This is a genomic window from Shewanella corallii (genome assembly GCF_023349125.1).
Lineage (GTDB): Bacteria > Pseudomonadota > Gammaproteobacteria > Enterobacterales > Shewanellaceae > Shewanella > Shewanella corallii.
Genome location: NZ_JAKIKT010000017.1, coordinates 1 through 47,204, shown reverse-complemented (window position 1 = coordinate 47,204; position 47,204 = coordinate 1). Strand labels below are relative to the sequence as shown.

The window sequence follows — 47,204 nt, the reverse complement described above, 5'->3', positions numbered from 1 at the left end:
TGCATGCTGCGCGAACTTCGTTCATTGATGTCTCCAGTGAAGGAGAATAAGTCTTTGTCGACCTCATCAACTACTGTGAATGTCCACACAGATTTGCTTGTCTGTCTAATTTTTAAAGAGCAACCGATGATTTGTTTTCATCGGGTCAGGGCTGCGTATTCTACGCTTTGAAACCCTTTCGTCAAGCACTTTTTTAAAGAAGTTTTTCAAACTCTTCGGTGCTTACCGAATCGACCGTTTTACTCTGCGCTATCTCTACCAGAGAAGCCCGTTGTGCCGTGTCGATGGAGGCGCATTATAGGGAGCCGAATTTATTGCGCAAGGGGTTTTTAAACGAAAAAAGATCGCTTGCTGAGATTTTCAACAAAAGCGATCTTTTTATGGGGTTTCCGCTGAATTATTCAGCTAATTTGGCGGTTTCAGCCCTATTGCCCGGCTTTTTGGCGATCAGGTTGCCAATAAGCTCAACGGCTTTCTTATCGTTCCAGTCGACATAACTGCGAACGAAAGCAACCAAATCTCCATTTTGATCCAAGATAAAGGTGGCAGGTATATAGTCGAGCGGGAACACCTGCCCCAACTTCTGCTGTGGATCATAGTAGGACGTAAAGTCAGGCATACCCAGATCTTTCAAAAACGGTTGTACCTGCTTCTGCCCTTCTGCATCTATAGAGATGGGGAGAACCACAAAGTCATCTTTTCCAAATTGGTGAGAAAGCTCTTCCAACGCTGGCAGCTCGCGAACACATGGCGGACACCAGGTGGCCCACATGTTCACCATCACTACTTTGCCTTTGTACTGGCTGAAATCGACTGACTTTCCATCTTCCGTCTGAAACGGGATGGCTTCTATTGGATAAGATTTGGGAAGAAGTTGAACTTTATCGACGGTGGAGCCGGAGTTTTCCTGGGGATGCGGTTGCATCCCCGGATAGGCCTGAGCTACACCACTGAGCAACGACAGCACAAGTGCAATACTCAGGATGGGTTTCATTTTTGCTGATTCCGTTTCAGTAATTCATCCAGTTGACGCTGGTCTTCCTCGCTTAGCGCCACCTCTTTGGTTACGTTACCTCTTTGGCGACGGACAAACATAAACACAATTGTCAGGCCAATAAGGAACAAGGCAACCGGACCGCCCCACAGAACCAGAGTTTTGTATTCAAACTTTGGTTTGTACAGTACGAACTCACCATAGCGAGTTGTCATGAAATCAACGATCTCATCATCTGTCTTGCCGTCATCTACCATCTTGTATACTTCAAGACGCAGATCCCGGGCTACCGGAGAGTTAGAGTCAACCAGATTCTGGTTCTGACACTGAGGACAACGCAGTTCGCTAGCCAGAGTAATAGCGCGCTTCTGGTTATCAGGATTCTGGAACTCATAGGTATCGATAGGTGTAGCCAGCGCTCCACCTGCCAGAGTCAGGGCCAGCGCGGCTGCGCTGACCATCTTCAGGATACTTCTCATGCTGCACCATCCTTTTTAGCTTCGGCCTGCAGCTGCTGCACCATAGGCAACAAGGTGTCAGTCCATACACGCTGATCGACAGGACCGGCGTGGCGATAGCGGATAATACCTTTATGGTCGATAATGAAGGTTTCCGGAGCACCATACACACCCAGATCCAGACCCAGACGACCGTCTTTGTCATAGATGTTCAGTGCGTACGGGTCACCTTCACGGGCCAGCTCCATAATCGCCGGGCCACGCTCATCACGATAGTTAATACCATATACAGGGACGATATTCTGGCGAGCCAGTCTCATCAGGAATGGGTGCTCGTATTTACAGCTTGGGCACCAAGTTGCCCAAACATTCATCAGGGCAACCTTTCCAACCAGATCTTTTTCGGTGAGAACTTCACCCTGGTTTTCCAGCTTTTCCAGTTGGAAAGCCGGGATCGGCTTTCCTTCCAGTGCTGATTCCAACTGCTCAGGATTCAGGAACAGGCCCTTGTACAGGAAGATACCCATTCCCAAAAACACAATCAGTGGCAGAAAAAGAATAATTCTTCTTTTGTTACTCATGATTTCCTCACAAATCAGGCAGTAGCCGCTTTGGCATCAACGGCGTTTTCCTTGGCGCTTTGACGTACGCGGTAGCGTTTATCAGAAGCAGCGAAAATACCACCTATCATCATGAAAATACTACCGATCCAAATCCAGCGAACATAAGGCTTGTAGTTCAGACGAACCGCAAACTCGGTAGCGCTTACCGGATCACCCATGGTCACGTACAGGTCGCGGGTAAAGCCCCAGTCAATACCGGCTTCGGTCATATCCATGGTGTGAACTGTGTACTGACGACGGTCAGGCTTCAACAAAGTCAGCATCTTATCGTCTTTATATACTTCAACCTGACCTTGTTTGGCCACATAGTTAGGGCCCTGAACCGTTTTGGTTTCAGTGTACTTGAAGGTGTAACCCGCCAACTCATGAGAAATACCAGGGCCCATACGTACACTCTTTTCAAGAGAGTAGTTGGATACCATGGTCGCCCCCACGATGGACATAGCAATACCCATGTGCGCCAGTAGCATACCGGCCTGACTGCGGGTGATTCGGGCCAGGCTCACATCGGCGTCGGCCCGTGGCTTCACAATGTTATAGGCCGCACGCAGTGTCATCAGAGTTACCCAGGTCGCGGTAGCAATACCTGCTACAACCCAGGCATTAAACTGACCGTCGATCAGGAATGGCATTGCCAAACCAACAACTGCAGCAATGATAGCCGGGATAAGGGCCTGACGCCGAATCTCACCTAGCTTGGATTTCTTCCAGCGGGAGATAGGACCAAAGCCCATAAATACAAACAGTACCAGTGCAATAGGCACAAACACTGAGTTGAAGTATGGAGGGCCTACAGAGATCTTACCCATATTCAGGGCATCGATAAGCAGCGGATACAGAGTACCCAGCAGAACCGTACCACAGGAAACAGTCAGCAGAACGTTACAGACCAGCAGGAAGGTCTCTTTAGAGTTCAGCTCGAAACGGGCTGGGCTGGCCATCTCACTGGCGCGCAGTGCAAACAGTGTCAGGGAGCCGCCAATTGCCAGACCGAGCAGCAACAGAATGAACATACCGCGGCTAGGGTCTGCTGCAAAAGAGTGAACAGAGGTCAGTACGCCGGAACGTACGATAAAGGTACCCAGCAAACTCAGAGAGAAAGCGAAGATAGACAGAAGTACAGTCCAGTTACGGAATGCACCACGCTTCTCGGTCACAATCACTGAGTGCAACAGTGCAGTACCGATCAACCAAGGCATAAAGGAGGCGTTTTCAACTGGATCCCAGAACCACCAACCGCCCCAACCCAACTCATAGTAAGCCCACCAGGAACCCAGTGAGATACCGCCGGTCAGGAATACCCAGGCAGCCAGGGTCCATGGACGACTCCAACGAGCCCATGCAGAGTCCAGACGGCCACTCATCAGAGCTGCGATCGCGAAAGCAAAGCTTACCGCAAAACCTACATAGCCCAGATACAGCATAGGTGGGTGGAAAATCAGACCTACGTCCTGCAGCATCGGGTTCAGGTCACGACCTTCAGCCGGCACAGGCAGCAGACGCTCAAATGGACTGGAGGTCAGGATCATAAACAGCGTAAAGCCGATAATAATCATCGCCAGAATACTCAGAACACGGGCGGTGAAGATCTCTTCCAAACCTTTACTGAACATAGCTACCGCAGCAGCCCAGGCAGACAGAGAGAATACCCAGAACAGCAGAGAACCTTCATGACCACCCCAAACGGCAGCGATTTTGAAGAAGATAGGAAGCTGAGAGTTGGAGTGGCCTGCGACGTAGGCTACGGAGAAGTCATCGGTGGCAAAGCTGTATGCAAGAGCAATTACAGACAACAAAATAAAGAAGGCCATACCGTAACTCAGTGGCCAGGCGTAACGCACCAGATATTGATCTTTGCGAGCCGCACCGATCAAGGGCACACTGGCCAACAGGACGGCGAATGCCAATCCTATGATCAGTGAAAAGTGTCCAAGTTCTGGGATCATGGGGGTTCCTCAGTCTCATGTTCAGGCAGATTAATACGGCGCTTTGCCGTACAACGCACAACAATTGAGCGTTAATTTTTTGGTCATTTTAGTATTTGCTATAGTTCCTGTCTGCCCCTTTCGACCAATAATGGGTTGCTTGTCGCATTCTCGTAAATCCCCATTTTTGAAGTGGTTTAAGGCAAGTGACAGTTCCACGAGTGTGACAGAGCCAAGTCCATTAAGTTTCAACAAATTTTTACCTTGTAGACTAATCTGTGAACCAGTCCCCAACTCTACTCATCCGGGTTGGAATGGGGGTTATATTACTGTTCAATGAATCATCTTCCCGTATAATCCGGGAATCTAACCGTGCGGCCAAGCCGCAAATAGTCAACTAACGTGAAGTAGAAATAATGACCACATTCTGGATTTTTATTGCGCTTGTGCTGTTAGTCAGCCTGCTGATGATTTGGCTGCCTCATTTCCGTCAACAAAAGCTCATTCGCGCCGAAGAAGCCGGTGTCCGTAACAAAACCAACGTAGAGTTGTTCAACGAACGTCTTGCCATTCTTGAGAAAGAACTGGAAGACCAGTTGCTGGATGAAAAAGAATTCGAAGCCCTGAAGCAAGAGCTCGAAGTGAGCTTGCTGCAGGATATGAAGCAAGGCCAGGATGAATCTCTGAGCGTGCAGGCAAAGCCAAAGGGTATCCTGTGGCCAGCTATTATGTCTGTTGCCGTGGTAGCTGTGGCGGGTTACTCCTACATGAAGCTCGGTGCCTATGACGCACTTGAGTATATGCAGAACAACCCTCAGGCCAATAATCCTCACGCCGGTATGACTGAAGAGCAGATGATTTCTCAGCAGATCGAAATGATGGAAGCTCAAGCCAAAGGTCAGCCTGACAACAGCCAGCTGTGGTTCAACCTGGGTCATGCATACACTTCTGCCAATCGTTATGATGAAGCCATCGGTGCCTTTGATAAGGTGATTGAACTGGTTGGTGAACATGCAGAACTGCTTGGCCCGAAAGCCACAGCCATGTACTACAAAAACAACCAGACCATGACCCCGGAGATCCAGGCGATTGTTGATAAATCGCTGGCGAAAGATCCAAAAGATCCTTCTACCCTGCTGCTGGTTGGTATGAATGCGTTTTTCACCGCTGACTATGACAAAGCGATTGAAGCGTGGGAAACCCTGTTGACCAGCGACCGTCAGGATATCGACCGTGCCTCGGTTAACAATGCGATTCAAACCGCCAAAATGCGTATTGCCGCTGAGTCTGGCGAGATGCCAAACGACAGCAACCACAGCGCCATAATGGCCGGTGAAGACCAGACTGTGACCATTGAAGTGTCTATCTCTCCTGAACTGCAGGACCAGGTAGCCTCGACCGATATGTTGTTTGTGTTTGCCCGCAACACCGAAGGTGAAAAGGTGCCTCTGGCAGCAACCAAGATCAGCGCCAAGGCTTTGCCAGCCAAGGTAGTACTGGATAACTCAACCTCTATGGGCGGCGCACTTAAGCTGAGCGATGCCAAGAACGTAGAGATTATTGCCGTACTGTCCAAGCACGGAAGTGTGCGCCCACAGAGCGGCGACCTGAAAGGCCAGCTGGCTTCAGTACCGGTTGGCGACACCGCGACACTGGTTCTGGATACTCAGGTTCAGTAACACCTGGCAAACGCCAGACATAAAAAAACCGGCAGTTGCCGGTTTTTTTATGTCTTAGCGACGATTACTTAGCTTTTGACATGAATTCAATTGCTGCCTTGTAATCTTCATCGGAGCAGTCTGTGCACATACCGCCTGGTGGCATGGCGCCTTTACCAGTCTTAACAGTTGCAACCAGGGCATCCAGACCAAGTGCCAGACGAGGCTCCCAGGCAGCAGCGTCAAATGACTTAGGAGCGTTGGCAACGCCCATAGCGTGACAAACCTGACAAGCCTTGTTGTAAACAGCCTCTCCATCTTGTGCAAACACGTTCGCTGACATAGTCAATGCGGCTACTGCAGTCATAGCTAACAGTTTTTTCATCTTCATCGTTCCTAATGTAAAAATTGACAAGCTCAAGCTCATGGCTGCCTTTAAATTCTTTGGCAGACTTATCATCGGCTCTTTAAGACTACAACAAATATCAATAAATCTCACCTTTTTGTGATAATCGTCCGCAAGTTGCCGTTTTACGTCAGTTTCGCAACCTTACAGCGAGATGTTTTAGCATTATTTTAAAAAGTTCCCGCTAAAGTGATTTTCTTGGAAGCACATCAAATTGCTGACACTTCAAACAGATCAAATGTAAAACCGCAAAATCGAATGTGGTAATATCCAGTCAGTTCCATACCGGCTTCACTACGAGGGTTCAGTGGTCACAGCAACCAAAGAAAATACTCTGATTTCGGCAAGCAGCCTTACCTGTATCAGGGAAGAGCGCATTCTGTTTGACGAGCTGAGTTTTGATATCCAGGAAGGTGATATCGTTCAGATTGAAGGTCCTAATGGTGCCGGTAAAACCAGCCTGTTGCGTATCCTCGCCGGCCTCTCCCGCCCTTACGCAGGTTCAGTACTCTACCGTAATGAAGATATCACTCGCGCACGCGATGAGTTCAATGAAGACCTGCTCTATCTAGGCCATCTTCCCGGTGTAAAAAGTGAGCTGACAGCAGAGGAAAACCTTAACTTCAATTTAAGGTTAAGTGGGTACGATGACCCTGATATCAGGGACATACTGGCAAAAGTGAACCTTAGCGGCTTTGAAGATGCATTGGCAGGACACCTGTCTGCCGGTCAGCACAGACGTACTGCCCTCGCCCGCCTGTGGCACACCACAAGTAAAGTGTGGATTTTGGATGAACCATTTACGGCAATCGATAAGAAAGGCGTAGAGACTCTGGAGAAACTCTTCATCCAACACGCCGACAATGGTGGCTGCGTCATCCTTACTACTCACCAGGATATGGGTGTGGTCAGTGACAGCAGGCTGAAGAAAATCAAGCTCGAGTACAATTTTGACTGAGGTTCCCAGGCAAATGAAAAGAGGCATCAGCTATACCCGTGCATTTATGACCCTGCTGAAGCGGGATCTACAAATCGCGGTTCGCCACCGTGGCGATATTTTCAACCCTTTGCTGTTTTTCGTTATGGTGGTAACCCTGTTTCCACTGGGTATTGGCCCTGAACCTCAGGTCCTGACCCGTATTGCTCCCGGGATTATATGGGTAGCCGCATTGCTGGCCTCAATGCTCTCGTTGGAACGCCTGTTTAAAGCTGACTTTTCCGATGGCGCACTGGAGCAAATGATGCTTAGCCCACAGCCTCTGTCGCTGATGGTGCTGGCCAAGGTTTTGGCTCATTGGTTACTGACCGGTGTTCCACTGATTATCATCGCCCCTTTACTGGCGGTGTTACTGCATCTTGAATCCAACAGCTATGGCGCGCTGATCGCGACCCTGGCACTGGGAACACCTGTTTTAAGTTTGCTTGGCGCCATTGGTGTGGCGTTGACCGTAGGCCTGAGAAAAGGCGGTGTATTGCTCAGCTTGCTGATCCTGCCGCTCTATATTCCGGTACTGATCTTCGCAACCAGTGCGATAGATGCTGCAGGCATGAATCTGCCCTACGACGGTCAACTCGCCATCATTGGCGCTATGCTGGTCGGTTCGTTAACTTTGGCACCAGTTGCAATAGGTGCATCTCTGAGAGTGAGTACTAACTAATATGTGGAAGTGGTTACATCCTTACGCTGATCCTGAGCGTGCATATCAACTCGCAGGAAAACTCCTGCCGTGGTTCAGCATTCTGGCACTGGGGCTTATTCTGACAGGTACCATTTGGGGCCTGATGTTCGCCCCGACTGATTATCAGCAAGGCGACAGTTATCGCATTATCTTTATCCATGTACCGGCAGCCTCTATGTCGATGGCCGCATATATGGGCATGGCTATCTCAGCCTTTATCGGTCTGGTATGGCAAATTAAAGCCGCAGACTGGGCCGCTGCGTCGATTGCTCCAATCGGTGCTGTTATCACTTTTATCGCTTTGTTCACCGGCGCCACCTGGGGTAAACCTATGTGGGGAACCTGGTGGGTGTGGGATGCGCGTCTGACTTCAGAACTGGTACTACTGTTCCTGTATCTGGGTGTTATTTCTCTGTATGCCTCCTTCGAAGATAAGGTACTGGCTGCCCGTGCTGCTGGCATCCTGGCTATCGTTGGTGTTATCAACATCCCAATCATCAAATACTCGGTGGAATGGTGGAGCTCTCTGCATCAGCCATCCACCATTAAGATCACCGAAGAATCAGCAATGCCGACTGAAATGCTGATCCCTCTGCTGATCAATATCTTCGGCTTTGGCATGATGATTGGTGCTTTGACTCTGGTGCGATTCCGCGCTGAAGTTCTAGCCCGTAATGGTATGCGCCCTTGGGTACGTAAACTGGCACAAGAGCAGGGAGCAGCATGATGCAATTTGAATCTATCAGTGACTTCTTCAATATGGGTGGCTATGCATTTTATGTATGGCTGGCCTACGGTGTGACCTTCTCAAGCCTGGCTGTTCTGGTTTTCCAGAGCGTCAAACAGAAGAATAAAGTATTAAAGCAAATCGCCCAGAAACTGGCTCGCGAGGAGCGCCTGAAACAAAACCGGAGTAACAATGAATCCAAGACGTAAAAAGAGACTTATTCTGGCCAGCGCTCTGGTCGTTGGTGTAGCGGGTATTGCGTCATTGCTGTTGTATGCCCTGAACTCAAACCTCAACCTGTTCTTTACTCCAACAGAGATTGTTCAGGGTAAAGCAGATACTGGCGTTAAACCCGAAGTGGGCCAACGCATCCGTGTCGGTGGCATGGTGACTGTAGGTTCTCTGGTTCGTGACCCTGACAGCCTGCACGTGGAGTTTAAAGTTCACGATGCTTCAGGTGGTGAAATCAAAGTGACCTTTGATGACCTGCTGCCTGACCTGTTTCGCGAAGGTCAGGGTATCGTTGCTCAGGGTGTACTGGGTGAAGGCAATGTTCTGGAGGCTACTGAAGTACTGGCCAAGCATGATGAAAACTACATGCCACCTGAAGTTGCTGAAGCCATGGGTAAGTCCCATGACAAACTTGAATACTCTGATACTCAAACCAGCACTAACTAAGCTGTTTTGATAGCTTTAAAAGCCCTCTTAATGAGGGCTTTTTTGTGCCTCTTACTCAGTGAAAGCCTTCCTTATCCAGAATCAGGTTCTGCAATGACCAACTACCAGCGGGGAGAACCTCTTGTCCCACGCATTCCTCTCCACCTCACTCTCTATCTATACACAAGACACCACCAATCGCACCTGATGAAACGTATCTGTCTAGCTTGTCCATGGAAGCGTTCTGATAAACAACTCTTCGCAGCGTCGCTCCAAGGGGCTTAAATGCATCTTCGCAATAAGGTCCAATACCAGCTTCTGTTACCCCTTAGATGATGAGTTTCGGCGCGTTGGTTCATGACGTTACATAGCCCCGGGCGTGAGGCAACAGCCATCAATAATGACAGTAGATGTATAAGGCTATGGACAAGGCAAGCTCTGGGTCACCCCTTCACTTCTACTTGCTCAGCCACGGGCTCTATATGCCGCTGTCGGTCAACCTGTCGATATTTCATATGATTTGTACTCACGGCCTTGGCGATAAGCTTCAGTATAAGCTCAACTTCGTCTATCAGATCGAGAGACGGCAAGGTACGTCAAAACCACTTGTATTGGTGAACTGAGGGATTGCGCTAATGAGCCGTTCTTCGAGGTGGATAACAAGCTCAGCGGACACATGCGATATGTGTCGCACACCTAAACCTGAATGCCCGGGGCACTCGCTGACATGGGCCTTTCTGAGCCCTGATACACATCACTGCCGAATTGTCCCTTCAACTGAAGGTGTTGTTGAAGCGGCAGATCATCTTCAAGTGTGTTTACGCAACAGGAACGAGAACCATTAAATCAATAATGATAGTCATCTGGATTCGCCAAAAGCGGAGCGCTAGTGAGAAAGGTGAACAAGTAAAGTTACCACGAAGAAGATTGTGGCATAACCGAGACGGCTTCAAAGGGATGACATAAACAACAGGCAGAAAAAAACCGGACACTAAGGTCCGGTTTTTTCTTGTAGCCTGAGATTACTCAGCAGCGGCTTCAGCTTCAACAGCTTCTGCAGCTTCTGGGCGACCTACCAGCTCGATGTAAGCCATAGGGGCTTTATCACCGGTACGCAGACCGCACTTCAGGATACGGGTGTAACCACCAGGACGTTCCTGGTAGCGTGGACCCAATTCGTTAAACAGTTTACCTACGACTTCTTGATCGCGGGTACGAGCAAACGCCAGACGACGGTTTGCAACGCTGTCACTTTTAGCAAGTGTTATCAGAGGCTCAACTACGCGACGCAGTTCTTTCGCCTTCACAACGGTAGTCTTGATAATTTCATGACGTACCAGTGAAGATGCCATGTTACGGAACATAGCTTGGCGATGGCTGCTGTTACGGTTTAGTTGACGACCACTCTTACGATGGCGCATGACCTAATCCTTATAACCTAAATCTGTACAAACCTGGGACTTATAGGTCGTCGGCCAAACTAGCTGGAGGCCAGTTTTCCAGACGCATACCTAACGACAGTCCGCGAGATGCCAACACGTCCTTGATCTCGGTAAGAGATTTCTTACCCAGGTTAGGAGTCTTGAGCAGCTCAACTTCAGTGCGCTGTACCAGATCACCGATGTAATGAATCGCTTCGGCCTTCAGACAGTTAGCCGAACGTACAGTTAGCTCTAAATCGTCGACAGGACGCAACAGAATCGGATCGAATTCTGGCTTCTCTTCTTTCTGCTCTGGCTCAGAAACATCGCGCAGTTCAACAAACGCATCCAGCTGTTCAGCCAGGATGGTCGCAGAGCGACGGATAGCTTCTTCTGGGTCGATAGTACCGTTAGTGGTCATATCGATTACCAGCTTGTCCAGGTCAGTACGCTGTTCTACACGAGCGGCTTCAACATTGTAAGCAATGCGAGCTACAGGTGAGAAAGAAGCATCAACCAACAGACGGCCGATTGGGCGATCATCGTCTTCAGTCTGTGCACGAGCAGATGCTGGCACATAACCGCGACCACGCTCAACGCGGATACGCATGCTGATGTCATGGTTACCGGTCAGGTGACAGATAACATGATCAGGATTCATGATGGTAACATCACCATCGTGAGTGATATCTGCTGCGGTGACAGGGCCTGCGCCGGACTTGCTCAGAGTGAGCATAGCCTCGTCTTTACCCTCGATAACCACTGCCAAACCCTTCAGGTTCAACAAGATTTCAAGGATATCTTCTTGTACGCCTTCCTTGCTGCTGTATTCATGCAGCACGCCATCGATCTCGACTTCGGTAACCGCGCAGCCGGGCATAGACGACAAAAGGATGCGACGCAACGCGTTACCCAGAGTATGACCGAAACCACGCTCTAGCGGCTCCAGAGTAACCTTGGCACGAGTTGGGTTAACCTGCTCGATATCAACGAGACGCGGTTTAAGAAATTCTGTAACAGAACCCTGCATTGTGTCCTCTCTTGTTTGTTAGCCTTACTTAGAGTAAAGCTCGACGATCAGCTGTTCGTTAATTTCCGCAGACAAATCGCTACGTTCTGGAATGCGCTTGAAAGCACCTTCCATCTTAGCTGAGTCTACTTCAATCCATGTAGGCTTCTCACGTTGAGCAGCCACTTCCAGAGCAGCTTTAATACGAGCTTGCTTCTGAGACTTCTCACGGATGCTTACTACATCATTCGCAGACACTTTGAATGAAGGAATGTTAACAACACGACCGTTTACCATAACAGACTTATGGCTAACCAGCTGACGTGCTTCTGCACGTGTCGCACCAAAGCCCATACGATAAACTACGTTATCCAGACGGGTTTCCAAAAGTTGCAGCAGGTTTTCACCAGTGTTGCCTTTCAGACGTGCAGCTTCTTTATAGTAGTTACGGAACTGCTTTTCCAGTACACCGTAAATACGACGAACTTTTTGCTTCTCGCGCAGCTGTAGACCGTACTCAGACAGACGAGGCTTACGAGCGCCGTGCTGACCTGGTGCAGCTTCAAGCTTACACTTCGAATCAATTGCTCTCACACCGCTCTTCAGGAACAGATCTGTACCTTCACGGCGGCTGAGCTTGAGCTTAGGACCCAAGTATCTTGCCATTATCTTTCTCCAACTATCCTATAGTTCGCGTTACACGCGACGCTTTTTAGGAGGGCGACAACCGTTATGAGGGATCGGAGTCACATCGGTAATGTTGGTAATTTTGTAACCAACAGCGTTCAGCGCACGAATGGCTGATTCACGACCTGGACCTGGACCCTTCACGAACACTTCAAGGTTCTTAACGCCGTAATCCTGAGCAGCAGTACCTGCACGCTCAGCAGCAACCTGTGCAGCAAACGGAGTAGATTTACGTGAACCACGGAAACCACTGCCACCTGCAGTTGCCCAGGAAAGAGCATTACCTTGACGGTCGGTGATAGTAACAATTGTGTTGTTGAAAGACGCATGGATGTGCGCCATGCCATCAGCAACCTGCTTACGTACGCGCTTACGCGGAGAACGTGACGGAATTTTAGCCATTTATACTACCTTCCCGTTACTTCTTGATTGGTTTACGTGGACCTTTGCGAGTACGCGCATTGGTCTTAGTACGTTGCCCACGCAGGGGCAGGCTGCGGCGATGACGGAGGCCACGGTAACAACCAAGGTCCATCAGACGCTTGATGTTCATGGAAACCTCACGACGCAAGTCACCTTCTACTACGTATTTGGCAACTTCTTCGCGCAGGGTATCGATTTGAGCTTCGCTCAGTTCCTTGATCTTAGCGTCTTCAGCAATAGCAGTAGCCGCGCAAATAGCTTGTGCGCGAGTACGACCAATGCCGTAGATAGCAGTCAATGCAATGACTGTATGCTTATGATCAGGAATGTTAATGCCAGCGATACGGGCCACTATGCACTCCTTAAGTCAAAAGGCCATCTGTGAAAAGCCCGAAAGGATACTCGACAGATGACGGGTTTGCAATCATTTTTTGGCCAGTCCTGATTTACAGGAACTGGCCGGATTTTTTAGCCTTGACGCTGTTTGTGTTTTGGTTCAACACAGATAACGCGTACAACGCCACTACGCTTGATGATCTTGCAGTTACGGCAGATCTTCTTCACGGAAGCACGAACTTTCATTTCACCACTCCGTTAAGCCAGGTTAGCGGCCAAAGCGATCAAGATTCGCTTTGTTCACCAAGTTGGCTTTTTTCATTACAGACTCATATTGATGAGACATCATATGGGTCTGAACCTGAGCCATGAAGTCCATGATCACTACTACCATAATCAGCAGTGAGGTACCGCCAAAATAGAACTGTACCTTCCAAGTGATAAGCATGAACTCCGGAATTAAACAGATAAAGGTAATGTATAACGCACCGGCCAGAGTCAGTCGGGTCATTACTTTATCAATGTAACGCGAAGTCTGTTCTCCAGGACGAATCCCGGGAATGAACGCACCACTCTTCTTCAGGTTGTCTGCTGTTTCGCGTGGGTTAAACACCAACGCAGTGTAGAAGAAACAGAAGAAGATAATTGCAGCTGCATACAACAATGAGTACAGCGGCTGTCCTGGTGACACAGCCAGCGAGAAATCGCTCAACCATGACATGGACTCATTCTGACCGAACCACTGAGCCAGGGTTCCAGGGAACAGAATGATGCTGGACGCAAAAATTGGAGGGATAACACCCGCCATGTTGACCTTCAGTGGCAAATGGGTAGATTGCGCAGCAAATACCTTACGGCCCTGCTGACGCTTGGCGTAGTTAACAACGATACGACGTTGACCACGCTCTACGAATACCACGAAGTAAGTCACTGCAAATATGATGACTGCAATTAACAGCAGCACCAGTACGTTCAAATCGCCTTGACGCGCCTGCTCGGCAGTTTGGCCGATAGCAGAGGGCAAGCCGGCTACGATACCTGCAAAAATCAGGATCGAAATACCGTTACCTATGCCTCGTTCGGTAATTTGTTCGCCCAGCCACATCAGGAACATAGTCCCGGTAACCAAGCTCACGACTGCAACGAAATAGAAACCAAAACCTGCGTTGACCACCAGGCCAGGCATCAGATTTGGTAATCCGGTTGCAATACCGATCGACTGGAACGTACCCAGCACCAGCGTACCCCATCGAGTGTACTGACTGATCTTCTTACGTCCTGACTCACCTTCCTTCTTCAGTTCAGCAAGTGCAGGATGCACAACAGTCAGCAATTGCATGATAATCGACGCCGAAATGTACGGCATGATACCCAATGCAAAGATGGAGGCGCGCTCAAGGGCACCACCCGAGAACATGTTGAACATGCCTAGGATGGTTCCCTTCTGCTGAGCGAACAGCTCGGCTAATACAGCAGCGTCAATACCAGGAATTGGCACAAACGAACCCGCCCTAAAGACGATAATTGCACCAATCACGAACAAGAGACGGGCCTTCAATTCTGAAAAGCCGCCCTTCGCGCTTTTTAAGTCAAGTCCTGGTTTTGCCATCGACGTATTATTCCTCGATCTTACCGCCGGCAGCTTCGATAGCTGCACGTGCACCTTTGGTTACCTTCAGACCTTTAACGGTCACTGGGCGCTCAATGGTACCTGAAAGAACGATTTTCGCAAACTGGATGTTGCGAGTAATTACGTTCGCATCTTTCAGTGCGTTCAGGTCGATAACATCACCGTTTACTTTAGCCAGTTCGCCTACGCGAACTTCCGCGGTTACCATCGCAGTGCGAGAGGTAAAACCGAACTTAGGCAGACGGATCTTCAGTGGCATCTGACCACCCTCGAAGCCAACGCGTACACCGCCGCCGGAACGAGATTTTTGACCCTTGTGACCGCGACCAGCAGTCTTGCCCAAGCCAGAACCGATACCACGGCCTACACGCTTAGGAGCAGATTTAGAACCTGCTGCTGGGGATAGAGTATTCAATTTCATTGATTAATCCTCCACCTTAACCATGTAGTAGACCTTGTTGATCATACCGCGAACAGCTGGAGTATCTTCCAGTTCAACAGTGTGACCGATGCGACGCAGGCCCAGGCCTGTCAGAGTCGCGCGGTGCTTAGGCAGACGGCCGATAGCACTTTTGGTCTGAGTTACTTTAATAGTCTTAGTTGCCATGGTGCATTACCCCCGAATTTCGTCAACATTCAGGCCACGCTTGGCTGCGATCTGCGCTGGAGACTTCATATGTACCAGAGCGTCAACAGTTGCACGTACGATGTTGATCGGGTTAGTGGAACCGTATGCTTTAGACAGAACGTTATGAACGCCTGCTACTTCCAATACGGCACGCATTGCGCCACCGGCAATAATACCGGTACCTTCAGAGGCTGGCTGCATGTATACGCGAGAACCAGAGTGGCGACCCTTCACTGGGTGGTGCAGAGTGCCTTCGTTCAGTTCAACGGTAACCATGTTACGGCGAGCTTTTTCCATTGCTTTTTGAATAGCAGCTGGAACTTCGCGAGCTTTACCGTAGCCATAACCGATCTTACCAGCGCCATCACCAACTACAGTCAGTGCAGTGAAGCTGAAGATACGGCCGCCCTTAACTACTTTAGAAACACGATTTACTGCAATCAGTTTTTCTTGCAGATCGTCTTTTTGCTGAGCTTCTACTTTAGCCATTGTATAAACCCCTTAGAACTGGAGGCCAGCTTCACGAGCAGCATCTGCCAGCGCAGCTACACGACCGTGATACTTGAAACCAGAACGATCGAAGGCAACAACAGTCACGCCTTTTTCGATCGCGCGTTCAGCAACGGCTTTACCCACTGCCTTGGCTGCGTCTACGTTACCGCTGTACTTCAGACCTTCTTTAACTGCTTTTTCGGCAGTAGATGCAGTAGCGATAACTACCGCTTCAGGGCTGATAACCTGAGCGTAAATGTGACGCGGAGTACGATGTACAACCAGACGGTTAGCGCCCAGCTCTTGGATCTTCTTGCGGGCACGAGTAGCGCGGCGCAAGCGAGATTGTTTCTTATCCATATCGCGTACCTTACTTCTTCTTAGCCTCTTTACGGCGTACTTGTTCGTCTTCATAACGAACACCCTTGCCCTTGTAAGGCTCAGGTGGACGGTATCCACGAATTTCTGCAGCTACCTGACCAACCAACTGCTTATCAACGCCGGTGAGGACGATGTCAGTTTGGCTAGGGCATTCTGCAGTTACGCCAGCAGGCAGAGTGTGAACCAGTGGGTGTGAGAAACCTAGGGTCAGGTCAACACCGTTGCCAACAACTTTGGCACGGTAACCAACACCGATCAGCTTCAGCTTCTTAACGAAACCTTCAGACACACCGACAACCATGTTGTTAACCAGAGCGCGTGCGGTACCGGCTTGAGCCCAAGCACCTTCAACACCTTCTACTGGACCAAACTTAACTTGGTTATCTTCAACAACAACTGCTACTGCACTGTTGATTACTCGAGTCAGAGTACCTTTACCGCCTTTAACGGTAATTTCCTGACCATTTAAAGTCACCTCTACGCCAGCTGGGATAGTGACTGGTGCTTTTGCTACACGAGACATTTCCTAGCTCCTTATGCTACGTAGCAGATAACCTCACCACCCATGCCTGCGAGGCGGGCGGCGCGATCAGTCATCAGGCCTTGAGAAGTGGACACGATTGCGACACCCAGACCGCCCATAACCTTTGGCAACTCGTTTTTACCTTTGTAAATACGAAGACCAGGACGGGATACACGCTGGATAGTCTCAACAACAGCTTTGCCTTGGAAATACTTCAGAGTGATTTCCAGTTCTGGCTTGGCTTCACCTGCTACAGCGTAGTCAGTGATATAACCTTCGTCTTTCAGCAGCTTAGCGATAGCTACTTTCAGCTTGGCAGAAGGCATCTTCACAGATACTTTGTTAGCAGCTTGGCCGTTACGGATACGGGTCAACATATCCGCAATAGGATCTTGCATGCTCATATTAGCTTACTCCGTGACAAGTGCTTACCAGCTGGCCTTACGCAGACCAGGAACTTCACCACGCATGGTTGCTTCACGCAGTTTGATACGGCTCAGGCCGAACTTGCGCAGAACACCATGTGGGCGTCCAGTTTGATTACAACGGTTACGCTGACGCGCTGCGCTGGAATCACGTGGTAGGGCTTGCAGCTTCATTACTGCGTCCCAACGAGCTTCGTCAGAAGACTCTGGGCTGCTGATGATAGCTTTCAGAGCTGCACGCTTTTCAGCGTACTTAGCCACGAGTGCTGCACGCTTAGCTTCACGTGCTTTCATTGATTGTTTTGCCATTACGCTACCCTTACTTTTTGAATGGGAAGTTAAAAGCGTCTAACAGAGCACGACCTTCTTCGTCATTCTTCGCTGAGGTAGTGATAACGATATCCATACCACGAATCTTGTCGATTTTGTCGTAATCAATTTCAGGGAAAATGATTTGCTCACGAACGCCCATAGCGTAGTTACCGCGACCGTCGAACGACTTAGCGCTCAGACCACGGAAGTCACGGATACGTGGGATAGCGATGTCAACCAAACGCTCAAAGAATTCCCACATGCGCTCACCGCGCAGAGTGACTTTACAACCAATAGGGTAGCCTTCACGGATTTTGAAGCCTGCAACTGATTTACGAGCAACAGTTACTACTGGCTTCTGGCCAGCGATTGCAGTCATATCACGGACAGCATTTTCCATGATTTTCTTGTCTGCAACGGCTTCGCCAACACCCATGTTCAGGGTGATTTTCTCAATCCGAGGGACTTGCATGACACTGGTATAACCGAACTTTTTAGTCAGCTCAGCAATAACAGTCTCTTTGTATTTATCATGCAGTTTCGCCATCGTTTACTCCAATTACTTAACGAGTTCACCGTTCGATTTGAAGAAACGCACTTTCTTGCCATCTTCAAATCGGAAACCTACACGATCAGCCTTGCCAGTGGCAGGGTTTACGATCGCTACATTAGATGCTTGAATCGCAGCTTCTTTCTCAACGATGCCACCAGTTACGCCCAGCTGTGGGTTTGGCTTAGTGTGCTTCTTAACGAGATTGATGCCTTCAACAATCACCTTACCAGTAGGCAGAACCTGGGAAACCTTACCGGTTTTACCCTTGTCTTTACCTGCCAGTACAATTACTTCGTCTTGACGACGGATTTTAGCTGCCATTTTGAAGCTCCTTACAGTACTTCTGGTGCCAGCGATACGATTTTCATGAACTGCTCAGTACGCAATTCACGAGTCACTGGTCCAAAGATACGAGTACCAATCGGTGCAAGGTTTGCGTTCAGCAGAACCGCTGCATTCCGATCGAAGCGAATGACAGAACCGTCTGGACGACGTACGCCTTTCTTAGTACGGACTACCACCGCGTTATACACATCACCTTTCTTCGCTTTAGCGCGAGGAATAGCTTCTTTAACAGAAACCTTGATGATGTCGCCGATACCGGCATAACGACGATGAGAGCCACCCAAGACCTTAATACACTGAACTCTGCGAGCGCCACTATTACACGCGACGTCCAGAGTCGATTGCATTTGGATCATTTTAAGTGCTCCGCTATCGTTACTACACAAATGCCCCAACACGGGGTGAAATATACACTCATTTTTGCCGAATTTGGTCAAAAATGGCGCGCAAGTATAACACCAACAATTAGGGTTTGGTAGTATTAAAAAACAAACGGCCCCAAATTATTTCGGAGCCGTTTACCAAGTGCCTTATCTATCGATTAGGCTTTTGCAACAACATCTACCAGAGTCCAAGACTTGGTCTTGGACAGAGGGCGGCATTCACGAATAGTGACTACGTCGCCTTCATTGCACTGGTTAGTTTCGTCGTGTGCATGAATCTTGGTAGTACGCTTGATGTACTTACCATAGATAGGGTGTTTCACCTGACGCTCAACGGCAACAGTGATGGACTTGTCCATTTTGTTGCTGGTCACGCGACCCTGCAAAGTACGGATTTTGTCAGACATTATGCACCCGCCTTAGAAGTAATAATGGTCTTAACACGCGCAATGTTACGGCGCACTGTCTTCAGCTGATGAGTTTGGCTCAGCTGGCCAGTAGCGTGTTGCATACGCAGGTTAAACTGCTCACGCAGCAGACCAAGTAATTCAGCGTTCAGTTCTTCAACGCTCTTTTCTCTCAGTTCGCTCGCTTTCATTACATCACCGTCTTAGTTACGAAGGTAGTCTTGATAGGCAGTTTAGCAGCAGCCAGTGCGAAAGCTTCGCGAGCCAGCTCTTCAGAAACGCCGTTCATTTCGTAGAGTACCTTACCAGGCTGAATCTGGCATACCCAGTATTCAACGTTACCTTTACCTTTACCCATACGCACTTCAAGAGGCTTAGAGGTAATTGGCTTGTCTGGGAACACACGGATCCAGATTTTGCCTTGACGCTTAATATGACGTGTCATGGCACGACGCGCAGATTCAATCTGACGAGCAGTCAAACGGCCGCGGCCAACTGCTTTCAGACCGAAGGAACCGAAGCTTACTTCAGTGCCTGCAGCCAGACCGCGGTTGCGGCCTTTGTGCATCTTACGGAACTTCATACGTTTAGGTTGCAGCATTGCGGGCTCTCCTACTTGTTACGAGGCTTGCGCTTAGGCTGCTGCTTCGGCTCTTCGATCTGAGGCAGCATACCGTCCAGAACTTCACCTTTGAAGATCCAAACTTTAATGCCGATCACACCATACTGGGTGTGGCTCTCAGAAGTCGCATAGTCGATGTCAGCACGCAGGGTATGCAGAGGCACACGGCCTTCGCGGTACCACTCGGAACGCGCAATTTCAGCGCCGCCTAAACGGCCACTAACTTCAACTTTGATACCTTGGGCACCGATACGCATAGCGTTCTGTACAGCGCGCTTCATAGCACGACGGAACATAACGCGACGCTCCAGCTGCTGACCGATAGAATCGGCTACCAGCTTAGCGTCCAGCTCAGGCTTACGGATCTCAGCGATGTTGATTTGCGCAGGAGTGCCAGTGATACGGGCTACTTCTGCACGCAATACTTCAACGTCTTCACCTTTCTTACCAATCACAACACCTGGACGGGCAGTGTGAATAGTAACGCGGATGCTTTTCGCTGGGCGTTCGATAACGATCTTGGATACTGAAGCTGCTTTCAGTTTCTTTTCCAGAAACTTACGCACTTCCCAGTCGCTGTTCAGATTATTTGCATAGTCTGACTTATCTGCGTACCAGGTAGAGATCCAAGGCTTAGTGATACCCAGACGGATACCATTAGGATGTACTTTCTGTCCCATTGCTCTCTCCTAGCGATCTGATACAACCACAGTGATGTGGCTGGTACGCTTGATGATACGATCGGCACGACCTTTCGCACGTGGCATGATGCGCTTCATTACTGGGCCTTCGTCTACGAAAACCTTAGCAACTTTCAGCTCATCGATGTCTGCGCCTTCGTTGTGCTCAGCGTTTGCGATTGCAGAGTCAACTACTTTCTTTACCAGTACGGCTGCTTTCTTAGGGCTGAAAGTCAGAATTTCCAGGGCCTTTGCTACAGGCAGGCCGCGGATCTGATCAGCTACCAAGCGCGCTTTCTGCGGAGACGTACGGGCAAAACGATGTTTAGCTAGAACTTCCATCTTATTCCTCCCGTATTAGCGCTTCTTCGCTTTCTTATCAGCAGCATGGCCGCGATAAGTGCGAGTTGGTGAGAATTCACCAAGTTTGTGGCCGATCATTTCGTCAGTTACGAAAACAGGTACGTGCTGACGACCATTATGGACAGCGATAGTCAACCCAATCATTTGTGGGATGATCATTGAGCGGCGAGACCAAGTCTTGATAGGCTTTTTGTCACCGGCTTCTACCGCTTTCTCTACCTTCTTCAGCAAGTGCAGGTCAATGAATGGACCTTTCTTGAGAGAACGTGGCATGGCGAATCCTCTTATTACTTATTACGACGACGTACGATGTACTTGTCAGTGCGCTTGTTGCTGCGAGTCTTATAACCCTTGGTTGGCACACCCCATGGAGTCACTGGGTGACGACCACCGGAAGTACGACCTTCACCACCACCATGTGGGTGATCTACAGGGTTCATTGCAACACCGCGAACGGTTGGGCGAACGCCTCTCCAGCGCTTAGCACCAGCTTTACCCAGCTGACGCAGCATGTGTTCAGCGTTACCAACTTCACCCAGGGTGGCGCGGCAATCAACTGGAACTTTACGCATTTCGCCAGAACGCAGACGCAGAGTTGCGTAAGCGTTGTCACGCGCTACTACCTGTACGTATGCACCGGCAGAACGAGCGATCTGAGCGCCTTTACCTGGCTTCATTTCAACAGCGTGAACTACAGAACCCACTGGAATGTTGCGCAGAGGCAGAGCGTTACCTACTTTGATATCAGCATCGATACCGGACTTGATCACGTCACCAGCCTTCATGCCTTTGGCAGCCAGAACATAACGACGCTCACCGTCAGCGTACAGTACCAGGGCGATGTGAGCAGTACGGTTTGGATCATATTCCAAACGCTCAACCTTACCTGGGATACCGTCTTTGTTACGCTTGAAGTCGATCAAACGGTAGTGTTGCTTATGACCACCACCGATATGACGGGTGGTGATACGACCGGTGTTATTACGACCACCGGACTTAGACTTCTTAGCCAGCAGGCCAGCAAAAGGCTTACCCTTGTGCAGGTCAGCGTTAACCACTTTAACTACGTGGCGACGACCTGGAGAAGTTGGCTTACATTTAACAATTGCCATTTGTAATCTCCTTATGCTTCAGCGCCAACGAAGTCGATGTCGGCACCGGCAGCCAGGGTCACGTAGGCTTTTTTCCAGTCGCTACGACGACCCATACGGGCACCGTGACGCTTGGTTTTGCCTTTGTTTACCAGAGTGCGAACACCAGCTACTTCAACTTCAAACAGTTTTTCAACAGCAGCTTTGACCTCTGCCTTAGTGGCATCGATAGCTACGCGGAAAACTACAGTGTTGGTCTTTTCAGCTACCACAGTGCTCTTTTCAGAGATGTGTGGAGCCAGAATAACTTTTAGCAAACGTTCTTCGCGGATCATGCCAGCATCTCCTCGATTTGCTTAACAGCATCAGCAGTTACCAGCACTTTGTCGAACGCGATCAGGCTTACTGGGTCGATACCAGCTACATCACGAACGTCTACCTTGTACAGGTTGCGAGCTGCCAGGAACAGGTTCTCGTCTACTTCAGCAGTAACGATCAACACGTCTTGCAGATCCATTGCGGCCAGCTTGGCTTTCAGCTCTTTAGTTTTAGGAGCTTCAACACCGAACTTCTCAACAACGATCAGACGGTCCTGACGTACCAGCTCAGACAGAATGCTCTTCAGAGCACCGCGGTACATCTTCTTGTTCACTTTCTGGCTGTGATCTTGAGGCTTAGCAGCGAAAGATACACCGCCTCCACGCCAGATTGGGCCCTTGACACCACCCGCACGAGCGCGGCCGGTACCTTTTTGGCGCCATGGCTTTTTGCCAGAACCAATTACTTCTGCGCGAGTCTTCTGAGCACGAGTGCCCTGACGCGCGTTTGCAGCGAACGCTACAACTACCTGGTGAACCAGTGCTTCATTAAAGTCACGGCCGAAGGTAGTTTCGGAAACTTCAAGAGCGCTGTTAGCGTCTTTCAATACCAATTCCATTACTATCTCCTCAGACCTTAAGCTTTAACGGCAGGCTTGATAATCAGGTTACCGTTGGTAGCGCCAGGAACGGCACCTTTTACCAGGATCAGGTTACGCTCTGCATCTACACGTACTACGTCCAGATTCTGAGTGGTAACTTGCTCGGCACCCATGTGGCCTGACATTTTCTTACCTTTGAATACACGACCTGGCGTCTGGTTCTGACCGATAGAACCGTTAGCGCGGTGTGCCAGAGAGTTACCGTGAGTCATGTCCTGAGTACGGAAGTTCCAGCGCTTAACGCCACCCTGGAAACCTTTACCCTTAGACTGACCAGTAACATCTACTTTCGCTACGTCAGCGAAGATTTCAACTTTCAGCTCAGCACCAACTTCAATGCCTTCGCCTTCACCGTCGGCCAGACGCATTTCCCACAGACCACGACCGGCTTCAACGCCCGCCTTGGCAAAGTGGCCAGCTTCTGGCTTAGTGATGCGATTGGCTTTTTTGGTGCCGGTAGTAACTTGAAGAGCGCGGTAGCCGTCGTTTTCCAGGGTCTTAACCTGAGTAACGCGGTTCGCTTCTACTTCAATTACTGTAACAGGGATAGACGCGCCATCTTCAGTGAAGATGCGGGTCATACCCACTTTACGACCAATAAGACCGATAGCCATCTCTCAAACCTCTTCTAAAGGATCTCAATTAACCCAAGCTAATCTGGACATCAACACCAGCCGCCAGATCCAGACGCATCAGAGCGTCAACGGTCTTTTCGGTTGGTTCAACGATGTCAACCAGACGCTTGTGAGTACGCAGTTCGTACTGGTCACGAGCATCTTTATTAACGTGCGGAGAGATCAAAACGGTGAAACGCTCTTTGCGAGTAGGCAGTGGGATAGGACCACGTACCTGGGCGCCAGTACGTTTAGCAGTTTCAACGATTTCCGCGGTTGATTGATCGATCAAACGATGATCGAAACCCTTCAAGCGGATACGGATTCTTTGGTTCTGCATTGACCAGAGCTCCTAAAATGGACACATAAAAAATCACCCTCTAGCCGTTTCTCCTGGGAGAAAGACAGAGCGAGATGATTTAACCGTTCGACTCCCAATCGGAGTCGCTGTAATTAAGTTATCAGCTCAGATTTGCTGCATAACTGTCGCTAACTTTAAGTAGCGAGGGGCACATTATACATAGCTGACGCTATTGATCAAGCCCACTGTGTGAATTGCAACCAGTATTTGGCGCATCACTTTCAAAGTGCGCGAATTATATAGGCTTTTTTAATATCAGCCAAGCCCTTTGTCCTCCCCTGCCCTCGGCAGAACACGGGCAATAAAAAAGGGAAGCCGAAGCTTCCCTTTTCAGGTTTGTCATTAAGACACGAAATTATTCGTGGATCTTAGCAACAACACCAGCACCAACGGTACGGCCACCTTCACGGATTGCAAAGCGCAGACCTTCGTCCATCGCGATTGGAGCAATCAGGGTAACAACCATCTTGATGTTGTCACCAGGCATTACCATTTCAACGCCTTCTGGCAGTTCGATGGTACCGGTTACGTCAGTAGTACGGAAGTAGAACTGTGGGCGGTAGCCCTTGAAGAATGGAGTGTGACGACCACCTTCTTCTTTAGACAGTACGTATACTTCAGACTCGAACTTGGTGTGAGGAGTGATGGTGCCTGGCTTAGCCAGTACTTGACCACGCTCAACTTCGTCACGCTTAGTACCACGCAGCAGAACACCACAGTTCTCACCAGCACGGCCTTCGTCCAGCAGCTTACGGAACATTTCTACGCCGGTACAAGTAGTCTTGGTGGTCTCTTTGATACCAACGATTTCTACTTCTTCACCTACGCGAATGATACCACGCTCTACACGGCCAGTTACTACAGTACCACGACCAGAGATAGAGAATACGTCTTCGATTGGCAGCAGGAATGGCTTATCGATGTCACGCTCTGGCTCAGGGATGTAAGTATCCAGAGCTTCAGCCAGTTCAACGATCTTAGCTTCCCAAGCAGCGTCACCTTCCAGAGCTTTCAGAGCAGAACCCTGAATTACTGGCAGGTCATCACCTGGGAAATCGTACTCAGACAGCAGTTCACGAACTTCCATCTCTACCAGTTCCAGCAGCTCTTCATCGTCTACCATGTCACACTTGTTCATGAACACGATGATGAAAGGTACACCTACCTGACGAGACAGCAGGATGTGCTCACGAGTCTGTGGCATTGGACCGTCAGTAGAAGCTACTACCAGGATAGCGCCGTCCATCTGAGCAGCACCAGTGATCATGTTTTTAACATAGTCAGCGTGGCCTGGGCAGTCTACGTGTGCGTAGTGACGGGTTGGAGTATCGTATTCGATGTGAGAGGTATTGATGGTAATACCACGCTCACGCTCTTCTGGAGCGTTATCGATAGATGCGAAGTCTTTAGCTTCACCACCGTATACTTTTGACAGTACGGTAGAGATAGCTGCGGTCAGGGTAGTTTTACCATGGTCAACGTGACCAATGGTGCCCACGTTTACGTGCGGTTTGCTACGTTCAAATTTCTCTTTAGCCACGATATGTTCCTTTCTTTTCGAGAGAGGCCGGCTCGGGGGAACCGACCAATATCAAACAAATTAACAGTTATACCAGCGTCGTGCTGAAAATCTAGCTTCTCGCGTCGATAACTGCTTTAGCAATGTTTTGTGGTGCTTCAGCGTACTTCAAAAACTCCATGGAGTATGAGGCACGACCCTGAGTTGCAGAGCGCAAATCAGTCGCATAACCAAACATTTCAGCCAAAGGCACTACAGTTCGAATAATCTTGATGCCGGCCACGCCGTCATCCATACCTTCGATAAGACCACGACGACGGTTCAGATCACCTACTACGTCACCCATGTAATCTTCTGGTGTAGTGACTTCTACTTTCATGCAAGGTTCGAGCAACACAGGGCTGGCTTGTAGCGCACCCTTCTTGAAGCCCATAGAACCTGCAACCTTGAACGCCATCTCGTTTGAGTCCACATCGTGATATGAACCGTCAAACAGAGTGACCTTCACGTCCAGAACAGGGAAGCCAGCGAGAACACCGTTCTTCATCTGCTCCTGGATACCTTTGTCAACGGCAGGGATGTATTCGCGAGGAACCACACCACCTACGATTTCGTTGACGAATTCATAACCGGCGCCTTCTTCATTTGGCTCCAGTTTCAGCCATACGTGACCAAACTGACCACGACCACCGGACTGACGTACGAACTTGCCTTCCACTTCCACAGCGGAGCGGATGGTTTCACGGTAGGCAACCTGAGGCTTACCTACGTTGCACTCTACGCTGAACTCGCGACGCATACGGTCTACGATGATGTCCAGGTGCAGTTCGCCCATACCGGAGATCAGGGTCTGGCCCGATTCTTCGTCAGTCTCAACACGGAAGGATGGGTCTTCAGCAGCCAGCTTTTGCAGTGCGATACCCATCTTTTCCTGGTCGGCTTTAGAACGTGGTTCCACGGCGATAGTAATTACCGGCTCAGGGAACTCCATACGCTCCAGAATAACCTTGTTGTCTGAATCACACAGGGTGTCACCTGTGGTCACATCTTTCAGACCAATGGCAGCGGCGATATCACCGGCACGAACTTCTTTCAGCTCTTTACGGTCGTTGGCATGCATCTGTACGATACGGCCAATACGCTCACGCTTGCCTTTAACCGAGTTGTACACTGCTGCACCGGATTCCAGCACGCCGGAATAAACACGGATAAAGGTCAGTGTACCCACGAATGGGTCGGTCGCAATCTTGAACGCCAGTGCAGAGAAAGGAGCGTTGTCGTCGGACTCACGCTCAACTTCATTCTCTTTCTCGTCGATACCTTTAATCGCAGGTACATCAACAGGCGCTGGCAGGAATTCAACAACAGCATCCAGTACTGCCTGAACACCTTTGTTCTTAAACGCACTACCACAAGTGGCCAGTACGATTTCGTTGTTAATGGTACGCTGGCGCAGCGCCTTCTTGATTTCCTCTTCGGACAGATCACCCTCTTCCAGGTATTTCTCCATCAACTCTTCAGAGGCTTCAGCGGCTGCTTCTACCAGGTACTCACGCATCTCAGCTGCTTTATCAGCCAAGTCTGCAGGAATTTCTTCGTAAGAGAAGGTCATACCCTGGTCCGCTTCGTTCCAGTTAATTGCCTTCATCTTGATCAGGTCGATAACGCCTTTAAATGCGTCTTCTGCACCTATGTTCAACTGAATAGGTACACAGGTGGCACCCAGACGGTTGCGGATCTGATCAACCACGCGGTCGAAATCAGCGCCGGCACGGTCCATCTTGTTGACGAACACCATGCGAGGAACACCGTATTTGTCGGCTTGACGCCATACGGTTTCAGACTGTGGTTCTACGCCAGAGGAGCCACAAAATACTACTACTGCACCGTCCAATACGCGCAGAGAACGTTCTACTTCAATAGTGAAGTCTACGTGTCCTGGAGTGTCGATGATGTTGATGCGGTGTTCAGTGAACTGCGCATCCATGCCTCGCCAGAAAGTGGTTACGGCAGCGGAAGTAATTGTGATACCACGTTCCTGCTCTTGCACCATCCAGTCGGTTGTTGCTGCACCATCGTGCACTTCACCGATTTTATGAGACAGACCAGTGTAAAACAGAACGCGTTCAGTTGTGGTGGTTTTACCAGCGTCAACATGAGCACAGATACCGATATTACGGTAGCGCTCAATTGGAGTTGTGCGAGCCACGATTCTACCCTCTTATCCGGGATGTATCGCCCGGAAACAACATAGAGGCGTGGGCCGAAGCCCACGCCAATTTTATTACCAGCGGTAATGAGCAAACGCTTTGTTTGCTTCGGCCATGCGGTGAACGTCTTCACGCTTCTTCACTGCAGTGCCTTTGTTTTCGGATGCATCCAGCAGCTCACCTGCCAGGCGCAGAGCCATAGATTTTTCACCACGCTTGCGAGCAGCTTCAACCAACCAACGCATCGCCAGAGCGTTACGACGAACTGGACGAACTTCACATGGTACCTGGTAAGTAGAACCACCAACGCGGCGAGATTTCACCTCAACTGATGGGCGTACGTTGTCCAGGGCTGCTTCCAACAGAACCAGATGGTCTTCGCTTTTCTTTTCAGCGATTACATCCAGAGCTTTGTAGATAATTTTTTCAGCAGTAGACTTTTTGCCGTCCTGCATAATGACGTTGATGAACTTAGCCAGCAACTCACTGTTGAACTTTGGATCAGGTAGGATTTTACGTTGTCCTACTACGCGACGTCTTGGCATAACAATTCTCCGTATGCTTCAGGTATTTCCAAAACTGGAATTACAAATTTTTAGCTTGGCCTTACTTAACGGGAAACCATTAAGACTTAGGACGCTTAGCACCGTACTTAGAACGGCCTTGGCGACGAGTAGTCACGCCAGCACAGTCCAGAGCACCACGAACGGTGTGATAACGCACACCTGGCAAGTCTTTAACACGACCGCCACGGATCAGGATAACACTGTGCTCTTGCAGGTTGTGGCCTTCACCGCCGATGTATGAAGTAACTTCAAAACCGTTGGTCAAACGCACACGAGCTACTTTACGCAGTGCAGAGTTTGGTTTCTTAGGAGTGGTAGTGTACACACGAGTACAAACACCACGCTTCTGTGGGCACGCTTCCAGTGCAGGAACGTTAGTCTTTTCGACTTTGGCTGCACGTGGCTTACGTACCAACTGGTTAACAGTTGCCATGTAATAGCTCCAAATTAGTTGAATCTAGCTCAACAAATGGGTGTGAAAAATCTAATCCCACTATGGTGGGACGCGGAATTTTAGAAAGGTAATGCATGACTGTCAAGAAATAGCCAACTTTTGCCTCTCTATACAATAAAAAAGGCGCCTTTGGCGCCTTTTTATAACTAACTTGGCAGTTAGTCCTGAGTGCTGGTCATGTTCAGCAGGTCAGCCAGGTTCTGCTCAGCTTCGCTGGCGCTGATGGTCTGAACTTCTTCAGACTCGACAGTGCCGCGCTTCTGATTGCGCTGGTTATGATAAGCATAACCGGTACCGGCTGGGATCAGACGACCCACAATCACGTTCTCTTTCAGACCGCGCAGGTTGTCACTCTTACCACCAACTGCAGCTTCAGTCAGTACGCGAGTGGTTTCCTGGAACGAGGCCGCAGAGATGAAGGACTCAGTCGCCAGAGACGCTTTGGTAATACCCAGCAGTTCGCGTTCGAACTTGGCAGGCATCTTACCCTGAGCTTCCAGCTCACGGTTAGCAATCTTCACGCGAGCCACTTCAGCCTGTTCGCCTTCCAGGAACTCGGAATCACCGGCTTCAGTGATGATGCACTTACGCAGCATCTGACGGATGATAACTTCAATGTGCTTGTCGTTAATCTTCACGCCCTGCAGACGGTAAACGTCCTGTACTTCGTTCACGATGTAGTTGGCTACATGGTGGATACCACGCAGACGCAGAATGTCGTGAGCGGCTTCTGGACCGTCGGCAATAACTTCACCACGCTCAACCTTTTCACCTTCGAACACGTTCAGGTTACGCCACTTAGGAATCATCTCTTCGTAAGCGTTGCCACCTTCCGCAGGAGTGATTACCAGACGACGCTTACCTTTGGTTTCTTTACCGAAGGAGATGGTACCGCTGATTTCGGCCAGAATTGCAGGCTCTTTTGGCTTACGCGCTTCAAAGAGGTCAGCAACTCGTGGCAGACCACCGGTAATATCGCGGGTCTTGGACGATTCCTGAGGAATACGAGCCAGTGCGTCACCCACTCGGATAGTCGCGTTGTCAGCCAGGTTCACAATCGAGTTACCAGGCAGGAAGTACTGCGCAGGAACGTCGGTGCCAGGGATCATCAGATCGTTACCGTTTTCGTCTACCAGACGAATCATCGGACGCATCTCTTTACCGGCAGAAGTACGCTGACCCACATCCAGAACCACGATAGAAGACAGACCTGTCAGCTCGTCGGTTTGGGTGGTCATGGTCACGCCGTCGATCATGTCCTGGAACTTCACATAACCCGCCACCTCAGTGATGATTGGGTGAGTGTGTGGATCCCAGTTCGCGATGATCTGACCAGACTTAACAGCTTCGTCTTCCAGAGTGCTCAGAACAGTACCGTAAGGCACCTTGTAGCGCTCTTTCTCACGGCCCATTTCGTCGATAATCGCCAGTTCAGAAGAACGGGATACGATGACCAGCTTACCGTCAGAGTTGGTTACATGCTTAGCGTTATGCAGCTTCAGCGTACCGTCGGTCTTCACCTGAACATTGTTCTCGGCAGACGCTCGGGATGCCGCACCACCGATGTGGAACGTACGCATCGTCAGCTGGGTACCTGGTTCACCAATAGACTGAGCAGCGACTACACCGATAGCCTCACCCATGTTGATGATGTGACCACGGGCCAGGTCACGGCCGTAACACTTGGCACACACACCGAAGTCGGTTTCACAGGTAATAACAGAGCGCACCTGCACTTCGTCAACACTGTGTTCTTCCAACTTGTCACACCATGCTTCGTCAAGCAGAGTGTTACGTGGAGCCAGTACTTCTTCAGTACCTGGATAGAATACGTCTTCAGCAACCACACGACCCAGTACACGCTCACGCAGCGGCTCAACAACGTCACCACCTTCAATCAGCGGCTTCATGGTCAGACCTTCGGTCGCGCCACAATCGTCTTCAACGATAACCAGATCCTGGGCAACGTCTACCAGACGACGAGTCAGGTAACCGGAGTTAGCTGTCTTCAGTGCGGTATCCGCCAGACCCTTACGAGCACCGTGGGTAGAGATAAAGTACTGAAGTACGTTCAGACCTTCACGGAAGTTCGCCACAATTGGCGTCTCGATGATGGAGCCGTCTGGCTTGGCCATCAGACCACGCATACCCGCCAACTGACGGATCTGAGCAGCACTACCACGAGCGCCTGAGTCGGCCATCATAAAGATGCTGTTGAAGGACTTCTGCTTCTCTTCCACACCGTCACGGTTGATAACGGCTTCGGTAGACAGGTTTTCCATCATGGCCTTGGACACTTTTTCGTTGGTCCGGGCCCAGATATCGATCACCTTGTTATAGCGCTCACCAGCAGTTACCAGACCAGACTGGAACTGTTCCTGGATCTCCAGTACTTCCTCTTCCGCTTCTTTCACCAGGCTGTACTTCAGCTCTGGGATTTCCATATCGTTGATACCTACAGAGGCACCTGAAATGGTCGCGTATTGGAAACCTGTGTACATCAGTTGGTCAGCAAAGATAACAGTATCTTTCAGACCCAGCTGACGGTAACAGGTGTTCAGCAGCTTGGAGATCTGCTTCTTGCCCATATCCTGGTTCACCAGGTCGAAAGACAGACCGGCTGGCAGAATGTTGGACAGCAGAGCACGGCCTACTGTGGTGTCTACGATACGGCGTACTTTAGTGCGCTCGCCGTTGTCGTCGATCTTGGTCTCAGTGATACGTACTTTCACACGAGCGTGCAGCTCGGCAGCACCTGTGCGGTAAGCCTTTTCAGCTTCAGCCACAGATTCGAACGCCATCGCCTCACCTTTACCGTTGATGCACTCACGGCTCAGGTAGTACAGACCCAAAACAACGTCCTGAGAAGGAACGATAATTGGCTCACCGTTCGCTGGAGACAGGATGTTGTTGGTAGACATCATCAACGCACGGGCTTCCAGCTGGGCTTCCAGTGTCAGCGGTACGTGAACAGCCATCTGGTCACCGTCGAAGTCAGCGTTGTACGCCGCACACACCAATGGGTGCAGTTGAATCGCTTTACCTTCGATCAGGACTGGTTCAAACGCCTGGATACCCAGACGGTGCAGTGTTGGTGCACGGTTCAGCAGTACCGGATGTTCACGGATCACTTCATCCAGAACGTCCCATACTTCCGCCACTTCACGCTCTACCATCTTCTTGGCAGCTTTAATGGTGGTAGCCAGGCCACGACCTTCCAGCTTGCCATAGATGAATGGCTTGAACAGTTCCAGTGCCATCTTCTTAGGCAGACCACACTGATGCAGACGCAGAGTAGGACCTACGGTAATTACCGAACGGCCAGAGTAGTCTACGCGCTTACCCAGCAGGTTCTGACGGAAACGACCCTGCTTACCTTTGATCATGTCGGCCAGAGACTTCAACGGACGCTTGTTGGAACCAGTGATGGCGCGGCCACGACGACCGTTATCCAACAGCGCATCTACAGATTCCTGCAGCATACGCTTTTCGTTACGTACGATGATGTCAGGCGCAGCCAGATCCAGCAGACGCTTCAGACGGTTGTTACGGTTGATCACACGGCGATACAGATCGTTCAGATCTGAAGTCGCGAAGCGGCCGCCGTCCAGTGGTACCAGAGGACGCAGGTCCGGTGGCAGAACTGGCAGCACTTTCAGGATCATCCACTCAGGCTTGTTGCCGGAGTTGTAGAAAGCTTCCATCAGCTTCAGGCGCTTGGTTACTTTCTTACGACGGGTTTCAGAGTTGATAGATGGCAACTCTTCACGCATCTGTTCGATTTCTTTTTCCAGATCGATAGCTTTCAGCAGTTCCATAACCGCTTCAGCACCCATCTTGGCTTCGAACTCGTCACCGTACTCTTCCAGTGCATCCAGGTAGTTTTCTTCGGTCAGCATCTGACCGCGCTCCAGGCTAGTCATGCCTGGCTCGATAACTACGAAAGATTCGAAGTACAGTACACGCTCGATATCACGCAGCGTCATATCCAGCATCAAACCGATACGGGACGGCAGTGACTTGAGGAACCAGATGTGAGCCACAGGGCTCGCCAGTTCAATGTGACCCATACGCTCACGACGTACTTTAGTCTGGGTAACTTCTACACCACACTTTTCACAGATCACACCACGGTGCTTAAGACGCTTGTACTTACCGCACAGACACTCATAGTCTTTTACAGGACCAAAGATACGCGCACAGAACAAACCTTCACGCTCAGGCTTGAAAGTACGGTAGTTAATGGTCTCAGGCTTCTTAACTTCACCAAATGACCAAGAGCGGATCAGATCAGGCGAGGCCAGACCAATTTTGATGCCGTTAAACTCTTCGGTCTTACTTTGCTGTTTCAGAAACTTTAATAAGTCTTTCACGTTTCTCTCCTGAAGGAGTTAAACCGGGTGCCCCGCTCGCGCGGAGCACCGATTCTGTTACCAACGAGGCCTTGGCCCGTATTACTCTTCGTCCAGCTCGATATTGATACCGAGCGAGCGGATTTCTTTCAGCAATACGTTGAAGGACTCTGGCATGCCAGGCTGCATCTGATGGTTGCCGTCCACGATGTTCTTATACATCTGGGTACGACCATTCACATCGTCCGACTTCACTGTGAGCATTTCCTGCAGGGTATAAGCTGCGCCATACGCCTCCAGTGCCCACACTTCCATCTCACCGAAACGCTGACCACCGAACTGAGCTTTACCGCCCAGAGGCTGCTGGGTAACCAAGCTGTACGAACCGGTAGAACGGGCGTGCATCTTGTCATCCACCAGGTGGTTCAGTTTGAGCATGTACATGTAACCTACAGTTACTGCACGCTCAAATTCGTTACCGGTACGACCATCAAACAGCTTCAGCTGGCCAGAAGTTGGCAAGCCAGCAAGTTCAAGCATCTGCTTGATCTCTTTCTCTTTGGCACCGTCAAACGCAGGAGTTGCAACCGGTAGACCTTCTTTCAGGTGCTTGGCCAGACGCAGTACTTCTTCGTCGGTGAAAGAGTCGATATCGACTTTCTGCTGAGATTCACCCAGCTCGTATGCCTGCTTGATGTAACCACGCAGTTCAGCCAGTTCACGCTGCTCTTCCAGCATGCTCTGGATGCGGTTACCGATACCCTTGGCTGCTGCACCCAGGTGAACTTCCAGTACCTGACCGATGTTCATACGGGATGGTACACCCAGTGGGTTCAGTACGATGTCTACAGGGTTACCCTGCTCATCGTATGGCATATCTTCGATAGGACAGATCTTGGAGATAACACCCTTGTTACCGTGACGACCAGCCATCTTGTCACCAGGCTGGATAGTACGCTTAACCGCCAGGTAAACCTTAACGATCTTCAGTACGCCTGGAGCCAGATCATCACCCTGGGTGATCTTGCGACGCTTGATTTCAAACTTCTTGTCGAAGTCAGCTTTCAGCTCTTCGTGCTGTTCAGCCAACTGCTCAAGTTCAGTCTGCTTGGTTTCATCGTCGATAGCCTGAGTCAGGTAATCCTTACGAGAGATTTCTGCCAGCTGTGCTTCGCTGTAACCGGCGTTAACCAGCAAGTTACGGGCACGGCCAAAGATACCTTCTTCCAGGATCTTGAACTCTTCGGTCAGGTCCTTACGAGCCTGAGCGATGTGCATCTCTTCGATTTCCAGCGCGCGCTTGTCTTTCTCAACGCCGTCACGGGTAAATACCTGAACGTCGATTACGGTACCCTTCACAGAGTTAGGTACACGCAGAGAGCTGTCTTTAACGTCAGACGCTTTCTCACCGAAGATGGCACGAAGCAGCTTCTCTTCTGGAGTCAGCTGAGTTTCGCCCTTAGGAGTTACCTTACCAACCAGGATGTCGCCACCCTTCACTTCTGCACCGATGTAAACGATACCTGACTCGTCCAGCTTGGACAGAGCAGACTCACCCACGTTAGGGATGTCAGCGGTGATCTCTTCAGAACCCAGCTTGGTATCACGAGCGATACAAGACAGTTCCTGAATGTGGATGGTGGTGAAACGGTCTTCCTGCGCTACGCGCTCGGAGATCAAAATCGAGTCTTCGAAGTTGTAACCGTTCCAGGTCATAAATGCGATACGCATGTTCTGACCCAGCGCCAGGTCACCCAGGTCAGTGGATGGACCGTCAGCCAGTACGTCGCCACGAACAATAGGGTCACCTACTGAGCAGCATGGACGCTGGTTAATACAGGTGTTCTGGTTAGAACGGGTGTACTTGGTCAGGTTGTAGATGTCGATACCGGCTTCGCCTGGCGTCAGCTCATCTTCGTTAACCTTAACCACGATACGGCTGGCATCAACATAGTCGATTACACCGCCACGCTTGGCAGCAACAACTACGCCGGAGTCAACAGCCAGAGCACGTTCAATACCAGTACCAACAAGAGGCTTATCAGCTTTCAGAGTCGGTACAGCCTGACGTTGCATGTTCGCACCCATCAATGCACGGTTAGCATCGTCGTGTTCCAGGAACGGAATCAAAGATGCTGCAACAGAAATAATCTGCTGTGGCGATACGTCCATATACTGAATGTCAGCAGCGCGCATAAAGGTGGATTCACCTTTGTGACGACAAGCAACCTGCTCATCCAGAATACGACCTTCGCTGTCCAGTGCGATGTTAGCCTGTGCTACAACGTAGCGGCCTTCTTCGATGGCAGACAGGTATTCAACGTCTTCAGTAACCTGACCGTCGACAACTTTACGGTATGGTGTTTCCAGGAAACCGTAAGAGTTAGTGCGGGCGAAGGTTGCCAGAGAGTTAATCAGACCAATGTTTGGACCTTCAGGGGTCTCAATTGGACACAGACGACCATAGTGAGTTGGGTGTACGTCTCGAACTTCGAAGCCGGCACGCTCACGGGTCAGACCGCCTGGACCCAGTGCCGAAATACGACGCTTGTGGGTTACTTCAGACAGTGGGTTGTTCTGGTCCATAAACTGAGACAGCTGAGAAGAGCCAAAGAACTCTTTTACTGCCGCAGAAATTGGCTTGGCGTTGATCAGGTCCTGAGGCATCAGCTCGTTCAGGTCGCCCAGAGACAGACGCTCACGAACTGCACGCTCAACACGCACCAGACCTACACGGAACTGGTTCTCAGCCATCTCACCAACGGAACGAATACGACGGTTACCCAGGTGGTCGATATCGTCCACTTCGTCGTTACCGTTACGGATTTCGATGATCTTGCGCATTACTGCAACGATGTCATCCTGGCTCAGTACGCCGGTACCTTCTTCATCAGGGATTTCCAGACGGCGGTTGAACTTCATACGACCTACTTTAGACAGGTCATAACGTTCATCGCTGAAGAACAGGTTTTGGAACAGAGCTTCGGCAGCATCTTTGGTTGGCGGCTCACCAGGACGCATCATGCGGTAGATTTCAACCAGAGCTTCCAAACGGTTAGTCGTGGTATCGATACGCAGAGTGTCGGAGATATAAGCACCGTGATCCAGCTCGTTGATGTACAGAGTGGATACTTCTTTGATGCCAGCCAGAGACAACTGGGCCAGAGTTTCCAGGCTCAGTTCGCTGTTGGCGCTAACCAGTACTTCACCGGTATCAGGATCGATGTAATCCTGTGCAGACACTTTACCAATGATGTACTCAACTGGGACTTCCAGCTCAGTGGTATTGGTTTTTTCCAGCTGACGAATATGACGGGCAGTAATGCGACGGCCTTTTTCGACCAGCAGAGTGCCTTCACTGTCTTTGATGTCAAAGCTGGCAGTTTCACCGCGCAGACGCTCAGGCAACAGTTCCATAACCAGCGAGTCTTTCTTAACTTTGAAAGTAATGCGGTCGAAGAAGGTGTCCAGGATCTCCTGAGTAGAGAAATCCATCGCGCGCAGGATGATAGTGGCCGGCAGTTTACGACGACGGTCGATACGAACGAACAGAGCGTCCTTTGGATCGAACTCGAAGTCCAGCCAGGAACCACGGTAAGGAATAATACGTGCGTTATACAGCACTTTACCTGAAGAGTGAGTCTTACCACGGTCGTGGTCGAAGAACACACCAGGGCTACGGTGCAACTGAGACACAATTACACGCTCGGTACCATTGATGACAAAAGTACCGTTTTCAGTCATCAGAGGGATATCCCCCATGTAGACTTCTTGCTCTTTAATGTCTTTAACTGTACCAGGTGCAGCTTCACGGTCGTACAGCACCATGCGCAGCTTAACGCGCAGTGGAGCGGAATAAGTAACACCGCGGATCTGACACTCTTTCACATCAAAGACAGGCTCACCCAGCTTGTAGCTTACATATTGCAGCTCAGAGTTGCCGGAAAAGCTCTTGATGGGAAACACGCTACGGAAAGCAGCTTCTAAGCCACGCTCACCGGTAGGGTCTTGATCGATGAAAGTTTTGAAAGAGTCTAACTGAATAGACAACAGGTAAGGAATGTCCAGAACGCGAGGACGCTTACCGAAGTCTTTACGAATACGCTTCTTTTCAGAATAGGAGTAAACCATGGGTTTCCTCTGCTTGCGAGATAAGACCAGAACTGATGCAACCGGAATAGTTGTACCAGCACGTTTGCCCATCACCGTTGATGGCAAGAACCTAACCATTAATCACTGCTAGGGACTGCTAAAACTTTTGGCGACAAACGGTGAAAAATTCGCCAACGCCTACAGCGCAAAAAAGGCCGACGGTCAAAAAACCGCCAGCCTCCACCTGATCACTCAGGTGTTTTTGCAAGCTAAATAATAGCTTACTTGATCTCTACCTGAGCGCCAGCGGCTTCAAGATCAGCTTTCAGAGCTTCAGCTTCTTCTTTAGAGATAGCTTCTTTAACAGCTACTGGAGCAGATTCAGCCATAGCTTTGGCTTCTTTCAGGCCCAGACCGGTAGCGCCACGCAGAGCTTTAATAACAGCTACTTTGTTGTCGCCATGACCAGTCATAACTACGTCGAACTCGGTCTTTTCTTCAGCAGCAGCGCCTGCATCAGCACCGCCAGCTACTACTGCAGCAGCAGCAGAAACACCGAACTTCTCTTCCATAGCTTCGATCAGTTCAACAACTTCCATTACAGACATAGCTGCAAAGGCTTCTAAGATTTGGTCTTTAGTGATAGACATAAGAAATATTTCCTATTGTTCTGAATTCAATTATTTCAAGCAGCCAGCTTATAATTAAGCGGCTTCTTTTTGATCGCGCAGAGCGGCCAGAGTACGAACGAACTTGCCAGCAGACGCCTCTTTCAGAGTCATCATCAGCTGTGCCAGTGCTTCTTCGTAAGTTGGCAGTTTCGCCAAACGATCGATCTGTGCTGCAGGGATAAATTCCCCTTCGAAAGCTGCACCTTTAACTTCGAATTTGTCTTGCTCTTTAGCAAAGTCTTTCAACAGACGTGCTGCGGCACCTGGGTGCTCGTTAGAGAAAGCAATCAAAGTTGGGCCAGTGAACACCTCGCCAAGGCACTCAAAAGAGGTACCTTCAACTGCACGACGAGCCAGGGTGTTACGTACAACTTTTACGTATACACCGTTAGCACGGGCAGTTTTGCGCAGGGCGGTCATGGCGCCTACAGTAACACCGCGAGAATCGGCAACTACTGCAGACAGTGCACCTTTGGCAGCTTCGTTGACTTCAGCAACAATCGCTTTCTTGTCTTCGAGTCTTAATGCCATTGGCTATACTCCTGGATTCTACCCGGGAAAATTCCCGGAAATTACCTACCAAGCACTTATGTGCTCAGTGACGTACGGCGCAGATTTCCAGCAGAAAAAATCATAACTGGGGCCTGACACCGTCTACGCAGGAAATTAAGTGAATCTAATGATTTACACCTGCGGTCTTGGACGGAAGTCTGTTATGCCCTTGAGCAAAAAACAGACTTCAACCCGACAAAGTGCGCGCATTATATGCTAATGCACGCACCTTGTAAATTAGTTAGCAGTTTCCAGAGTGTTCTGGTCAACGGCTACACCTGCACCCATAGTGGTGGAGATGGTTACTTTCTTGACGAAAACGCCTTTGGCAGCAGCTGGCTTGGCTTTTTTCAGCGCAGACAGCAGAGCTTCCAGGTTTTCTTTCAATTGAGCTGGTTCGAAATCAACCTTACCGATGGTGGTGTGGATGATACCGTTCTTGTCGTTACGGTAACGAACCTGACCAGCTTTAGCGTTCTTAACTGCTTCAGCAACGTTAGGAGTTACAGTACCGGTCTTAGGGTTAGGCATCAGACCACGTGGGCCCAGGATTTGACCCAGCATACCAACAACGCGCATTGCATCAGGAGAAGCAATAACTACGTCGAAGTTCATTTCGCCAGCTTTAACCTGCTCAGCCAGATCTTCCATACCTACCAGTTCAGCGCCTGCTTCTTTAGCAGCTTCTGCGTTTGCACCCTGGGTGAACACAGCAACGCGAACTTCGCGGCCAGTACCGTGAGGCAGTACAGTTGCACCACGTACGTTCTGGTCAGATTTACGAGGATCTACGCCCAGGTTAACTGCAACGTCAACACTCTCAACGAACTTAGCGGTAGCCAGTTCTTTCAGCAGAGCAACAGCTTCGTTGATTTCGTAGCTCTTGGTCACGTCTACTTTTTCGCGGATTACGCGCATGCGTTTAGTCAGCTTAGCCATTGTATTAGTCCTCTACTACCAAACCCATGGAACGTGCAGTACCTTCGATTGAGCGAGCCATCGCATCAATGTCAGAACCAGTCATGTCAGCTGCTTTGGTTTCTGCAATTTCCAGAACCTGAGCACGCTTGATAGTACCCACTTTGTCAGTGTTAGGACGGCTAGAGCCGGACTTCAGACCAGCGGCCTTCAGCAGCAGGAATGATGCTGGAGGAGTCTTGGTTTCGAAAGTGAAAGAACGATCGTTGTAAACAGTGATTACAACTGGAATCGGCATGCCTTTCTCGAACTTTTCAGTACGAGCGTTGAACGCCTTACAGAATTCCATGATGTTCACACCTTTCTGACCCAGAGCTGGACCTACTGGTGGAGACGGGTTAGCAGCACCAGCTGCAACCTGCAGCTTGATGTAAGCTTCAATTTTCTTTGCCATGAGCAATTTCCTCAAGTATGGGTACAAACGCTACCGACGGAATGTCAGTGGCTCCCCGAAAACAACGGCTGCGGATTATATATTAACCCACAGCCGATTCCAAACAGATCTTGTGCTTTTTTTAATCAGCTTTTTTCAACCTGACCAAAGTCCAGTTCTACCGGGGTAGAGCGGCCGAAGATCATGACAGAAACCTTCACGCGGCTCTTTTCATAATCCACTTCTTCAACGGTACCGTTAAAGTCAGCAAATGGACCTTCAGTAACGCGAACCACTTCACCTGGTTCGAACATTACGCGGTGAGTCGGAGACTCAGTGGTTTCCTGCAGACGCTGCAGGATAGCTTCAGCTTCGCGATCAGAGATAGGTGCAGGACGGTCAGAAGTACCGCCGATGAAACCCATCACGCGAGGGATGCTTTTAACCAGGTGCCAGCTTTCATCGTTCATTTCCATCTGAACCAGAACATAGCCAGGGAAGAACTTGCGCTCGCTCTTGCGACGCTGGCCGGCACGCATTTCAACTACTTCTTCAGTTGGAACCAGAACTTCACCGAAGTAATGTTCCATTTCATGCATTTTGATATGTTCTAGCAGAGACTTGCATACACGGCCTTCATAGCCGGAGAAAGCCTGCACTACATACCATCTCTTTTTAGCTTCTTTCGCTTCAGTCATTCGGGTGCCTATACGCCAGTAATGAAGTTGACAATTCGCAGCAGCACTGCGTCCAAGCCCCACAGGATCACAGCCAGAATACCGGTAGCAGCCAGCACGATAAAGGTGGTGTTCAGCGCTTCCTGACGAGTCGGCCAAACCACTTTACGTACTTCAATTTGCGACTCACGGGCAAATGCCAGTGCCTGCTTGCCTTTGGCTGTCTGCAGCGCGATAAAGCCCGCCAGAGCAAATGCAACCACTACAGCAATTGCACGCACCAGCACGCTAACTTCTTCGCTGTACATCTGGTTGCCAATAACAGCAGCGGCCAGCAAAATGAAAGCCAGACCCCACTTCACCATATCCAGAGAGTTACCCTGGTTTTCAGTATTCGTTGTCATCGGTTAATTCCGTTACTCATTACGACCTGAGCTTGAGTCACCAAGTATACTCGAAGCCTTTAATACAGCCCAAACAGGCAAATTCGTTTTCCGAATTCACCCTTGATGCACAAACTGCAAAAGCTCAGGGGTCAAAAATCGGCCATAGATTGTATTCTTAATCAGCTTACTAAGCAAGGTGGCCGCGCCAGCACACAGGGCAAAATCAAATATTTCCTGCGCCGGTTTGAAATTGATACCGAGGGGGGTTGTACAAAAACAAAAAAGGGAAGCCGAAGCTTCCCTTTTCAGGTTTGTCATTAAGACACGAAATTATTCGTGGATCTTAGCAACAACACCAGCACCAACGGTACGGCCACCTTCACGGATTGCAAAGCGCAGACCTTCGTCCATCGCGATTGGAGCAATCAGGGTAACAACCATCTTGATGTTGTCACCAGGCATTACCATTTCAACGCCTTCTGGCAGTTCGATGGTACCGGTTACGTCAGTAGTACGGAAGTAGAACTGTGGGCGGTAGCCCTTGAAGAATGGAGTGTGACGACCACCTTCTTCTTTAGACAGTACGTATACTTCAGACTCGAACTTGGTGTGAGGAGTGATGGTGCCTGGCTTAGCCAGTACTTGACCACGCTCAACTTCGTCACGCTTAGTACCACGCAGCAGAACACCACAGTTCTCACCAGCACGGCCTTCGTCCAGCAGCTTACGGAACATTTCTACGCCGGTACAAGTAGTCTTGGTGGTCTCTTTGATACCAACGATTTCTACTTCTTCACCTACGCGAATGATACCACGCTCTACACGGCCAGTTACTACAGTACCACGACCAGAGATAGAGAATACGTCTTCGATTGGCAGCAGGAATGGCTTATCGATGTCACGCTCTGGCTCAGGGATGTAAGTATCCAGAGCTTCAGCCAGTTCAACGATCTTAGCTTCCCAAGCAGCGTCACCTTCCAGAGCTTTCAGAGCAGAACCCTGAATTACTGGCAGGTCATCACCTGGGAAATCGTACTCAGACAGCAGTTCACGAACTTCCATCTCTACCAGTTCCAGCAGCTCTTCATCGTCTACCATGTCACACTTGTTCATGAACACGATGATGAAAGGTACACCTACCTGACGAGACAGCAGGATGTGCTCACGAGTCTGTGGCATTGGACCGTCAGTAGAAGCTACTACCAGGATAGCGCCGTCCATCTGAGCAGCACCAGTGATCATGTTTTTAACATAGTCAGCGTGGCCTGGGCAGTCTACGTGTGCGTAGTGACGGGTTGGAGTATCGTATTCGATGTGAGAGGTATTGATGGTAATACCACGCTCACGCTCTTCTGGAGCGTTATCGATAGATGCGAAGTCTTTAGCTTCACCACCGTATACTTTTGACAGTACGGTAGAGATAGCTGCGGTCAGGGTAGTTTTACCATGGTCAACGTGACCGATGGTGCCCACGTTTACGTGGGGTTTGCTACGTTCAAATTTCTCTTTAGCCATGGTAGTGCCTCAATCCAAGAGTCTTGGTGATGAAAACCTGCAGATGCAAAAAAATTTCGACGAAACAATTTTCGTCGAAACCAATTTTTCGCATTAGGAAATGTAGATTAGTGGTGCTGATACCCAGAATCGAACTGGGGACCTCATCCTTACCAAGGATGCGCTCTACCGACTGAGCCATATCAGCAACAATTTGGAGCGGGCGGCGGGAATCGAACCCGCGTTATCAGCTTGGAAGGCTGGAGTAATACCATTATACGACGCCCGCGTTAACCTACTAGGTTACCTAATACGTTAGGAAAATGGTGGAGGGAGAAGGATTCGAACCTTCGAAGGCGGAGCCGTCAGATTTACAGTCTGATCCCTTTGGCCACTCGGGAACCCCTCCAGAGAAAATGGTGCCGACACCAAGAGTCGAACTCGGGACCTACTGATTACAAGTCAGTTGCTCTACCAACTGAGCTATGCCGGCACTTCATTTCGGGGACGGATATTAGGTAAATGTCAGCATGAGTGCAATAGAAAAATCGCATTTTTCTGAAAAAAAGGCTTAGGCGCTGCTTTTTTATGCTCATTAACCCTGTTGAGCTTAAAAATGCCGCAAACTGCTGACACATCATCCTTTCATCCCAGGCAGACGGGTCTCCGAACTATTGTCCACTTATCTGTGATGGTGTACTGTGCCCTTCCGGTCTTCGAGGATAAACCATGATCACAAACAGTCACATACAAGAGGCACTTTACCTGGCTTTTGAACGCCAGAACTGGGCAGAGCTCAGAAATGCCGTGCCCATGACACTGAGTGAATCCGATCTCGAAGGCTTAAGAGGGATCAATGAACAGCTATCTATAGAAGAAGTCACTGACATCTACTTACCTCTGAGCAGACTGCTGAACCTGATTATCGGTGCCAAGCAACAAAGAGGTGTGGTCCTTAACGAGTTCCTGGGTAAAAAACCCACCGAAGGACCTTACATTATTTCTATTGCCGGCAGTGTTGCCGTGGGCAAGAGCACTACCGCTCGTATTCTGCAGGCGCTGTTGCAACATTGGCCAGAGCACCCCAAAGTCGATCTGGTTACGACAGACGGTTTTATCTATCCACTGGCGACGTTAAAACGTAAAGGATTGCTGCAGCGTAAGGGCTTTCCGGAGAGTTATGATACCCGGATGCTGCTCGACTTCATCTCAGACCTCAAGTCGGGCAAGCAGGAAGTTCATGCGCCGCGATACTCGCATATTACTTATGACAGACGGGAAGAGACCCAGGTGATACGCCAACCGGATATTTTGATCCTGGAGGGCCTGAATGTATTGCAAACGGGTATAGATTCGCCCGGACTGGCCAGACGACCTTTCGTCTCTGACTTTGTCGATTTTTCTATTTATGTGGATGCCAGCGAAGGCCTGTTGAAGAAATGGTATATCAACCGCTTCCTGCAGTTCCGAAGTGGCGCTTTCAGTAGGCAAGGCTCTTACTTTAAACATTATGCTGAGCTGACAGATGAAGAGGCCAAAGAAACTGCATCCAACATCTGGGACAGTATCAATGGACCCAACCTGCGACAGAATGTACTGCCAACCCGTGAGCGCGCCCATCTGATCTTACAGAAAGGCGCTGGTCATCAGGTGGCTCAGGTGATGTTAAGAAAGTAATTCGTCAGGACGTCAGGCCCCTCGCAGGCTGATCTCTCCACCCACGAAACCCTTGATTCCTTCAGGGGTTTCCAACAACACAGCACCCTGCTCGTCAATTCCCCGACAGATGCCCGCAATTTGATTATTGCCCATACTCAGCACTACCTCCCGTCCGGCAAACAGGTCTGACTCCTGCCAGCGGTTGATGAATGTCCCCAGACCTGCCTGTTCAAACTGTTGCAAATCCAGACACAGCTGCGTGTGTAGATTCAGCATCAACTCAGTCTTATCCAGAGACTGAGCCAGGTCAGACAAATCACTCCATGGTTGATCTATCTTGTCTCCCTGCTCTGCTGTCATCGACATATTAATGCCAATACCTATTACCAACTGGCACTCACTGTCAGCCTGGCCAGTCATCTCCACCAGAATGCCAGCCAACTTACGACCATCAAGATAAAGATCATTGGGCCACTTCAGACCCAGACCAGTCACTCCCATATTGGTCAGTACAGTCGCCAACGAGCAACCCACAACCAGGCTGAGTCCCATCGCCTGAGCCATTCCCTGAGGAAAGCGCCAAAACAGTGAGAAATAGAGGTGATTGGCATAAGGGGAGACCCAGGTTCTGCCACGACGGCCTCGCCCGGCCGATTGGTATTCAGCAATACAAAGATCGCCACTTTTCAATTCCTGAGCATGGCTCAGCATAAAGGCATTGGTAGAATTAACTTCGTCGAAGTAAAAGCTTCGCTGGCGTATACCGGCTTTTAATTTAGCTTCATCGATCAGGTGCACAGGCTTTTCCAGCTTATAGCCTTTGCCTTTAACGCTGAATACAGAGACGCCATATTCAGACAGTGATTCAATATGCTTGTTCACTGCCGCCCGGCTAATCCCCAGCTCCTGAGCCAGTGCTTCACCTGAGACAAAACCTCCCTGATTCAACAGAGCCAAAATAGCCCGCTTGCGTTGCCAATGATCCTGCATATTTAAATACCTACCTTACATGTCGCCCAATCAATCCTGGATGATTATCCTGATTTCAACACACCACCAATGACTTACCCGCTAGATACTGATTTCGCCATTACGCCCCATAACTCTGGGTTCAGGCTCAAGCTTTACCCCAAACTTAGCTGAAACTGTCGCGATAACGTAACGCGCCAGCTCGCAAACGGACTCGCCTGTCGCCTCGCCCAAATTAACCAGCACCAGCGCCTGATTGGCGTGTACTCCTGCCCCTTTTTGCTGATAGCCCTTAAGGCCCGCTTGATCAATCAACCAGCCAGCCGCCAGTTTGACTGTGCCATCACTCAATGCATATCCAACAATGCCGGGAAATTCTGTCGCTAGTCGCTGGTACTCTGCCGCGGTGACAACCGGGTTTTTGAAGAAACTGCCTGCATTCCCAAGCACTTTGGGGTCTGGCAGTTTGCTCTGCCGAACTTCGCAGACCTTTTTAAAGATATCCCAGGCTGTCACGGTATCGGGGGAGAACTCGGTCAATGGACCGTAGGATAAGTTGGGCTGCCACATTTTAGCCAGTCTCAAACCAACACTCAGAATCACAGACCTGTCTCTGAGCTCGCCTTTGAATATCGAATCGCGATAGTCAAACAGACACTCTTCATTGCTGAGGCGTTTAACCTCCCCGGTTTGCAGGTCCAGATACTCTACCCAATCACACATTTGGTTAAGCTCGATGCCATAGGCACCGATATTCTGGATTGGCGCGGCACCAACTGTACCTGGAATTAACGCCATATTCTCCAACCCCTGCATATTATGCTGCAGGCAGTGTTCTACCAATGCATGCCAGTTTTCACCGGCTTCAACGGTCAGCAAAAAAGCGTCATCAGTCTCAGTAACCTCGATACCCCTGGTCAGGATTCGGATCACTGTGCCATCAAAATCATCAGTCAGCACCAGATTACTGCCACCGCCCAGAATCAACATGGGCTTATCAGCGGCAAATGCCTTCAAGCACTCTTTGATCAACTCATTACGCGATGTCACTTCAACCAAACGCGCGCAACGCTGATCCAATCCAAAGGTATTAAAAGGTTTAAGAGAAATACTTATCGACACTCGATTTGGCTCTGATGATGGCAAAGGCGTCATTGTACTCCCTTGTCCCCGGCTTCGCGACTCAAGCCCTCCTCAGCCATAAATCACAAAATACCTGTCCAGTTTTCGGTTGTGGCCATTTTGGCCGCTTGCCTAATATGGCGGCTCCAATCAGGAGGAACATATGAAGATATTCAAGGACCGCAACACACCTCTATTACTCGCCAATGTGTGGGACAGAAGCAGTGCGATCGCCGCCCAGAAAGCAGGCTATGAAGCAATAGGCACCTCCAGCGCGGCTATCGCTGCCAACATTGGCTATTCGGATGGTGAACAAATGCCCTTTGGTGCCTTGTATGGCCTGGTGAAAGATATTCGCCAAAATACAACTATCCCAATGACGGTAGATATAGAAGGAGGCTATGCATCCGAGCCAGAGGAAGCCGCTAAGCAGATACTCTCATTAATCAAGTTGGGAGTCGTAGGCATCAATATCGAAGACAGTATGCTGGCGGGTAAACGGGAGCTTCTGGATAAAGGGTATTTTGCCCGGCGTTTGCGACAGATTATCAATTGTCTAGGGGCCGCAAGAGAACAGCTCTTTATCAATGTCCGTTGCGACCTGTTTTTTGAGGATAATCCAACGACAGAGGAAGCAGTCTCCCGGGCAGAGCTATATCAACAGGCAGGCGCGAACGGCATCTTCTTTCCCGGGCTGACTAATCACTCAGATATCGCCCAAATAAGCCAGCAGCTGTCACTGCCCATCAACCTGATGGCACTTCCCAACCTTCCCAGCTATCAAGAGTTGGCAAAGCTCAACATATCCCGTATCAGTATGGGCAATTGGCTATATGAAAGCAGAGATCAGGGTGCCGAAAACCTGCTGCAAAAGATAAAAGAAACCAAAGATATGACCCTATTGTTTACCTAAAACAATCAATAATTGGATGTTTAAGTTTTTAATGTCGACATATACACCAGTCTGAACGCCCAATGAGCATCTAAGCAGGTGAGCCCAAAGCGTAGCCGGGAGGCAAACAATAAGGACATAGAGAATACCGGAGATGCAGAGTTCAATGTCCGGTTAGGCACATGAATGGTGAAAATGGTGGAAGTCATATGCTTTCGAACGAGGGACAGGGCCTTCTCAGGCATCCTCGACAACTGCACTTTTGGAAAGGGTGACGTCGGGTGTAGGCGCTTGGCAATGACCTACTCTGAATTCCCGAAGGGAACACATGGGGGTAATACCAATCCGCATTGAAGTCTGATCTAATATTGGGCAACTCAATACTTATGATTGCCTTATGAAATCTGAAACTGCCGAAAGCTTGCTTTGCCTCTCTAAAAAAGAGA

At 49.8% G+C, this 47,204-nt stretch carries 56 protein-coding genes and 4 tRNA genes; 8 read left to right on the top strand and 52 right to left on the bottom strand.

The window, feature by feature from the left end; all coding sequences use genetic code 11:
- Positions 1 to 397: 397 nt before the first annotated feature.
- From L2725_RS22865 to L2725_RS22850, 4 genes are read right to left on the bottom strand one after another with little or no spacing between them, the layout of a single operon-like run.
- Positions 398 to 994: a TlpA disulfide reductase family protein gene (locus L2725_RS22865; protein WP_249251085.1), complete on the bottom strand. Its 597-nt coding sequence runs from the start codon at positions 992 to 994 to the stop codon at positions 398 to 400.
- Entirely contained in the window at positions 991 to 1,455 is a 465-nt protein-coding gene (nrfF, locus tag L2725_RS22860; RefSeq protein ID WP_428985314.1) for a heme lyase NrfEFG subunit NrfF, read from the bottom strand. Before nrfF ends, L2725_RS22865 begins: the two co-directional genes overlap by 4 nt.
- A 14-nt stretch (positions 1,456 to 1,469) precedes the next feature.
- A complete protein-coding gene (locus L2725_RS22855; RefSeq protein WP_249251083.1) occupies positions 1,470 to 2,033 on the bottom strand; it encodes a DsbE family thiol:disulfide interchange protein in 564 nt (187 codons plus the stop codon).
- 14 nt (positions 2,034 to 2,047) lie between these two features.
- A complete protein-coding gene (locus L2725_RS22850; RefSeq protein ID WP_249251082.1) occupies positions 2,048 to 4,021 on the bottom strand; it encodes a heme lyase CcmF/NrfE family subunit in 1,974 nt (657 codons plus the stop codon).
- 395 nt (positions 4,022 to 4,416) lie between these two features.
- Here L2725_RS22850 and ccmI point away from each other — a divergent pair, with 395 nt between their 5' ends.
- Entirely contained in the window at positions 4,417 to 5,679 is a 1,263-nt protein-coding gene (ccmI, locus tag L2725_RS22845) for a c-type cytochrome biogenesis protein CcmI (protein WP_249251081.1), read from the top strand.
- 64 nt (positions 5,680 to 5,743) lie between these two features.
- Here ccmI and L2725_RS22840 read toward each other — a convergent pair whose 3' ends face one another.
- Positions 5,744 to 6,043 (bottom strand): c-type cytochrome, encoded by a 300-nt coding sequence (locus L2725_RS22840; RefSeq protein ID WP_249251080.1) that lies wholly within the window; start codon positions 6,041 to 6,043, stop codon positions 5,744 to 5,746.
- A 328-nt stretch (positions 6,044 to 6,371) separates the two neighbouring features.
- Between L2725_RS22840 and ccmA the strand changes: the two genes are divergently transcribed.
- Genes ccmA through ccmE form a run of 5 tightly spaced genes read left to right on the top strand, consistent with a single transcriptional unit; the run spans position 6,372 to position 9,148 of the window.
- Positions 6,372 to 7,022, top strand: a complete 651-nt coding sequence (ccmA, locus tag L2725_RS22835; protein ID WP_249251079.1) for a cytochrome c biogenesis heme-transporting ATPase CcmA — start codon at positions 6,372 to 6,374, stop codon at positions 7,020 to 7,022.
- Between the two features lie 13 nt (positions 7,023 to 7,035).
- Positions 7,036 to 7,722, top strand: coding sequence for a heme exporter protein CcmB (gene ccmB / locus L2725_RS22830; protein WP_115134544.1), 687 nt, complete (start codon positions 7,036 to 7,038; stop codon positions 7,720 to 7,722).
- 1 nt (position 7,723) lies between these two features.
- Positions 7,724 to 8,470 carry a heme ABC transporter permease gene (locus tag L2725_RS22825; RefSeq protein ID WP_248937880.1) on the top strand — a complete coding sequence of 249 codons (747 nt, stop codon included), beginning with the start codon at positions 7,724 to 7,726 and terminating at the stop codon, positions 8,468 to 8,470.
- Positions 8,470 to 8,679, top strand: a complete 210-nt coding sequence (ccmD, locus tag L2725_RS22820) for a heme exporter protein CcmD (RefSeq protein ID WP_248937879.1) — start codon at positions 8,470 to 8,472, stop codon at positions 8,677 to 8,679. Before L2725_RS22825 ends, ccmD begins: the two co-directional genes overlap by 1 nt.
- On the top strand, positions 8,663 to 9,148 hold the full coding sequence (gene ccmE / locus L2725_RS22815; RefSeq protein WP_248937878.1) for a cytochrome c maturation protein CcmE: 486 nt from the start codon (positions 8,663 to 8,665) through the stop codon (positions 9,146 to 9,148). The genes ccmD and ccmE overlap by 17 nt, the downstream gene beginning before the upstream one ends.
- A 1,001-nt stretch (positions 9,149 to 10,149) precedes the next feature.
- On the opposite strand, the gene rplQ is transcribed toward ccmE, so the two are convergent.
- From rplQ to L2725_RS22590, 45 genes are all read right to left on the bottom strand, one after another.
- Positions 10,150 to 10,548, bottom strand: coding sequence for a 50S ribosomal protein L17 (gene rplQ / locus L2725_RS22810; RefSeq protein ID WP_115134536.1), 399 nt, complete (start codon positions 10,546 to 10,548; stop codon positions 10,150 to 10,152).
- Between the two features lie 40 nt (positions 10,549 to 10,588).
- Positions 10,589 to 11,578, bottom strand: coding sequence for a DNA-directed RNA polymerase subunit alpha (locus L2725_RS22805; RefSeq protein WP_115134534.1), 990 nt, complete (start codon positions 11,576 to 11,578; stop codon positions 10,589 to 10,591).
- Between the two features lie 24 nt (positions 11,579 to 11,602).
- Positions 11,603 to 12,223, bottom strand: a complete 621-nt coding sequence (gene rpsD, locus L2725_RS22800) for a 30S ribosomal protein S4 (protein WP_248937877.1) — start codon at positions 12,221 to 12,223, stop codon at positions 11,603 to 11,605.
- A gap of 30 nt (positions 12,224 to 12,253) precedes the next feature.
- Positions 12,254 to 12,646, bottom strand: a complete 393-nt coding sequence (gene rpsK / locus L2725_RS22795; RefSeq protein WP_115134530.1) for a 30S ribosomal protein S11 — start codon at positions 12,644 to 12,646, stop codon at positions 12,254 to 12,256.
- Between the two features lie 16 nt (positions 12,647 to 12,662).
- On the bottom strand, positions 12,663 to 13,019 hold the full coding sequence (gene rpsM / locus L2725_RS22790) for a 30S ribosomal protein S13 (protein WP_248937876.1): 357 nt from the start codon (positions 13,017 to 13,019) through the stop codon (positions 12,663 to 12,665).
- 116 nt (positions 13,020 to 13,135) lie between these two features.
- Positions 13,136 to 13,249 (bottom strand): 50S ribosomal protein L36, encoded by a 114-nt coding sequence (gene rpmJ, locus L2725_RS22785; protein WP_011758355.1) that lies wholly within the window; start codon positions 13,247 to 13,249, stop codon positions 13,136 to 13,138.
- Positions 13,250 to 13,271: 22 nt separating this feature from the next.
- Positions 13,272 to 14,612 (bottom strand): preprotein translocase subunit SecY, encoded by a 1,341-nt coding sequence (gene secY / locus L2725_RS22780; protein ID WP_115134526.1) that lies wholly within the window; start codon positions 14,610 to 14,612, stop codon positions 13,272 to 13,274.
- Between the two features lie 7 nt (positions 14,613 to 14,619).
- Positions 14,620 to 15,054, bottom strand: a complete 435-nt coding sequence (gene rplO, locus L2725_RS22775; RefSeq protein WP_115134524.1) for a 50S ribosomal protein L15 — start codon at positions 15,052 to 15,054, stop codon at positions 14,620 to 14,622.
- Positions 15,055 to 15,057: 3 nt separating this feature from the next.
- Entirely contained in the window at positions 15,058 to 15,240 is a 183-nt protein-coding gene (gene rpmD, locus L2725_RS22770; protein ID WP_115134522.1) for a 50S ribosomal protein L30, read from the bottom strand.
- Between the two features lie 6 nt (positions 15,241 to 15,246).
- Positions 15,247 to 15,750 (bottom strand): 30S ribosomal protein S5, encoded by a 504-nt coding sequence (gene rpsE / locus L2725_RS22765; protein WP_115134520.1) that lies wholly within the window; start codon positions 15,748 to 15,750, stop codon positions 15,247 to 15,249.
- A 12-nt stretch (positions 15,751 to 15,762) separates the two neighbouring features.
- On the bottom strand, positions 15,763 to 16,113 hold the full coding sequence (gene rplR / locus L2725_RS22760; RefSeq protein ID WP_115134517.1) for a 50S ribosomal protein L18: 351 nt from the start codon (positions 16,111 to 16,113) through the stop codon (positions 15,763 to 15,765).
- Positions 16,114 to 16,123: 10 nt separating this feature from the next.
- On the bottom strand, positions 16,124 to 16,657 hold the full coding sequence (gene rplF, locus L2725_RS22755; protein ID WP_248937875.1) for a 50S ribosomal protein L6: 534 nt from the start codon (positions 16,655 to 16,657) through the stop codon (positions 16,124 to 16,126).
- Positions 16,658 to 16,668: 11 nt separating this feature from the next.
- Complete coding sequence (rpsH, locus tag L2725_RS22750; RefSeq protein WP_115134513.1) at positions 16,669 to 17,061, bottom strand: 30S ribosomal protein S8; 393 nt, start codon at positions 17,059 to 17,061, stop codon at positions 16,669 to 16,671.
- A gap of 24 nt (positions 17,062 to 17,085) precedes the next feature.
- Complete coding sequence (gene rpsN / locus L2725_RS22745; RefSeq protein ID WP_115134511.1) at positions 17,086 to 17,391, bottom strand: 30S ribosomal protein S14; 306 nt, start codon at positions 17,389 to 17,391, stop codon at positions 17,086 to 17,088.
- A gap of 10 nt (positions 17,392 to 17,401) precedes the next feature.
- On the bottom strand, positions 17,402 to 17,941 hold the full coding sequence (rplE, locus tag L2725_RS22740; protein ID WP_248937873.1) for a 50S ribosomal protein L5: 540 nt from the start codon (positions 17,939 to 17,941) through the stop codon (positions 17,402 to 17,404).
- Between the two features lie 12 nt (positions 17,942 to 17,953).
- The gene (gene rplX / locus L2725_RS22735; protein ID WP_115134507.1) at positions 17,954 to 18,268 is read right to left on the bottom strand and encodes a 50S ribosomal protein L24; all 315 of its coding nucleotides are present in this window, start codon (positions 18,266 to 18,268) and stop codon (positions 17,954 to 17,956) included.
- A gap of 11 nt (positions 18,269 to 18,279) precedes the next feature.
- Positions 18,280 to 18,648, bottom strand: a complete 369-nt coding sequence (rplN, locus tag L2725_RS22730; protein ID WP_011494644.1) for a 50S ribosomal protein L14 — start codon at positions 18,646 to 18,648, stop codon at positions 18,280 to 18,282.
- 185 nt (positions 18,649 to 18,833) lie between these two features.
- The gene (rpsQ, locus tag L2725_RS22725; RefSeq protein ID WP_248937872.1) at positions 18,834 to 19,082 is read right to left on the bottom strand and encodes a 30S ribosomal protein S17; all 249 of its coding nucleotides are present in this window, start codon (positions 19,080 to 19,082) and stop codon (positions 18,834 to 18,836) included.
- Entirely contained in the window at positions 19,082 to 19,273 is a 192-nt protein-coding gene (gene rpmC, locus L2725_RS22720) for a 50S ribosomal protein L29 (protein WP_115134503.1), read from the bottom strand. The genes rpsQ and rpmC overlap by 1 nt, the downstream gene beginning before the upstream one ends.
- Positions 19,273 to 19,683 (bottom strand): 50S ribosomal protein L16, encoded by a 411-nt coding sequence (gene rplP / locus L2725_RS22715; RefSeq protein WP_115134501.1) that lies wholly within the window; start codon positions 19,681 to 19,683, stop codon positions 19,273 to 19,275. The genes rpmC and rplP overlap by 1 nt, the downstream gene beginning before the upstream one ends.
- A gap of 11 nt (positions 19,684 to 19,694) precedes the next feature.
- Entirely contained in the window at positions 19,695 to 20,384 is a 690-nt protein-coding gene (gene rpsC, locus L2725_RS22710) for a 30S ribosomal protein S3 (protein WP_115134499.1), read from the bottom strand.
- 9 nt (positions 20,385 to 20,393) lie between these two features.
- Entirely contained in the window at positions 20,394 to 20,726 is a 333-nt protein-coding gene (rplV, locus tag L2725_RS22705; RefSeq protein ID WP_115134497.1) for a 50S ribosomal protein L22, read from the bottom strand.
- A gap of 15 nt (positions 20,727 to 20,741) precedes the next feature.
- Positions 20,742 to 21,020: a 30S ribosomal protein S19 gene (gene rpsS, locus L2725_RS22700; protein WP_011758338.1), complete on the bottom strand. Its 279-nt coding sequence runs from the start codon at positions 21,018 to 21,020 to the stop codon at positions 20,742 to 20,744.
- A gap of 14 nt (positions 21,021 to 21,034) precedes the next feature.
- Positions 21,035 to 21,859 carry a 50S ribosomal protein L2 gene (gene rplB / locus L2725_RS22695; protein WP_248937871.1) on the bottom strand — a complete coding sequence of 275 codons (825 nt, stop codon included), beginning with the start codon at positions 21,857 to 21,859 and terminating at the stop codon, positions 21,035 to 21,037.
- Positions 21,860 to 21,870: 11 nt separating this feature from the next.
- Positions 21,871 to 22,173: a 50S ribosomal protein L23 gene (gene rplW / locus L2725_RS22690; RefSeq protein ID WP_249251078.1), complete on the bottom strand. Its 303-nt coding sequence runs from the start codon at positions 22,171 to 22,173 to the stop codon at positions 21,871 to 21,873.
- Entirely contained in the window at positions 22,170 to 22,775 is a 606-nt protein-coding gene (gene rplD, locus L2725_RS22685; RefSeq protein WP_115134491.1) for a 50S ribosomal protein L4, read from the bottom strand. Before rplD ends, rplW begins: the two co-directional genes overlap by 4 nt.
- Before the next feature lie 17 nt (positions 22,776 to 22,792).
- Positions 22,793 to 23,431, bottom strand: coding sequence for a 50S ribosomal protein L3 (rplC, locus tag L2725_RS22680; protein WP_115134489.1), 639 nt, complete (start codon positions 23,429 to 23,431; stop codon positions 22,793 to 22,795).
- A 28-nt stretch (positions 23,432 to 23,459) separates the two neighbouring features.
- Positions 23,460 to 23,771: a 30S ribosomal protein S10 gene (gene rpsJ / locus L2725_RS22675; protein WP_011758333.1), complete on the bottom strand. Its 312-nt coding sequence runs from the start codon at positions 23,769 to 23,771 to the stop codon at positions 23,460 to 23,462.
- A gap of 376 nt (positions 23,772 to 24,147) precedes the next feature.
- A complete protein-coding gene (tuf, locus tag L2725_RS22670; protein WP_249251072.1) occupies positions 24,148 to 25,332 on the bottom strand; it encodes an elongation factor Tu in 1,185 nt (394 codons plus the stop codon).
- A gap of 91 nt (positions 25,333 to 25,423) precedes the next feature.
- Positions 25,424 to 27,520, bottom strand: coding sequence for an elongation factor G (gene fusA, locus L2725_RS22665; RefSeq protein WP_249251076.1), 2,097 nt, complete (start codon positions 27,518 to 27,520; stop codon positions 25,424 to 25,426).
- 75 nt (positions 27,521 to 27,595) lie between these two features.
- Entirely contained in the window at positions 27,596 to 28,066 is a 471-nt protein-coding gene (gene rpsG / locus L2725_RS22660; RefSeq protein WP_115139185.1) for a 30S ribosomal protein S7, read from the bottom strand.
- 79 nt (positions 28,067 to 28,145) lie between these two features.
- Complete coding sequence (rpsL, locus tag L2725_RS22655) at positions 28,146 to 28,520, bottom strand: 30S ribosomal protein S12 (RefSeq protein ID WP_115139184.1); 375 nt, start codon at positions 28,518 to 28,520, stop codon at positions 28,146 to 28,148.
- Positions 28,521 to 28,699: 179 nt separating this feature from the next.
- The gene (gene rpoC, locus L2725_RS22650) at positions 28,700 to 32,914 is read right to left on the bottom strand and encodes a DNA-directed RNA polymerase subunit beta' (RefSeq protein WP_248937900.1); all 4,215 of its coding nucleotides are present in this window, start codon (positions 32,912 to 32,914) and stop codon (positions 28,700 to 28,702) included.
- Between the two features lie 81 nt (positions 32,915 to 32,995).
- On the bottom strand, positions 32,996 to 37,024 hold the full coding sequence (gene rpoB / locus L2725_RS22645; RefSeq protein ID WP_115139182.1) for a DNA-directed RNA polymerase subunit beta: 4,029 nt from the start codon (positions 37,022 to 37,024) through the stop codon (positions 32,996 to 32,998).
- Between the two features lie 242 nt (positions 37,025 to 37,266).
- Positions 37,267 to 37,635 (bottom strand): 50S ribosomal protein L7/L12, encoded by a 369-nt coding sequence (gene rplL, locus L2725_RS22640; protein ID WP_115139181.1) that lies wholly within the window; start codon positions 37,633 to 37,635, stop codon positions 37,267 to 37,269.
- A gap of 54 nt (positions 37,636 to 37,689) precedes the next feature.
- Positions 37,690 to 38,187, bottom strand: coding sequence for a 50S ribosomal protein L10 (gene rplJ / locus L2725_RS22635; protein ID WP_115139180.1), 498 nt, complete (start codon positions 38,185 to 38,187; stop codon positions 37,690 to 37,692).
- 258 nt (positions 38,188 to 38,445) lie between these two features.
- Positions 38,446 to 39,147, bottom strand: coding sequence for a 50S ribosomal protein L1 (gene rplA / locus L2725_RS22630; RefSeq protein ID WP_249251074.1), 702 nt, complete (start codon positions 39,145 to 39,147; stop codon positions 38,446 to 38,448).
- 4 nt (positions 39,148 to 39,151) lie between these two features.
- Positions 39,152 to 39,580: a 50S ribosomal protein L11 gene (gene rplK, locus L2725_RS22625; protein WP_248937904.1), complete on the bottom strand. Its 429-nt coding sequence runs from the start codon at positions 39,578 to 39,580 to the stop codon at positions 39,152 to 39,154.
- Positions 39,581 to 39,705: 125 nt separating this feature from the next.
- A complete protein-coding gene (gene nusG, locus L2725_RS22620; RefSeq protein ID WP_115139177.1) occupies positions 39,706 to 40,257 on the bottom strand; it encodes a transcription termination/antitermination protein NusG in 552 nt (183 codons plus the stop codon).
- An 8-nt stretch (positions 40,258 to 40,265) separates the two neighbouring features.
- The gene (gene secE, locus L2725_RS22615) at positions 40,266 to 40,640 is read right to left on the bottom strand and encodes a preprotein translocase subunit SecE (RefSeq protein ID WP_115139176.1); all 375 of its coding nucleotides are present in this window, start codon (positions 40,638 to 40,640) and stop codon (positions 40,266 to 40,268) included.
- A 312-nt stretch (positions 40,641 to 40,952) separates the two neighbouring features.
- A complete protein-coding gene (tuf, locus tag L2725_RS22610; RefSeq protein WP_249251072.1) occupies positions 40,953 to 42,137 on the bottom strand; it encodes an elongation factor Tu in 1,185 nt (394 codons plus the stop codon).
- A 111-nt stretch (positions 42,138 to 42,248) separates the two neighbouring features.
- Positions 42,249 to 42,324 (bottom strand) — tRNA-Thr (locus tag L2725_RS22605).
- A 7-nt stretch (positions 42,325 to 42,331) separates the two neighbouring features.
- A tRNA-Gly gene (locus tag L2725_RS22600) sits at positions 42,332 to 42,405 on the bottom strand.
- Between the two features lie 35 nt (positions 42,406 to 42,440).
- Positions 42,441 to 42,525, bottom strand: a tRNA-Tyr gene (locus tag L2725_RS22595).
- 8 nt (positions 42,526 to 42,533) lie between these two features.
- A tRNA-Thr gene (locus L2725_RS22590) sits at positions 42,534 to 42,609 on the bottom strand.
- 236 nt (positions 42,610 to 42,845) lie between these two features.
- Here L2725_RS22590 and coaA point away from each other — a divergent pair.
- Positions 42,846 to 43,793 (top strand): type I pantothenate kinase, encoded by a 948-nt coding sequence (gene coaA / locus L2725_RS22585; protein WP_249251070.1) that lies wholly within the window; start codon positions 42,846 to 42,848, stop codon positions 43,791 to 43,793.
- A 12-nt stretch (positions 43,794 to 43,805) separates the two neighbouring features.
- On the opposite strand, the gene birA is transcribed toward coaA, so the two are convergent.
- Positions 43,806 to 44,765, bottom strand: a complete 960-nt coding sequence (birA, locus tag L2725_RS22580) for a bifunctional biotin--[acetyl-CoA-carboxylase] ligase/biotin operon repressor BirA (RefSeq protein WP_249251068.1) — start codon at positions 44,763 to 44,765, stop codon at positions 43,806 to 43,808.
- A gap of 81 nt (positions 44,766 to 44,846) precedes the next feature.
- On the bottom strand, positions 44,847 to 45,866 hold the full coding sequence (murB, locus tag L2725_RS22575; RefSeq protein WP_249251065.1) for a UDP-N-acetylmuramate dehydrogenase: 1,020 nt from the start codon (positions 45,864 to 45,866) through the stop codon (positions 44,847 to 44,849).
- A 163-nt stretch (positions 45,867 to 46,029) separates the two neighbouring features.
- On the opposite strand from murB, the gene L2725_RS22570 reads away from it, so the two are divergent.
- Positions 46,030 to 46,779: an isocitrate lyase/PEP mutase family protein gene (locus L2725_RS22570; protein WP_249251063.1), complete on the top strand. Its 750-nt coding sequence runs from the start codon at positions 46,030 to 46,032 to the stop codon at positions 46,777 to 46,779.
- The last annotated feature ends 425 nt before the right edge of the window (positions 46,780 to 47,204 follow it).

Coding starts and splice junctions, on each gene's coding strand:
- L2725_RS22865 (WP_249251085.1), bottom strand. CDS start 994: ATGAAACCCATCCTGAGTATTGCACTTGTGCTGTCGTTGCTCAGTGGT.
- nrfF (WP_428985314.1), bottom strand. CDS start 1,455: ATGGTCAGCGCAGCCGCGCTGGCCCTGACTCTGGCAGGTGGAGCGCTG.
- L2725_RS22855 (WP_249251083.1), bottom strand. CDS start 2,033: ATGAGTAACAAAAGAAGAATTATTCTTTTTCTGCCACTGATTGTGTTT.
- L2725_RS22850 (WP_249251082.1), bottom strand. CDS start 4,021: ATGATCCCAGAACTTGGACACTTTTCACTGATCATAGGATTGGCATTC.
- ccmI (WP_249251081.1), top strand. CDS start 4,417: ATGACCACATTCTGGATTTTTATTGCGCTTGTGCTGTTAGTCAGCCTG.
- L2725_RS22840 (WP_249251080.1), bottom strand. CDS start 6,043: ATGAAAAAACTGTTAGCTATGACTGCAGTAGCCGCATTGACTATGTCA.
- ccmB (WP_115134544.1), top strand. CDS start 7,036: ATGAAAAGAGGCATCAGCTATACCCGTGCATTTATGACCCTGCTGAAG.
- L2725_RS22825 (WP_248937880.1), top strand. CDS start 7,724: ATGTGGAAGTGGTTACATCCTTACGCTGATCCTGAGCGTGCATATCAA.
- ccmD (WP_248937879.1), top strand. CDS start 8,470: ATGCAATTTGAATCTATCAGTGACTTCTTCAATATGGGTGGCTATGCA.
- ccmE (WP_248937878.1), top strand. CDS start 8,663: ATGAATCCAAGACGTAAAAAGAGACTTATTCTGGCCAGCGCTCTGGTC.
- rplQ (WP_115134536.1), bottom strand. CDS start 10,548: ATGCGCCATCGTAAGAGTGGTCGTCAACTAAACCGTAACAGCAGCCAT.
- L2725_RS22805 (WP_115134534.1), bottom strand. CDS start 11,578: ATGCAGGGTTCTGTTACAGAATTTCTTAAACCGCGTCTCGTTGATATC.
- rpsD (WP_248937877.1), bottom strand. CDS start 12,223: ATGGCAAGATACTTGGGTCCTAAGCTCAAGCTCAGCCGCCGTGAAGGT.
- rpsK (WP_115134530.1), bottom strand. CDS start 12,646: ATGGCTAAAATTCCGTCACGTTCTCCGCGTAAGCGCGTACGTAAGCAG.
- rpmJ (WP_011758355.1), bottom strand. CDS start 13,249: ATGAAAGTTCGTGCTTCCGTGAAGAAGATCTGCCGTAACTGCAAGATC.
- secY (WP_115134526.1), bottom strand. CDS start 14,612: ATGGCAAAACCAGGACTTGACTTAAAAAGCGCGAAGGGCGGCTTTTCA.
- rplO (WP_115134524.1), bottom strand. CDS start 15,054: ATGAAATTGAATACTCTATCCCCAGCAGCAGGTTCTAAATCTGCTCCT.
- rpmD (WP_115134522.1), bottom strand. CDS start 15,240: ATGGCAACTAAGACTATTAAAGTAACTCAGACCAAAAGTGCTATCGGC.
- rpsE (WP_115134520.1), bottom strand. CDS start 15,750: ATGGCTAAAGTAGAAGCTCAGCAAAAAGACGATCTGCAAGAAAAACTG.
- rplR (WP_115134517.1), bottom strand. CDS start 16,113: ATGGATAAGAAACAATCTCGCTTGCGCCGCGCTACTCGTGCCCGCAAG.
- rplF (WP_248937875.1), bottom strand. CDS start 16,657: ATGTCTCGTGTAGCAAAAGCACCAGTCACTATCCCAGCTGGCGTAGAG.
- rpsH (WP_115134513.1), bottom strand. CDS start 17,061: ATGAGCATGCAAGATCCTATTGCGGATATGTTGACCCGTATCCGTAAC.
- rpsN (WP_115134511.1), bottom strand. CDS start 17,391: ATGGCAAAACAATCAATGAAAGCACGTGAAGCTAAGCGTGCAGCACTC.
- rplE (WP_248937873.1), bottom strand. CDS start 17,941: ATGGCGAAACTGCATGATAAATACAAAGAGACTGTTATTGCTGAGCTG.
- rplX (WP_115134507.1), bottom strand. CDS start 18,268: ATGGCAGCTAAAATCCGTCGTCAAGACGAAGTAATTGTACTGGCAGGT.
- rplN (WP_011494644.1), bottom strand. CDS start 18,648: ATGATCCAAATGCAATCGACTCTGGACGTCGCGTGTAATAGTGGCGCT.
- rpsQ (WP_248937872.1), bottom strand. CDS start 19,082: ATGTCTGACAAAATCCGTACTTTGCAGGGTCGCGTGACCAGCAACAAA.
- rpmC (WP_115134503.1), bottom strand. CDS start 19,273: ATGAAAGCGAGCGAACTGAGAGAAAAGAGCGTTGAAGAACTGAACGCT.
- rplP (WP_115134501.1), bottom strand. CDS start 19,683: ATGCTGCAACCTAAACGTATGAAGTTCCGTAAGATGCACAAAGGCCGC.
- rpsC (WP_115134499.1), bottom strand. CDS start 20,384: ATGGGACAGAAAGTACATCCTAATGGTATCCGTCTGGGTATCACTAAG.
- rplV (WP_115134497.1), bottom strand. CDS start 20,726: ATGGAAGTTCTAGCTAAACATCGTTTTGCCCGTACGTCTCCGCAGAAA.
- rpsS (WP_011758338.1), bottom strand. CDS start 21,020: ATGCCACGTTCTCTCAAGAAAGGTCCATTCATTGACCTGCACTTGCTG.
- rplB (WP_248937871.1), bottom strand. CDS start 21,859: ATGGCAATTGTTAAATGTAAGCCAACTTCTCCAGGTCGTCGCCACGTA.
- rplW (WP_249251078.1), bottom strand. CDS start 22,173: ATGATCCGCGAAGAACGTTTGCTAAAAGTTATTCTGGCTCCACACATC.
- rplD (WP_115134491.1), bottom strand. CDS start 22,775: ATGGAATTGGTATTGAAAGACGCTAACAGCGCTCTTGAAGTTTCCGAA.
- rplC (WP_115134489.1), bottom strand. CDS start 23,431: ATGGCTATCGGTCTTATTGGTCGTAAAGTGGGTATGACCCGCATCTTC.
- rpsJ (WP_011758333.1), bottom strand. CDS start 23,771: ATGCAGAACCAAAGAATCCGTATCCGCTTGAAGGGTTTCGATCATCGT.
- rpsG (WP_115139185.1), bottom strand. CDS start 28,066: ATGCCAAGACGTCGCGTAGTAGGACAACGTAAAATCCTACCTGATCCA.
- rpsL (WP_115139184.1), bottom strand. CDS start 28,520: ATGGCAACTGTTAACCAGTTGGTACGTAAGCCACGTGCAGCCAAAGTC.
- rpoB (WP_115139182.1), bottom strand. CDS start 37,024: ATGGTTTACTCCTATTCTGAAAAGAAGCGTATTCGTAAAGACTTCGGT.
- rplL (WP_115139181.1), bottom strand. CDS start 37,635: ATGTCTATCACTAAAGACCAAATCTTAGAAGCCTTTGCAGCTATGTCT.
- rplJ (WP_115139180.1), bottom strand. CDS start 38,187: ATGGCATTAAGACTCGAAGACAAGAAAGCGATTGTTGCTGAAGTCAAC.
- rplA (WP_249251074.1), bottom strand. CDS start 39,147: ATGGCTAAGCTGACTAAACGCATGCGCGTAATCCGCGAAAAAGTAGAC.
- rplK (WP_248937904.1), bottom strand. CDS start 39,580: ATGGCAAAGAAAATTGAAGCTTACATCAAGCTGCAGGTTGCAGCTGGT.
- nusG (WP_115139177.1), bottom strand. CDS start 40,257: ATGACTGAAGCGAAAGAAGCTAAAAAGAGATGGTATGTAGTGCAGGCT.
- secE (WP_115139176.1), bottom strand. CDS start 40,640: ATGACAACGAATACTGAAAACCAGGGTAACTCTCTGGATATGGTGAAG.
- tuf (WP_249251072.1), bottom strand. CDS start 42,137: ATGGCTAAAGAGAAATTTGAACGTAGCAAACCCCACGTAAACGTGGGC.
- coaA (WP_249251070.1), top strand. CDS start 42,846: ATGATCACAAACAGTCACATACAAGAGGCACTTTACCTGGCTTTTGAA.
- birA (WP_249251068.1), bottom strand. CDS start 44,765: ATGCAGGATCATTGGCAACGCAAGCGGGCTATTTTGGCTCTGTTGAAT.
- L2725_RS22570 (WP_249251063.1), top strand. CDS start 46,030: ATGAAGATATTCAAGGACCGCAACACACCTCTATTACTCGCCAATGTG.